At 60.7% G+C, this 57,671-nt stretch carries 47 protein-coding genes (2 of these 47 running past the window's edge); 21 read left to right on the top strand and 26 right to left on the bottom strand.

Annotation, left to right across the window (positions count from 1 at the left end):
• The 6 genes from ACIOWE_RS02180 to tpx form a co-directional block, all read right to left on the bottom strand.
• A protein-coding gene (locus tag ACIOWE_RS02180) for a putative bifunctional diguanylate cyclase/phosphodiesterase (protein WP_401386799.1) crosses the window boundary here: on the bottom strand, positions 1-846 show its 5' end (the start). Its footprint begins 1,236 nt before the window's first position; the window shows 846 of its 2,082 coding nt (coding positions 1-846); the start codon lies at positions 844-846; the stop codon falls past the left edge of the window.
• A gap of 301 nt (positions 847-1,147) precedes the next feature.
• Complete coding sequence (locus tag ACIOWE_RS02185; protein WP_401386802.1) at positions 1,148-2,617, bottom strand: efflux transporter outer membrane subunit; 1,470 nt, start codon at positions 2,615-2,617, stop codon at positions 1,148-1,150.
• On the bottom strand, positions 2,614-5,721 hold the full coding sequence (locus tag ACIOWE_RS02190; RefSeq protein ID WP_401386805.1) for an efflux RND transporter permease subunit: 3,108 nt from the start codon (positions 5,719-5,721) through the stop codon (positions 2,614-2,616). The genes ACIOWE_RS02185 and ACIOWE_RS02190 overlap by 4 nt, the downstream gene beginning before the upstream one ends.
• A 145-nt stretch (positions 5,722-5,866) precedes the next feature.
• A complete protein-coding gene (locus ACIOWE_RS02195) occupies positions 5,867-8,968 on the bottom strand; it encodes an MdtB/MuxB family multidrug efflux RND transporter permease subunit (protein WP_401386808.1) in 3,102 nt (1,033 codons plus the stop codon).
• On the bottom strand, positions 8,965-10,272 hold the full coding sequence (locus tag ACIOWE_RS02200) for an MdtA/MuxA family multidrug efflux RND transporter periplasmic adaptor subunit (protein ID WP_401386811.1): 1,308 nt from the start codon (positions 10,270-10,272) through the stop codon (positions 8,965-8,967). Before ACIOWE_RS02200 ends, ACIOWE_RS02195 begins: the two co-directional genes overlap by 4 nt.
• A gap of 189 nt (positions 10,273-10,461) precedes the next feature.
• Positions 10,462-10,962 carry a thiol peroxidase gene (gene tpx, locus ACIOWE_RS02205; protein ID WP_103302155.1) on the bottom strand — a complete coding sequence of 167 codons (501 nt, stop codon included), beginning with the start codon at positions 10,960-10,962 and terminating at the stop codon, positions 10,462-10,464.
• Positions 10,963-11,292: 330 nt separating this feature from the next.
• Between tpx and ACIOWE_RS02210 the strand changes: the two genes are divergently transcribed.
• The 15 genes from ACIOWE_RS02210 (at position 11,293) to ACIOWE_RS02280 (ending at position 29,622) form a co-directional block, all read left to right on the top strand.
• Positions 11,293-11,718 (top strand): YciI family protein, encoded by a 426-nt coding sequence (locus ACIOWE_RS02210; RefSeq protein ID WP_401386814.1) that lies wholly within the window; start codon positions 11,293-11,295, stop codon positions 11,716-11,718.
• A gap of 319 nt (positions 11,719-12,037) precedes the next feature.
• On the top strand, positions 12,038-12,829 hold the full coding sequence (locus ACIOWE_RS02215) for a hypothetical protein (protein WP_401386817.1): 792 nt from the start codon (positions 12,038-12,040) through the stop codon (positions 12,827-12,829).
• 10 nt (positions 12,830-12,839) lie between these two features.
• On the top strand, positions 12,840-14,291 hold the full coding sequence (locus ACIOWE_RS02220; RefSeq protein ID WP_401386820.1) for a DUF1254 domain-containing protein: 1,452 nt from the start codon (positions 12,840-12,842) through the stop codon (positions 14,289-14,291).
• A gap of 13 nt (positions 14,292-14,304) precedes the next feature.
• Positions 14,305-15,708 carry a DUF1254 domain-containing protein gene (locus ACIOWE_RS02225; RefSeq protein ID WP_401386823.1) on the top strand — a complete coding sequence of 468 codons (1,404 nt, stop codon included), beginning with the start codon at positions 14,305-14,307 and terminating at the stop codon, positions 15,706-15,708.
• A 12-nt stretch (positions 15,709-15,720) separates the two neighbouring features.
• The gene (locus ACIOWE_RS02230) at positions 15,721-16,671 is read left to right on the top strand and encodes a transporter (protein ID WP_401386826.1); all 951 of its coding nucleotides are present in this window, start codon (positions 15,721-15,723) and stop codon (positions 16,669-16,671) included.
• A 12-nt stretch (positions 16,672-16,683) separates the two neighbouring features.
• A complete protein-coding gene (locus tag ACIOWE_RS02235) occupies positions 16,684-17,727 on the top strand; it encodes a hypothetical protein (protein WP_401386829.1) in 1,044 nt (347 codons plus the stop codon).
• A 16-nt stretch (positions 17,728-17,743) separates the two neighbouring features.
• Positions 17,744-18,724 carry an AAA family ATPase gene (locus tag ACIOWE_RS02240; protein ID WP_401386831.1) on the top strand — a complete coding sequence of 327 codons (981 nt, stop codon included), beginning with the start codon at positions 17,744-17,746 and terminating at the stop codon, positions 18,722-18,724.
• Positions 18,721-19,656, top strand: a complete 936-nt coding sequence (locus ACIOWE_RS02245) for a DUF58 domain-containing protein (protein ID WP_401386833.1) — start codon at positions 18,721-18,723, stop codon at positions 19,654-19,656. Before ACIOWE_RS02240 ends, ACIOWE_RS02245 begins: the two co-directional genes overlap by 4 nt.
• The gene (locus tag ACIOWE_RS02250; protein WP_401386836.1) at positions 19,653-20,252 is read left to right on the top strand and encodes a DUF4381 domain-containing protein; all 600 of its coding nucleotides are present in this window, start codon (positions 19,653-19,655) and stop codon (positions 20,250-20,252) included. Before ACIOWE_RS02245 ends, ACIOWE_RS02250 begins: the two co-directional genes overlap by 4 nt.
• A complete protein-coding gene (locus tag ACIOWE_RS02255) occupies positions 20,239-21,231 on the top strand; it encodes a vWA domain-containing protein (protein ID WP_401386839.1) in 993 nt (330 codons plus the stop codon). Before ACIOWE_RS02250 ends, ACIOWE_RS02255 begins: the two co-directional genes overlap by 14 nt.
• Position 21,232: 1 nt before the next feature.
• Positions 21,233-22,813: a VWA domain-containing protein gene (locus ACIOWE_RS02260; RefSeq protein ID WP_401386842.1), complete on the top strand. Its 1,581-nt coding sequence runs from the start codon at positions 21,233-21,235 to the stop codon at positions 22,811-22,813.
• Entirely contained in the window at positions 22,810-24,225 is a 1,416-nt protein-coding gene (locus ACIOWE_RS02265; RefSeq protein ID WP_401386845.1) for a hypothetical protein, read from the top strand. The genes ACIOWE_RS02260 and ACIOWE_RS02265 overlap by 4 nt, the downstream gene beginning before the upstream one ends.
• Positions 24,222-25,244, top strand: a complete 1,023-nt coding sequence (locus tag ACIOWE_RS02270) for an HAD family hydrolase (protein ID WP_401386848.1) — start codon at positions 24,222-24,224, stop codon at positions 25,242-25,244. The genes ACIOWE_RS02265 and ACIOWE_RS02270 overlap by 4 nt, the downstream gene beginning before the upstream one ends.
• 74 nt (positions 25,245-25,318) lie before the next feature.
• Entirely contained in the window at positions 25,319-26,908 is a 1,590-nt protein-coding gene (locus ACIOWE_RS02275) for an arylsulfatase (RefSeq protein ID WP_401386851.1), read from the top strand.
• 209 nt (positions 26,909-27,117) lie between these two features.
• Positions 27,118-29,622 carry a fused MFS/spermidine synthase gene (locus ACIOWE_RS02280; protein WP_401386854.1) on the top strand — a complete coding sequence of 835 codons (2,505 nt, stop codon included), beginning with the start codon at positions 27,118-27,120 and terminating at the stop codon, positions 29,620-29,622.
• Between the two features lie 48 nt (positions 29,623-29,670).
• Here ACIOWE_RS02280 and ACIOWE_RS02285 read toward each other — a convergent pair whose 3' ends face one another.
• Positions 29,671-30,345 (bottom strand): DUF3313 domain-containing protein, encoded by a 675-nt coding sequence (locus tag ACIOWE_RS02285; RefSeq protein ID WP_401386857.1) that lies wholly within the window; start codon positions 30,343-30,345, stop codon positions 29,671-29,673.
• 216 nt (positions 30,346-30,561) lie between these two features.
• On the opposite strand from ACIOWE_RS02285, the gene ACIOWE_RS02290 reads away from it, so the two are divergent.
• Positions 30,562-32,934 (top strand): tetratricopeptide repeat protein, encoded by a 2,373-nt coding sequence (locus ACIOWE_RS02290; protein ID WP_401386860.1) that lies wholly within the window; start codon positions 30,562-30,564, stop codon positions 32,932-32,934.
• A gap of 102 nt (positions 32,935-33,036) precedes the next feature.
• On the opposite strand, the gene ACIOWE_RS02295 is transcribed toward ACIOWE_RS02290, so the two are convergent.
• The 3 genes from ACIOWE_RS02295 to ACIOWE_RS02305 all read right to left on the bottom strand — a co-directional run bounded on the left by ACIOWE_RS02295 (position 33,037) and on the right by ACIOWE_RS02305 (position 36,444).
• A complete protein-coding gene (locus ACIOWE_RS02295) occupies positions 33,037-34,008 on the bottom strand; it encodes a hypothetical protein (RefSeq protein ID WP_401386863.1) in 972 nt (323 codons plus the stop codon).
• Between the two features lie 286 nt (positions 34,009-34,294).
• Positions 34,295-34,774, bottom strand: a complete 480-nt coding sequence (locus tag ACIOWE_RS02300; RefSeq protein WP_401386866.1) for a DUF934 domain-containing protein — start codon at positions 34,772-34,774, stop codon at positions 34,295-34,297.
• Positions 34,771-36,444 (bottom strand): nitrite/sulfite reductase, encoded by a 1,674-nt coding sequence (locus tag ACIOWE_RS02305; protein ID WP_401386868.1) that lies wholly within the window; start codon positions 36,442-36,444, stop codon positions 34,771-34,773. Before ACIOWE_RS02305 ends, ACIOWE_RS02300 begins: the two co-directional genes overlap by 4 nt.
• A gap of 337 nt (positions 36,445-36,781) precedes the next feature.
• Between ACIOWE_RS02305 and ccoN the strand changes: the two genes are divergently transcribed.
• Both ccoN and ACIOWE_RS02315 read left to right on the top strand, forming a co-directional pair.
• Complete coding sequence (ccoN, locus tag ACIOWE_RS02310; protein ID WP_401386871.1) at positions 36,782-38,209, top strand: cytochrome-c oxidase, cbb3-type subunit I; 1,428 nt, start codon at positions 36,782-36,784, stop codon at positions 38,207-38,209.
• Positions 38,210-38,227: 18 nt separating this feature from the next.
• A complete protein-coding gene (locus tag ACIOWE_RS02315) occupies positions 38,228-38,446 on the top strand; it encodes a cbb3-type cytochrome c oxidase subunit 3 (protein ID WP_401386874.1) in 219 nt (72 codons plus the stop codon).
• A gap of 130 nt (positions 38,447-38,576) precedes the next feature.
• Here ACIOWE_RS02315 and ACIOWE_RS02320 read toward each other — a convergent pair whose 3' ends face one another.
• Positions 38,577-39,068 carry a hypothetical protein gene (locus ACIOWE_RS02320; RefSeq protein WP_401386877.1) on the bottom strand — a complete coding sequence of 164 codons (492 nt, stop codon included), beginning with the start codon at positions 39,066-39,068 and terminating at the stop codon, positions 38,577-38,579.
• Positions 39,069-39,260: 192 nt separating this feature from the next.
• Here ACIOWE_RS02320 and ACIOWE_RS02325 point away from each other — a divergent pair, with 192 nt between their 5' ends.
• Positions 39,261-39,953, top strand: a complete 693-nt coding sequence (locus tag ACIOWE_RS02325) for an aspartate/glutamate racemase family protein (protein WP_401386880.1) — start codon at positions 39,261-39,263, stop codon at positions 39,951-39,953.
• A 1-nt stretch (position 39,954) separates the two neighbouring features.
• Here ACIOWE_RS02325 and ACIOWE_RS02330 read toward each other — a convergent pair whose 3' ends face one another.
• The 14 genes from ACIOWE_RS02330 to ACIOWE_RS02395 all read right to left on the bottom strand — a co-directional run bounded on the left by ACIOWE_RS02330 (position 39,955) and on the right by ACIOWE_RS02395 (position 54,204).
• Positions 39,955-40,473 carry a GNAT family N-acetyltransferase gene (locus ACIOWE_RS02330; RefSeq protein WP_401386883.1) on the bottom strand — a complete coding sequence of 173 codons (519 nt, stop codon included), beginning with the start codon at positions 40,471-40,473 and terminating at the stop codon, positions 39,955-39,957.
• A gap of 191 nt (positions 40,474-40,664) precedes the next feature.
• Positions 40,665-41,645: a LysR family transcriptional regulator gene (locus tag ACIOWE_RS02335; protein WP_401386886.1), complete on the bottom strand. Its 981-nt coding sequence runs from the start codon at positions 41,643-41,645 to the stop codon at positions 40,665-40,667.
• 185 nt (positions 41,646-41,830) lie between these two features.
• Positions 41,831-42,778: a peptidylprolyl isomerase gene (locus ACIOWE_RS02340; protein ID WP_401386888.1), complete on the bottom strand. Its 948-nt coding sequence runs from the start codon at positions 42,776-42,778 to the stop codon at positions 41,831-41,833.
• Entirely contained in the window at positions 42,775-43,245 is a 471-nt protein-coding gene (locus ACIOWE_RS02345) for a YbjN domain-containing protein (protein WP_401386890.1), read from the bottom strand. The genes ACIOWE_RS02340 and ACIOWE_RS02345 overlap by 4 nt, the downstream gene beginning before the upstream one ends.
• Positions 43,246-43,275: 30 nt before the next feature.
• Complete coding sequence (locus ACIOWE_RS02350) at positions 43,276-43,905, bottom strand: DNA repair protein (protein WP_401386893.1); 630 nt, start codon at positions 43,903-43,905, stop codon at positions 43,276-43,278.
• A gap of 17 nt (positions 43,906-43,922) precedes the next feature.
• Positions 43,923-45,623 (bottom strand): putative porin, encoded by a 1,701-nt coding sequence (locus tag ACIOWE_RS02355; RefSeq protein ID WP_401386895.1) that lies wholly within the window; start codon positions 45,621-45,623, stop codon positions 43,923-43,925.
• A 39-nt stretch (positions 45,624-45,662) separates the two neighbouring features.
• The gene (locus ACIOWE_RS02360; protein WP_401386898.1) at positions 45,663-46,367 is read right to left on the bottom strand and encodes an energy transducer TonB; all 705 of its coding nucleotides are present in this window, start codon (positions 46,365-46,367) and stop codon (positions 45,663-45,665) included.
• 3 nt (positions 46,368-46,370) lie between these two features.
• A complete protein-coding gene (locus ACIOWE_RS02365; RefSeq protein ID WP_007915482.1) occupies positions 46,371-46,796 on the bottom strand; it encodes a biopolymer transporter ExbD in 426 nt (141 codons plus the stop codon).
• An 11-nt stretch (positions 46,797-46,807) separates the two neighbouring features.
• Positions 46,808-48,607, bottom strand: a complete 1,800-nt coding sequence (locus ACIOWE_RS02370; protein ID WP_401386902.1) for a DUF2341 domain-containing protein — start codon at positions 48,605-48,607, stop codon at positions 46,808-46,810.
• Positions 48,608-48,621: 14 nt separating this feature from the next.
• Complete coding sequence (locus tag ACIOWE_RS02375) at positions 48,622-50,220, bottom strand: ShlB/FhaC/HecB family hemolysin secretion/activation protein (RefSeq protein WP_401386905.1); 1,599 nt, start codon at positions 50,218-50,220, stop codon at positions 48,622-48,624.
• Positions 50,221-50,279: 59 nt separating this feature from the next.
• Positions 50,280-50,891 (bottom strand): transposase, encoded by a 612-nt coding sequence (locus ACIOWE_RS02380; protein WP_103302175.1) that lies wholly within the window; start codon positions 50,889-50,891, stop codon positions 50,280-50,282.
• Between the two features lie 262 nt (positions 50,892-51,153).
• Entirely contained in the window at positions 51,154-52,362 is a 1,209-nt protein-coding gene (locus ACIOWE_RS02385) for a DSD1 family PLP-dependent enzyme (RefSeq protein ID WP_401386932.1), read from the bottom strand.
• 74 nt (positions 52,363-52,436) lie between these two features.
• Positions 52,437-53,765, bottom strand: a complete 1,329-nt coding sequence (locus ACIOWE_RS02390; protein ID WP_401386934.1) for a D-arabinono-1,4-lactone oxidase — start codon at positions 53,763-53,765, stop codon at positions 52,437-52,439.
• Between the two features lie 76 nt (positions 53,766-53,841).
• Positions 53,842-54,204: a c-type cytochrome gene (locus tag ACIOWE_RS02395; protein WP_401386908.1), complete on the bottom strand. Its 363-nt coding sequence runs from the start codon at positions 54,202-54,204 to the stop codon at positions 53,842-53,844.
• Positions 54,205-54,582: 378 nt separating this feature from the next.
• Here ACIOWE_RS02395 and ACIOWE_RS02400 point away from each other — a divergent pair, with 378 nt between their 5' ends.
• Positions 54,583-56,208 (top strand): NADP-dependent glyceraldehyde-3-phosphate dehydrogenase, encoded by a 1,626-nt coding sequence (locus ACIOWE_RS02400; RefSeq protein WP_122595724.1) that lies wholly within the window; start codon positions 54,583-54,585, stop codon positions 56,206-56,208.
• Positions 56,209-56,254: 46 nt separating this feature from the next.
• On the top strand, positions 56,255-57,295 hold the full coding sequence (locus ACIOWE_RS02405; RefSeq protein WP_401386937.1) for an FUSC family protein: 1,041 nt from the start codon (positions 56,255-56,257) through the stop codon (positions 57,293-57,295).
• Positions 57,296-57,370: 75 nt separating this feature from the next.
• Here the strand turns inward: ACIOWE_RS02405 and ACIOWE_RS02410 are convergent, their stop codons facing one another.
• Positions 57,371-57,671: the end of a hypothetical protein gene (locus tag ACIOWE_RS02410; RefSeq protein ID WP_401386911.1), read on the bottom strand. The gene runs 359 nt beyond the window's last position; 301 of the gene's 660 nt are visible here — the last part of the coding sequence; its start codon lies beyond the right edge, outside the window; the stop codon is at positions 57,371-57,373.

The following is a 57,671-nucleotide window of genomic DNA, read 5'->3' on the forward strand; positions in this document are numbered from 1 at the left end:
ATTGATCCGGTCGTCCAGCAGCATGCGATTGGGCAGACCGGTCAGGGTGTCGTGCAGCGCCAGCTGCGTCAGTTCGCGGTTGGCCACCGTCAGCGAGTGCGCCAGATCCGCCGTGCGTGCTTCAAGGCGTGCGTCGAGAATCGAAGTCAGCAAAGCAATCGACAACACCGCCAGCGTGGTGATCAGCACCAGGCTGTCGAGGCCATTGCCCTTCAGGCCATTGACCGTCGCGCCGCAGAAACTGCCGTCAGGAAACTGCGCGGCCGCCATGCCGGTGTAATGCATGCCGACAATCGCGATGCCCATGATCACCGCAGCGCCAGCGCGAATCAGACGCACATAAGGCGAATGCTGGCGCAGGCGGAAGGCAATCCACAACGCGGCGGCGGACGCACCGACGGCGATCAGCAAGGACGCGCCGAACAGCGTCGGGTCGTAGTCGATCCCGGGCGTCATGCGCATTGCCGCCATGCCCATGTAATGCATGGCACTGATGCCGGTGCCCATGATCAGTGCGCCGAACGCCAATTGCAGGACTGGCAGTTTCGGCTGGCTGACCAGCCACAAGGCGAACCCGCAGGACAGCATCGCGATCAGCAGCGACAGCACTGTGAGGGTGACGTCATAACCGAGGTCGATCGGCAGTTTGAAAGCCAGCATGCCGATGAAGTGCATCGACCAGACGCCAACACCCATGGCGAACGCGCCACCGGCAGTCCAGAAATGCACCGCCCGCCCTTTGGCGGTAGCGATACGACCGGTGAGGTCGAGGGCTGTGTAGGAAGCGAGGATCGCAACGCACAGCGAAATGAAAACCAGCGTGGAGGAATAAGTACCGATGAGCATGCGAATTCTCGTGACCACCCAACCCCGATAGTGTCCATTCTCGGTCGGGCAAATGCGGCGATTGTACTGATTGCGCAGAAGAACGCACTGACAAAGTGAGCAATCTGCCATCAACCCGATGAAACGCTTGTTTGATCGTCCTGCAAGGCTCTGGCCCGGGCCTCAAATACTGAAACACTTGCACTTGTGGCGAGGGAGCTTGCTCCCGCTGGAGTGCGCAGCGCTCCCAAACCTCTTGGGGTCGCTGCGCAACCCAGCGGGAGCAAGCTCCCTCGCCACAGTAGCGAATTTGCCGCCTGGATCAGCGGTTGTCGCTTACTTCCAGATCGCCATCCCAGCCGCCGCCCAGCGCGGCAATCAATTGCACGCTGGCAATCAATCGGCTCTGCAGAATGTTCAGCACGGTCCGCTCGTTGCTCAGCGCCGTGGCCTGCACCACTACCACATCGATATAGGCAATCAGCCCGGCCTTGTACTGGTTTTCCGTCAAACGCAAAGAGTCACGCGCGGCATCGAGGGCTTCCTGGCGCACCGCGGCCTCATCCTCGTACACCTTCAACTGCACCAGATAGTTTTCCACCTCGCGGAAACCATCGAGCACGGTTTGCCGATATTTCGCCACAGTCTGGTCATACACCGCCTCAGTGCGGTCGACTTCCGCCGAACGTATGCCGCCGTCGAACAGCGGCAGATCCAGTTTCGGCCCGACCGACCAGAAACGGTTTGGCAGACTGATCAGATTTTTCGAGGTGCTACTGCTGTAACCGCCACTCAGGCTCAGAGACAAATCCGGGTAGTACGCGGCTTTTGCCACGCCGATGTTGGCGTTGGCGGCAATTACCGAGCGCTCGGCCGAGGCAATGTCCGGGCGACGCTCGAGCAACTGCGACGGCAGGCTCAACGGCACCTGCGGCAAGTTCGGAATGGTCTGCGTCTCCGCAATATTGAAATCTGCGGGTGCCTGCCCGGTCAGCACGGCAATGGCATTCTCGAATTGCGCCCGTTGCCAGATCAGATCGACCAGATCGGCCTGGGTGGTTTTCAGCTGTGTCTGCGCCTGAGCGACTGCGTCACGCCCGGAAACCCCGGCACGGTACTGGTTCTGGGTCATTTTCAGCGATTTTTCGTAAGCCGCCACCGTCGATTCAAGCAGACGCTTTTGCTGATCGATCACCCGTAATTGCAGGTAGTTCTGCACCAGTTCCGACTGTTGGCTCAGGCGCATCGCCGCCAGATCGGCAAAACTCGCCTGCGCGCTGGCCTTGTCGGCTTCAAGTCCACGACGCAGCTTGCCCCAGATATCGGCTTCCCAACTGACGCCCAACTCGGCGTTGTAGGTATCGCGGATACCGCTGGAGGAACTGCTCAGACTAGAACTGCTACTGCCGGTGCCCTGGCTTGAACGGGTTTTGCCCAGACTCAGATCGACATTCGGATAAAACGCCCCACGTGCGCTGCGCACCAACGCCTGGGCCTGCCGGTATTGGGCTTCCGATTGCGCGACTGTCTGGTTGGAACTGTTGAGCTTTTCGACCAGGCCGTTGAGCTGCTGATCGCCATACAGTTCCCACCAGGCGCCACGGGCCAGCGAATCGCTCGGATTGGCTTGACGCCAGCCTTCGGCTTCCTTGTATTGAGCGATTTCGGCGGTCTGCGGGCGCTGGTAATCCGGGCCGACGGCGCAGGCACTGAGCATCGCCACGCACAGCGACAGGCTCAAGAGACGCGAGCCGCGAACGGTGGCCAGATGGATAAGCGATTGGTCAGTCATAGCGGAGTTTCCAGAGCGGCGTCAGTACGCACGCCACGCCATTTGTTGAAGCGATGGCGCAGCTTGTCGAGATAGAGGTAAACCACCGGGGTGGTGTAAAGCGTCAGAACCTGGCTGAAAATCAGCCCGCCGATGATGGTCAAGCCCAATGGCTGGCGCATTTCCGCACCTTCGGCACGGCTGAGCAACAACGGCAAGGCACCGAGAATCGCCGCCAGTGTAGTCATCAGAATCGGTCGCAGACGTTGCAGACAGGCGCTGCGGATCGATTCCAGTGGCGTCATGCCGTGGTGCCGTTCCAGTTGCAATGCGAGATCGATCATCAGGATCGCGTTTTTCTTCACCACGCCGATCAGCAGGAACAACCCGAGCAACGAGATCAGGCTGAATTCGCCGCCCAACGCATAAATCGACAGCAATGCTCCGACCCCGGCCGACGGCAAGGTCGACAGAATCGTCAACGGGTGAATGTAGCTTTCATACAGCACACCGAGGACCAGATACACCGCCAGCAGCGCGCCGAGGATCATGAACGGCTGGCTCTTCTGGGTGGCGGCAAAGGCGTCGGCGGTACCGGCCATTTTCGCAATCACATCCTCCGGCAAGCCGAGTTTGGCAATCGCCCGCTCGATGGCGGCGCTGCCCTGCTCCACCGTTACGCCTTCGGCCATGTCGAAGGAAATGTCCTCGGAGGCAAACTGACCTTCGTGGCTGACCCGGTCGTCTTCCAGGCTGCTCTCGTAGTGAGCGATGGTCGACAACGGAATCCGCGCACCGTCAGCCGTGATCACCTGCACCTGTTTGAGCGTCACCGGGTCCTGGGCGTACTTCGGATTGACCTCCATCACCACTTGATACTGGTTGAGGCTGTCGTATATCGTCGAAATCTGCCGCTGGCTGTAAGCGTTGTTCAGCACCGCCGTGACCATGTTCATGTCGACGCCCAGGCGTTTAGCCTGATCTCGATCAACGATCAACGTCACCTGTTGCGCGCCTGCGCCTTCACGGGCATCAATCGCGGTCAGTTCCGGTAAGGCTCGCAACGCCGCGACGACCTTTGGATACCACTTGCGCAACTCACCCAGATCACCGCTCTGCAGGATGTAGCTGTACTGCGAAGTGGTCTGTTCGCGGCCCCCGCCGAATTGCAGGTCCTGATCCGCCATCAGCATCAATTGCGCACCGGGCACCTTGGGCATTTCCTTGCGCAGACGTTCGATGACTTTCTGCGCCGACAACTGGCGCTCCTTGATCGGTTTCAGGCGTACCAGCATGAACGCGTTGTTGGTGCCGTTGGTGCCACCGATGAACCCGGCGACACTTTCTACCGCTTCGTCCTTGAGCACGGCGCGGCGGAAGGTTTCCATTTTCGGCTGCATCACGCTGAACGACAGCCCGTCGTCGCCGCGCACAAAACCGATCAACTGCCCGGTGTCCTGCTGCGGCATGAAAGTTTTCGGAACCACCACGTAAAGCGCCACGTTGACGCCAACGGTGATGATCAGGCTGAGCAGCGTCAGGCGTCGATGGCGCAATACCCAATCAAGGCTGGTGGCGTATTTGCCGACCATCCAGTCGTTGGTCTTGCGGCTCCAGCGCTGTAAACGGTTTTCCTGCCCCGGCGTATGCGGCTTGAGCCAGCGGGCGCAGAGCATCGGCGTGAGTGTCAGGGACACCACCAGCGATACCACGATGGCTGCGGCCAAGGTGATGGAAAACTCGCGGAACAGGCTCTCGACAATCCCGCCCATGAACAGAATCGACAGGAACACCGCGACCAGCGAAACGTTCATCGACAGAAGCGTGAAGCCGACTTCCTTGGCGCCAAGGTACGCGGCCTGCATCGGTTTGACGCCTTCGTCGATGTGCCGGGAAATGTTTTCCAGCACCACAATGGCGTCGTCCACCACCAGGCCGGTGGCAAGAATCAGCGCCATCAGCGACAGGTTATTCAGCGAAAAACCATACAGGTACATCACCGCGAACGTGCCGACCAGCGACACCGGTACCGCCAACGTCGGAATCAGCGAAGCGCGGAAGTTACCGAGAAACAGGAACACCACCAGAATCACCAGTGCCACGGCGATCAGCAAGGTCATTTCGGCTTCGTGCAATGTGGCCTTGATCACCGGCGAGCGGTCCATCGCCAGATTCAGCTTGACGCTGGCCGGCAGCACCGCTTGCAACGCGGGGAGCTGCGCCTTGATCTCGTTGACCGTCTCGATGATGTTGGCGCCGGCCTGGCGGTTGATCACCAACAGCACCGCCGCGTCATCGTTGAAGAAACCGCTGTTGTAACGATCTTCTACGCCATCGCTGACCTTGGCCACGTCCTTGAGGCGCAACGCGGCACCGTCGGCATAATGGATGATCAGCGATTCGTAATCCTTGGCTTTCTCCAGTTGGTCGTTGGCCTGAATCTGCCACAACCGTTGGCCGTCTTCGACCGAGCCCTTGGGCCTGCGCACGTTGGCGTCGGCGATGGTCTTGCGTACATCGTCGAGCGCCACGCCGTACTGGTTCAGTGCCTGCGGTTCGAGTTCGATGCGCACCGCCGGCAAGGAGCTGCCGCCGATCTGCACTTCGCCGACGCCCTGAACCTGCGACAGGCTCTGCGAAAGAATGGTCGACGCCAAGTCGTAGAGCTGGCCTTTTTCCAGCACGTCCGAGGTCAACGACAGCACCATGATCGGCGCCTGCGACGGATTGACCTTTTTGTAGGTCGGCATGCTGCGCATCCCGCTCGGCAACAGGTTGCGCGAAGCGTTGATCGCCGCTTGCACTTCCCGCGCCGCGCCATTGATGTCGCGGTCGAGGTCAAATTGCAGAATGACCCGGGTCGAGCCCTGACTGGAGCGGCTGCTCATGGTGTTGACGCCGGCAATCGCGCCGAACGAACGTTCCAGCGGCGTGGCCACGGTGGATGCCATGACTTCCGGACTGGCACCGGGCAGGCTCGCCTGCACGACGATCACCGGGAAGTCCATCTGCGGCAACGGCGCCACCGGCAGCAAACCGAAACTCACACCGCCCAGCAACATGATCGCCAGGCTCAGAAGCATGGTCGCGACCGGGCGTTTGATGAAAGGACCGGACAGATTCATTGACCAATATCCCAGGATTCACTCAGAACCATTGTGGGAGCGAGCCTGCTCGCGAAGAGGTCGTCACATCCAGCATGTGTAGCGACTGAAACGCCGCATTCGCGAGCAGGCTCGCTCCCACATGAGGTTAGCTCTGGGGGTGAAGTCATACCGCCACCTCTTCGGTGTCGGCATCGGTTTTACCGAAACGACGGCCGAGACGGTCGAAATTCAGGTAGATCACCGGCGTGGTGAACAGCGTCAGCACCTGGCTCACCAGCAAGCCACCGACCATCACCAGACCCAGCGGTTGACGCAACTCAGCACCGGAACCGGTCGCCAGCATCAACGGCACCGCACCGAACAGTGCCGCCAGTGTGGTCATCAGAATTGGCCGGAAACGCAGCAGTGCCGCCTGATAGATCGCTTCCTCGGGCGCCATGCCCTGGTTGCGTTCGGCATCGAGGGCGAAGTCGATCATCATGATCGCGTTCTTCTTGACGATGCCGATCAGCAGAATGATGCCGATGATCGCGATCATGCCCAGGTCGTTACCGCTGAGCAGCAACGCCAGCAAGGCACCGACCGCCGCCGACGGCAGGGTCGAGAGAATGGTGATCGGGTGAATGTAACTCTCGTAGAGCACGCCGAGCACGATGTACATGGTCACCACCGCCGCCAGAATCAGCAGCAAGGTGCTCGACAGCGACGCCTGAAACGCTTCGGCCGCGCCCTGGAACTGGGTCTGCACGCCAACCGGCATTCCAATGTCTTTCTGTACCTGCTCGATGATGTCTACCGCGTGACCCAGCGCTACACCAGGGGCGAGGTTGAACGACATCATCACCGCTGGAAACTGGCCGATGTGGGTGATCGCCAGTTGCGCCTGACGCTCTTCGACGTGGGCCAGACTCGACAGGCGTACTTGCGCACCGTCGGTGGTTTTCACGTGAATCTGATCCAGCGCCTGCGGGCCGATCTTCTCCCCGGCCTGCGCTTGCAGGACCACGCGGTACTGACTGGCCTGCGTGTAGATGGTCGAAATCTGCCGCTGGCCGAAGGCGTCGTACAGCGCATCGGTGATGTTTGCCACCGAAACGCCGAGGCGCGAAGCGGCATCGCGGTCGATGACCAGATAGACCTGCAAGCCTTTGTCCTGCAAATCACTGGCAACATCAGTCAGTTCGGGACGCTGCGCCAGTGCCTCGACCAATCGCCCGCTCCATTCGCTGAGCAATTCGGAATCCGGCGAAGACATGCTGAACTGGTACTGCGTGCGACTGACCCGATCTTCAATGGTCAGGTCCTGTACAGGCTGCATGAACAGGCGAATGCCGACCAGTTTGTCCAGTTGCGGTTGCAGGCGCGCAATCACTTCGGTGGCGGTCAGATCGCGCTCGCCGTGAGGCTTGAGGTTGATCAGCAAGCGGCCGCTGTTGAGCGTGGCGTTGTCGCCATCGACGCCAATGTAGGACGACAGACTCTGCACCGCCGGGTCTTGCAGAATGACCTTGGCCAGTTCCTGTTGACGCTCACCCATCGCGGCGAAGGAAATCGATTGCGGAGCCTCGGAAATACCCTGAATCACCCCGGTGTCCTGCACCGGGAAGAACCCCTTGGGCACGACCATATAAAGGAACACGGTCAGTGCCAGTGTGCCGATGGCCACCAGCAGCGTCAGCGGTTGATGCTTGAGCACCCACTGCAACTTGCGGCCATAAGCGGCGATCATCCAGTCGATGCACGCACCGCTGGCCCGGTAGAAACGGCCCTGCTCATGTTCTTCCGGCTCGCGCTTGAGCAGACGTGCGCACATCATCGGCGTCAGGGTCAGCGATACCACGAGAGAAATCAGGATTGCCACCGCCAGGGTGATGGCAAATTCGCGGAACAGTCGACCGACGACGTCGGCCATGAACAGCAGCGGGATCAACACCGCGATCAACGACAGTGTCAGGGAGATCAGGGTGAACCCGATCTGCTTGGCGCCCTTGAGCGCGGCTTGCATCGGACTGTCGCCCTCCTCGATGAAACGCGCGATGTTTTCCAGCATCACGATCGCATCATCGACCACAAAACCGGTGGCGATGGTCAGGGCCATCAGGGTCAGGTTATTGACCGAGAACCCGGCCAGGTACATCACGCCAAAGGTGCCGATCAGCGACAGCGGCACGGCCACCGACGGAATGATCGTCGCGCTGAAACGGCGCAGAAACAGGAACGTCACCATCACCACCAAAGCGATAGCAATCAGCAGTTCGTGCTGCACGTCAGTGACCGAGGCACGGATGGTCTGGGTACGGTCGGTCAACACCGTGACTTCGAGACCGGCCGGCAGGTTGTCGGTGATGCTCGGCAGCAAGGCCTTGATCCGGTCGACCACTTCAATCACGTTGGCACCCGGCTGACGCTGGATGTTCAGCAACACGGCCTGATTGAGGTTGGCCCACGCGGCCAGACGCTCGTTCTCGGCACCGTCGACGATTTCCGCGACGTCCTTGAGCCGCAGCGGCGCGCCATTCTTGTAGGCGAGGATCAGGTTGGCGTAATCCTTGGGCGACGTCAGCTGGTCGTTGGCATCGAGCATCGACACCCGGGTCGGGCCGTCGAAGTTACCTTTCGGCTGGTTGACGTTGGACGCGCTGATCAGCGTGCGCACGTCCGACAGGTTCAGGCTGTTGGCGGCCAGTGCTTCCGGGTTGACCTTGATCCGCACCGCCTGACGCTGACCGCCGGCAATACTGACCATGCCGACGCCGCTGATCTGGGCGATTTTCTGCGCCATGCGCGTATCGACCAGATCATTGAGTTTGGGCAGGAGCATGGTTTTCGAAGTGATGGCCAGGGTCAGCACCGGGGTGTCCGCCGGGTTGACCTTGTTGTACACCGGCGGCGCCGGCAAATCAGTCGGCAGCAGGTTGGTCGCGGCGTTGATCGCGGCCTGCACCTGTTGTTCGGCGACGTCCATGTTGATGTCGAGGCTGAAACGCAGGGTCAGCACCGACGCGCCGCCGGAACTGGTCGAGGCCATTTGCGTCAGGCCCGGCATCTGCCCGAACTGACGTTCAAGCGGCGCGGTGACGGCACTGGTCATCACGTCCGGACTAGCGCCGGGGTACAAGGTCATGACGCGGATGGTCGGGTAATCGACCTGTGGCAGCGCCGACACCGGAAGCAAGCGATACGCGATCAGGCCGGCCAGCACAATGGCGAGCATGCTCAGCGTAGTGGCTACCGGTCGGAGGATGAACAGCCGCGAAATGTTCATGCGCCCTTCTTGGCCTTTTCAGTGACAGTGGCGTCAGTCGGGGTAGCGGCAGATTTGCCCTGCAAGTGTTCAGTCGGCGTGGTGGGTACTTGATTGCTGTCGTTGACCACCTCCACTTCGCTGCCCTCTTTCAGGCGGTCGGTGCCTTCGAGTACCACGCGATCGCCCGCCGCCAGACCCTCGGTGATCACAGTGTTTTCACCGTCACTGGCGCCGATCTTCAACTGGCGAATGGTGACTTTCTTGTCACCCTCCAGCGCATAGACGAACGTGCCGTTGGTGCCGAACTGGATGGCTGCTGACGGTGCGAGTACCACGCCTTTGAGCGTGTCGGCCAGCAGGTGCACGTTGACGAACTGATTAGGGAACAACGACTGATCGCGGTTCTCGTAACGGGCCTTGAATTTCAGCGTGCCGGTGGCGACGTCGATCTGGTTGTCGAGGCTTTGCAGTACGCCGGTGGCCTGCAGTTTGGTGTCGCCGCGATCCCAGGCTTCGGCTGGCAGTTTGGCGCCGCTGCGATAGCGCGCGAGCACGGTTTCCAGGCTGTTTTCCGGCAGCGTAAACGCGACACTGATGGGTTGAGTCTGGGTGATCACCGCGAGGAACGTGGTGTCGTTCGCCGCGACGAGGTTGCCGACGTCGACCTGACGCAGGCCAACGCGACCGGCAATCGGCGCGCGGATCTTGGTGAATTCGAGATTGAGCTTGGCGTCGTTGACCGCCGCCTGATTGGTCTTGACCGTGCCGAGGTACTGACCGACCAGCGCTTCGGCGGTGTCGAGGGTCTGTTTGGCGATGCTGTCCTCTTTGAACAGACCGCGATAACGCTCGACATCGACCTGTGCGTTTTTCAGTTGCGCCTGATTCTGCAACAAGGTGCCTTCGGCCTGGAGCAAGGCGTTCTGGTAAGGACGCGGATCGATCTCCGCCAGCAGGTCGCCAGCCTTGACCATCTGCCCTTCTTCGAAGTTGATCTTCACCAGCTCACCGCCGACCCGGCTGCGCACGTTGATGGTGTTCAACGCAGTCACCGTACCCAGCGCCTTGTAATACAGCGGGAAGTCCCCTGTGACCGCCGGCGCCACGCGCACCGGAATCGGCCCGGAGCCACCGCCGAAGCCTGGACGCATCATCCCCGAACGTCCGGTGTGCCCGGCCGCAGCCTTCTCACCGCCCTCCTTGTGGGCTGAACCGGCCGGCCAGAATTTCCAGCACAGGACGGCAATAACCAACAAGATCAGCAGGCTGATCAGCCAGCGACGGGAGTTACGGGGGGATGATTGCATGGAGTGATTAACCATTGGGCGCGTGGGCTTCTTTTACAGGAGGCTGAACGATAAGCACTGGTGGGGGTAAAGCAAAGCAGCTTTACCGGCAATTTACCTTCAACTTACGTTTCAAGGTGTGAGGCAAAACACTGATACACAAATGAAAACGGCCTGGACAGGGCCAGGCCGTTAACAATTGTAAAAGCGATTGTTTCAGAGCACTTATTTCAGAACGGCGAGTGCAGCTTCGTAGTTCGGTTCTTCAGCGATTTCCTTGACCAGTTCGCTGTGCAGGACGTTGTCGTTTTCGTCCAGAACCACGACTGCGCGGGCAGTCAGGCCTTTCAGCGGGCCGTCGGCGATGGCCACGCCGTAGTTTTCGATGAACTCGGCGCCGCGCAGGGTCGACAGGTTCTGCACGTTTTCCAGGCCTTCGGCGCCGCAGAAGCGTGCCTGGGCGAACGGCAGGTCAGCCGAGATGCACAGCACCACGGTGTTGGCGACTTCGTTGGCCTGAGCGTTGAACTTGCGTACGGAAGTCGCACAGGTCGGGGTATCGACGCTTGGGAAGATGTTCAGCACTTTGCGCTTGCCGGCAAAGTCTTTCAGGGTGACGTCGGACAGATTGCCGGCAACCAGAGAAAAGGCTGGCGCCTTGGAACCGGCTTGTGGCAACTGGCCGTTGACTTGAACCGGATTGCCTTTGAGGGTGACTTGAGCCATGACTTGAGTCCTTCTGAACGTTGTTTTAGAAAATCACGCAAGGGCCGAAGTTAACCACGAAATTGTTCTACAACCTATGCCTCAACCAAAATTGTCATGTTCTTGCCGTGAAATTGCATACAACCCGATTACCTGTGGGAGCGAGCCTGCTCGCGAAAGCAACCTGTCAGTCAACGCTATGCTGAATGTGCTGCCTTCGCGAGCAGGCTCGCTCCCACAGGGATCTTCGTAGATATCCGATGTGCATCATTTATTTTGGAGACTCTGTCGATTCGTGATCAGCTCATTCGACTAAGTAGTGAGTCCCTCACACTCTCTGGAGTAACTGCCATGCGATTCATGATCCTTGTCAAAGCCAGTGCCGATTCCGAAGCCGGCGTCATGCCCAGCGAAGAGTTGCTGACCGCCATGGGCAATTTCAACGAAGAACTGGCCAAGGCCGGCATCCTGGTCGCCGCGGATGGCCTGCACCCGAGCAGCAAGGGCACACGCGTGCGCTTCTCGGGTGACAAACGTACGGTGATTGACGGGCCGTTCATCGAAACCAAAGAGCTGGTGGCCGGCTACTGGATCTGGGACGTGAAGTCCAAAGAAGAAGCCATCGAATGGGTCAAGCGCTGCCCGAACCCGATGCCGGGCAGCGACTCGGACATCGAAATCCGGCAGATATTCTCTGCCGAGGATTTCGGTGCGGAATTCACGCCGGAGTTGCGTGAGCAGGAAGAGCGCATCCGCGACCAAGCGAAGAAATCCTGACCCGACCCGCGCATGGAATGCCATCAACCTGTGGGAGCGGGCAAGCACGCTCCCACAGATTTAGTTTCAGTTGCACTCTCTGAAACAAGATCAAAAGATCGCAGCCTTCGGCAGTTCCTGCGAAAAGCGGGAATGCTCAGCACACTTTCCCGTGATCTCGCGCACAAAACCAAAGAATTAATCCATTCGACTGGCTAACTCCCGCTTAGCTGCTAGCTTCATTCAGACGTGTCCTACAGGCTTGATAAGAAAGGGATAATGCCGTCAACGGCCGCCAAGTGCCGAAGCGTCCGAATGAGCACCAGGGAATCGGGGAATTATGTTGAATCAATGGGGATGCTACGCCTTGCTGTTGGCGAGTTCGCTGACGCCGACAGGTTTTGCCTGGGCAAATAACGCCGAGGAGGCCAACAAAAGTAACAACCCGCTGAACCTGGCCCCCGGCGCCAACCTTCAGGACTACTACACACCCAGGCTTTACGACAGCAACGTCCATACCAACGACGCTTTGTTGCGCGGCACGTTGCCAGTGGCGCCGAACGACTTCATCGGTGTGCCGCAATTGCTCCGCGCAACCATGCCGATCAGCACCCGCCCCGACCCGCACGGCGGCTACAGCACTGGCATCGGCGACCTCAATCTGTTCGATATCTTCCTGCTCAAGACTGACGGCGTGCAATTGGGCATCGGCCCGCAAATCACCGCGCCGACCGCTGCCGAGGATGAACTGGGCACCGGCAAATGGCAGGCCGGCCTTGCCGCGATAGCGATTGATTCTTCGCCGCGCGGGCTGCTCGGCGCACTGGTGCAGTATCAGAGTTCGTTCGCCGGCGATCACGATCGGCCCCACGTCGAAACCGCCACGATGCAACCCTTCATCATCCATAACCTGGAAAAAGGCTGGTACCTGCGTTCCACCGGCACCTGGACGTTCGACCTGAAAAACGACACCCACTACATCCCGATCGGTCTGGGCGCAGGCAAGGTGTGGAAATCCGGCAGCAACATTCTCAACGCTTTTGTCGAGCCGCAATGGACGGTCGAACGCAAAGGCGATGGCCTGCCGCAATTCACCCTGTTCGCTGGCATCAACGTCACGTTCGGCAAATAAGGACTTCGCCATGCACAGTGCACTTCGCACCGCCGGCTTCAGCCTGATGACCATGTTTGTCAGTTGCGGTGTCGGCGCTCAGGATCTCGATACGCCGATCGGCAAGATCGCCATGCAGGGCGAACTGCCGGCCCATGAGTCAATTGCCAAACTCTATGCCGAACTGGATTTCCAGCAGGCCACCCAGAGTTATCTGTGGGCGTTGCCGCTGGTGTCCTACGCGCAGTGGCAGGAAGAGTTTCGCGACAAACTCGGCGCTCGCAGCGGCGACCTTATGGTGCTCAACAGCTACGAAGACAAACTCGGGGTGATCACCGCCAACGCCACCACGCCGTACATTCTCGGTTTCGTCGACCTCAGCGAAACCGGGCCGCTGGTAATCGAGCTGCCGCCGGGGCCGACCGCTGGCGGCATCGGTGATTTCTGGCAACGGGCGATCATCGACATGGGCCAGACCGGGCCGGACAAAGGTCAGGGTGGCAAATACCTGGTGCTGCCACCGGGCGCAGAGCCGCCAGCGGATGCCGGCAAGTATTACCTGGCGAAATCGGAAACCATGAATGTGCTGGTGGGTTTCCGCGTGCTTGATCCGGACCCAGCCAAAGGTAAGGCTCTGGTCGAGCAGTTCAAGATGTACCCGTACGCCAAGCGCAGCGAGCCGAGCAAAACCCGTCTGCTCTCCCCCGGCGGCAAAGCCTGGTCGGGCACGCAGCCACGCAGTATCGCTTACTGGCAACGCTTGCATCAGATCATCCAGAAGGAGCCGGTCAATGAACGCGACCGTTTCTATATGGCCATGCTCGCCAGCCTCGGCATCGAGAAAGACAAACCTTTCAACCCCAACACCCATCAGCGTCAGGCGCTGGAGCAAGGCGCGCAGGTCGGTGAGCTGATCGCCAAGGCCAACACCTTCGCCAAGCGTTTCCCCGATGCGCAGTATTGGCCGGATCGGCATTGGGACACCGTGCTGAACATCGCCGAGCCGTCGCAACGCGTGGCCTATTACGACCAGTTGTGGGAGCGCAGTGCTTGGTTCTACGAGGCGGTCACCAACACCAAAGGCATGATTTCGAAAACGCCGGGGCTGGGCCAGACCTACCTCGGCGCCTACACCGATGCCAAAGGTGAATGGCTGGATGGCGGCAAAAGCTATCGCCTGCACGTCGGCACCCCGCCACCCGCCAAGCAGTTCTGGTCGATGACTGTTTACGACATCGACAGCCGTTGCCTGATCGATAACCCGCAGCGAAAGGCCGATTTGTCGTCGCGTCAGGACCTGAAGAAAAACTCCGACGGTTCGGTCGACCTGTACTTCGGCCCGACCGCGCCAAAAGGTTTCGAGAACAACTGGGTGCAGACCCTGCCCGGCAAACACTGGTTCAGCTATTTCCGCCTGTATGCGCCGACCGAAGCCTATTTCGACAAGAGCTGGAAACTCGACGACATCACTGTCGTGCAGTGATTAAGGACAACTCATGAACACACGCCATCTGTTGCTCACCGGCCTGACCCTCGCGTTGAGCACCAGCGCCTGGGCCGACTTCAGCGCAAGCCCGGAAGAGGCCCGTGGTATCGCCAAGGAAGCCTATCTGTACGGTTTCCCGGTGGTCGAGATGTACAAGACCCTCTACACCCAGGCCGTCGACAGCAAAAGCCCTAACTACAAGGCGCCGTTCAACCAAATTGGCAATACCGCCAAGGCTTTCACCGCCAAGGACACCGCATTCGTTACGCCGAATGCCGATACGCCCTACTCGTTCGTCTGGATGGATCTGCGCGCCGAGCCACTGATCCTGACCTTGCCGCCTATTGAGGAGCATCGTTATTACTCAGTGCAATTGATCGACGCCTACACGCAGAACTTCGCCTATCTGGGCACGCGCAGCACCGGCAACAACGGCGGCCATTTCATGATTGCCGGCCCGGACTGGCAGGGGCAGCAACCGGTCAACATTGATCGGCTGCTGCGTAGCGAAAGCAACATCGCCTACGCCCTGTACCGCACACAGCTGTTCGATGAAAAGGACCTGGCCAAGGTCAAGCAGATCCAGAAGGGCTACAAGGTCGAAACCCTCAGCCATTACGTCAAACAGAAAGCCCCGGCCCCGGCGCCGAAGGTCAGTTGGCCGAAACCGACACCGACCATGAGCGAAACCCCGGATCTGTTCCGTTACCTGAACTTCATGCTCGCCTTTACGCCGCCGCAGGATATCGAGAAAGACCTGCTCGCACGCTTCGCGAAAATCGGAATCGGCGCCGGCCAGCCGTTCGATCTGAAGTCCCTCAGCGCCGAACAACACAAGGCTCTTGAGGACGGCATCAGCGACGCCAAGGCCGAATTCGCCACGCTCAAGAAAGACAAGATCGACACCCACCAGGTCACCAGCGGCGACTTCTTCGGCACCCGCGATCATCTCAAGGGCAACTACCTGTATCGCTACACCGGCGCCAAAGTGGGCATTTTTGGCAACTCCGCCGAAGAGGCGAATTACATCGGCTATTTCGTCGACAAGAACGGCCAACCAGTCGACGCCGGCAAACACGACTACACCCTGCACTTCGACAAGGGCGCCCTGCCGCCGGCCGATGCTTTCTGGTCATTGACGATGTACGACGGCAAGAATCAATTGCTGGTGGCCAACCCGCTCAATCGTTACCTGATCAACTCACGAATGCTGGCGGATCTGAGGCTCGATGCCGACGGCGGGCTGACCCTTTACGTGCAACACAAGAATCCCGGCAAGGACAAACAGGCCAACTGGCTGCCGGCGCCGAACGGGCCGTTTTATGGGGTACTGCGTATTTACCTGCCACAGCCGCAGGTGGCCAGTGGCGAATGGAAGATTCCGCTGCTGACCCCGGTCGATGCAAAACAATAAACGGAGACAGTGATGGTCAAGCCTTACGTTGTGCGCCCGATGCTGGCGCTGTGCATGCTCGGCAGTCCGCTGTTGTACGCCGCCGAGGGCGGGGTTGGCCGGCCGATTACCGGGCAACAGGTGTATTCCAATGCGGGGGTCATCCCACCGGAACCGGGCTGGGTGGTTTCGGTGACCAGTATCTGGTACGACGGTTCTCTGAAGGGCAGTCGCGGTGCGCCGATTTCCGGCGAAGTCAGTGCCGGCATCGACATGAAAGTCTCGTACACCATGACCAACCTGACCCACGTCTGGGACACCGGCAAAGGGCCGTGGAATTTCGCTTCGGCCATCGGCATTCCGGTGCAATACACCGACATCGACGCCGCTGTTACCGGCCCGCGTGGTCGCACCCTCGGCACCAGCGACTCCGGCACTCAGTTCGCCGACCCGCTGATCACGCCGATTGCTGCCGGTTATCACTTCGACGCGCTGAACCACATCTCGTTTTCCCTGCCGATCTACGTCCCGGCAGGCGCGTACAACGACAACCGACTGGCCAACCCCGGACAGAACAATTACACGTTCATGCCGACCGTGGCCTTCACCCATCTCGACGGCAAGGGCGGCGAGTTCACCCTGTCGAGCGGGCTTGAGTTCTACACCGAAAACGACGCCACGGATTATCGCAACGGCAATATTTTCACGCTTGATGCGCTGTGGACCTACGGTTTCGGCAGTGGCTGGAACGCAGGGCTGGCCGCCGGTTACATCCAGCAGATCAGCGATGACAAAGGCGATACCGCCGATGCGTTGAATGGCTTTCGCGGACGCTCGGTCGGTGCCGGCCCTACCGTCGGCTGGAGCGGCAAGTTCGCCGACACGCAGGCCAGTTTCAGTGCACGCTGGGTGCCGGAGTTCGACACCAAGAACCGCCCCGAAGGCAACGGCATCAGCGTCAACATGACCCTGGCGTTTTTCTAGAAGGAGCCAGGGATGGCTATTACCCGCCGCTTGACCTTATGCACTGCGCTGTTCAGCGGTATTGCTTGTGCCAGTGGCGACTTGCCGACCCTGGGTGATGCCCCGGCGCAGATTGCCGGCAAGGGTGACCCGGAAACCTGCCATCGACTTCAGCAGGACTTCGACATCGACCTGAAAAAAGTCGTCGCCGCCGGTTGCGATCCGTCCACCGAGCAAATCGCCAAGCTGATGGACAACCCGGTCGGCAACCTTGTGCTGCTGTTCAACCAGTACGACTACACCGCACTCAAAGGTCCGAACAGCAACGGCACGCGGATGCTCGGCAAATACAGTTTCATGCCGACCTTCCCGATTTCAATTGGCGAGGACTGGAACCTGATCAACCGCCTCCCCATCAGCTACGTCAGCGCGCCAGTCAATCACAAAGCCGGCAACCTGATCGGCATGGGGCCGAACGAGTTGCTACACGATCGAGGCGACTTCGCCTCAGTCGTGCAGGACCCGTTTGACCGCACCAGCGGCTTCGGCGATCTGGCCTACGTCGGCGTGTTCTCGCCCAAGGAGCCGATTCGCTTTGCCGGCGGCGGCAAAATGGTCTGGGGCTTCGGCCCGACCGCGATGTTCCCCACCGCCGAAGAAGACGTGCTCGGCACCGGCAAATATTCCCTCGGCCCGGCGTTCGTCGCCGCCTACCTCGGCCCGGACTGGACCCTCGGCGTGTTTCCGCAGCACTGGTGGTCGGTGGGCGGCGACAGCAAACGCAAGGACGTCAGCCTGACCAACGTGCAGTACTTCATTCAGCGGGCGATTCCAGGGCCGGAGCAATGGCGGATCGGCATGACCCCCAACGTCACGGTCAACTGGAAAGCCGAGGGCGGCAACAAAGTCACCTTCCCCATCGGCATCGGTGCCGGGCGGATTTTCAACTTCGGCAAATTGCCGGTACGCATCTCTGGCGAGATCCAGTACTCGGCGATTCACCCGGACGACCTGATCAGTAGCCGCTGGAATTTCCGGCTGTCGTTCATTCCGGTCATTCCGACGTTCATGTTTTGAGAAGGAAGCACAAGTCATGACAGCACTCAGCGACCTCAACGCCCTGCAAGCGAGCATTGCCGAATCGGTGCTCGGCCAGGATCAGGTGATCCGGCAGATCCTGCTCGGACTGTTGGCCAACGGGCATTTGCTGCTGGAAAGCCTGCCCGGGCTGGCCAAGACGCGCACGGTCAAGGCGCTGGCCAAACACCTGGACGCGAAGATGAGCCGGATTCAGTTCACCCCGGACTTGCTGCCATCGGACATCACCGGCGCCGAGGTGCTGCATCAGGTCGCCGGGCAAAACGAAATCCGCTTCCAGCAAGGGCCGCTGTTCGGCAACCTGATCCTCGCCGACGAGATCAACCGCGCCCCCGCCAAGGTCCAGGCGGCGCTGCTCGAAGCCATGGAAGAGCGGCAGATCACCGTGGCCGGCAACAGTCATCTGCTGCCGGAACTGTTCATCGTGGTGGCGACGCAAAACCCGATCGAACAGGAAGGTACGTATCCTCTGCCGGAAGCGCAGATGGACCGGTTTCTGATGAAAGTCCTGCTCGATTACCCCAGTGCCGACAATGAAAGCCAGGTCTTGCGTCTGTTGCGCGCCGAGGAGTTCGCCCAGGGTGCGAACACCGCGCCGACCAAGGGTTTCAGTCTGTCGCAGGAGGTGATTTTTGCCGCGCGCAAGGAAGTCAGTGCGGTGCATGTTTCGCCGGCCATCGACACCTATCTGATCGACCTGATCAACGCCACACGCCACCCCGCCGACTACGACGAAGACCTCAGACGCTGGATCAGCATTGGCGCCAGTCCCCGTGGCGGCATTGGTCTGGATCGCTGCGCGCGCGCCGATGCGTGGTTGCAGGGCCAGGATTTTGTTTCGCCGGACAACGTCCGTGCCGTGGTGCATCCGGTGCTGCGTCATCGTTTGCAATTGAGTTATGACGCGGTGGCCGATGGCGTGACGGCCGATCAGGTGCTGGACCGGATTCTTGACAAAGTGACGATCCCCGCGTGAACGCTGACGGTCTGGTCTACGTCTCTCTCGCGCAGTTGATGGCGCTGGAGTTCAAGGCCCGTGACCTGAGTTTTCTGGCGCGCCAGCCGCAAGGCAGCATCCTTGCCGGCAACCATGCCTCGCGTCTGCGCGGGCGTGGTTTGAACTTCGATGAGCTGCGCCGCTATCAGCCCGGCGACGACTTGCGTCACCTTGACTGGCGCGCTTCGCTGCGCACCGGCAAACCAGTGGTGCGCACCTTTACCGAAGAGCGCGACCGTCCGGCATTGATCGTCGTTGATCAGCGCATGTCGATGTTCTTCGGCTCGCAACGCAGCTTTAAATCCGCCGTGGCAGCCGAACTCGCCGCGCTGTCGGCGTGGATGGTGTTCAACGCCGGCGACCGCGTCGGCGGACTGGTTTTCAATGACTCGCGCATTGACAGCATTGCCCCGTTGCGCAGCCGCAAACGCGTGGAAGCGTTGCTCAGTCGCATCGCCGAACAGAATCAGGCATTGAATGTCGCCAACCCGGATGCCGAAGGTGAAGACCAACTCGACAAAGTGCTGCAGCGTTGTCTGGCGCTGGCCGGGCATGATCATCTGATCTGCATCGTCAGCGATTTCGCCGGGGCCGGCGAACGCACCTTGCAACTGATGCGGCAACTGTCGGCGCACAACGACGTGATCGCCCTGCAAGTCTACGATCCGTTGGCGCTGAAGCTGCCGACCAATGGCCGGTTGCTGATCACCCAGGGCCAGTTGCAAGTGGAGCTGGCGGTCGAGAAGCGCAGCGTGCATCAGCCGTTGGGCGATTACCTGGGGGGGCGTCTCAGGGACGTCGCCACCCTGCTTCGCCGCAGCCGTGTGCCGCTGATGATGTTCAGCACCGCCGAAGAAGCGCACACGCAATTGCGTGCCGAACTTGGCAAGACTGCCGGCCCGCGGCGATGAATCCGAACGTCCCGAGCATCGAACAACTCAAGGAGTTGGGCCTGCCCGCGCCGGTCAGTTATGCGCCTCAGACCTGGGGCTGGTGGGTGCTGCTGGGGCTTTTGATCGTACTGGCGATCGTGATTGGCGTGCGACGTCATCTGCAATGGCGGCGTGATCAATATCGACGTGAAGCGCTGGTGCGGCTGACGCAACTGCGTGATCGCAGTGATGACCTCAATGCGCTGCGCGAATTGCCTGAGCTATTGAAACGTGTAGCCCTTTCAATGCCTACCCAATCCCCTGGTCGAAACCCGATCCCTGTAGGAGTGAGCCTGCTCGCGAAAGGGTCATCACATTCAACGCATTCATCAACTGATCGATCGTTATCGCGAGCAGGCTCACTCCTACAGGGGGTTGCGGCGCTTGGAAGGGAGGATTGGCAAGGCTTTTTACAGCAGCACAGCAAGAAACCGCTCCCGGCCGATTTCAGCGAGCAACTCGCCCAGTTGGCCTACGCCCCCGACGACACCCTGCTCGCCCTCCCCGCCGAACAACGCCAAGCACTGTTCGACACCTGCCAATACTGGGTGGAGCACCATCATGTGGCAGCTTGATTACCCCTGGCTGTTGCTCCTGCTGCCACTCGCCTGGTTGGCTTACCACTATCTGCCGGTCTACAACGAAGCGCGCAGCGCCGTGCGCGTGCCGTTTTTCAGCGCCATGAGCCGCGCCGTCGGCCAGGCCCCAAGTAACGCCGGCAGTCGCCGCAATGGCTGGCAATTGCTGTTGAACCTCGCGGTGTGGGTGCTGATTCTTTTGGCGGCGGCACGCCCGGTGTTCGTCGAAAAACCGATCGAACGCCAGCAACCGGTGCGTGACCTGATGCTCGCCATCGACATCTCGCAGTCCATGGAAACCGAAGACTTCACCAACGCCAGCGGCGAGAAGATCAATCGCCTCGCTGCCGTCAAAGAAGTCGTGCAAGGCTTTATCGACAAGCGCAAGGACGACCGCCTCGGCCTGATCGTGTTCGGTAGCGGGGCCTATCCGCAGGCACCGCTGACGCTGGATCACGCCAGCCTGTCGCTGTTACTGGCTGACACCGGTATCGGCATGGCCGGGCCGAACACCGCGATTGGCGATGCGATCGGTCTCAGTCTCAAGCTGCTCGACAAGGCCCACGAGCAGGAAAAAGTGTTGATTCTGCTCACGGACGGCAATGACACCAGCAGCGCGATCACTCCGGATCACGCCGCAGAGATGGCCGCCAACAAAGGCGTGGTGATCCACACCATCGGCATCGGTGATCCGGCCGCGTCGGGTGAAGCCAAGGTCAATCTGCCGGGGCTTGAACAAATCGCCAAAACCACCGGCGGCCAATTCTTCCGCGCCGAAGACCGTACCGCGCTGGATCAGGTCTACAGCACCCTCGATCGCCTCACCCCGCATCAGGTGAAAACCCTCAGCCACCAGCCGCAGCGGGAGTTGTTCTACTGGCCGTTGGGCGCGGCGATGCTGTTGCTGGCGCTGTATCACCTCGTGGCGATGTTGCTGCCCAGGCTTTCGCTCGCACGTCAGCGGCAGGAGGCCTGAGATGGAAATCAACCTCAGCGACTTCCACTTCCTGCGCCCGCTGTGGCTTCTGCTCGCGGTGTTCGGCGCGTTGCTGCCGCTGATCTGGCGCCGCAGCCGCGACCTGCAACGACGCCTGCGCGGCAATATCGCCGAGCATTTGTTGCCGCACTTGTTGGTCACTCCGCAGGACAATCAACGCCTGCGCCCGGTGCATCTGTTGTGTGCGCTGTTGATCCTCGGCGCGGTCGCTGCCGCCGGGCCGACCTGGGAGCAGGATCGTCCGGACTTTCTCGAGAACCGTGCACCGCTGATTGTCGCTGTCGATCTGTCGCCGTCGATGGATGCCACCGACGTACAGCCGTCGCGACTGGAAGCGGCGAAACACAAACTCCACGATCTGATCCAGCGCCGCGCCGGTGCGCGCACTGCGCTGATCGCTTACGCCGGCAGTGCGCATCTGGTCTTGCCGCCGACCGATGATCCAGCGCTGCTCGACACCTTCATTCAGGCCTTGGGCACGGGATTGATCGACAAACCGGGCAAGGACGTCGGTGCGGTGATCGATCAGGCCAAACGTCTGCTCGACGCCGAAAAAACCCCAGGCAGTCTGCTGCTGATCACCGACGGCGCCGACACCGTGCAACTCGCAGGCCTCGCCAAACACCTCGACGGCAGCGACTTGCAGGTCCTGGTCCTCGCGGTAGGCAGCGAGGATGGCGGCATCATTCGCGACGCCAATGGCCAGCCGCGCACCGACGCCAACGGGCGTCCGGCGCTGGGCAGTTTCGACTCGGCCGCGCTGAAAAAACTGGCGTCGGCACTGAATGCGCCGCTTGGCAGCCTGACCCTCAACGACGACGATCTGGACTGGATCGAACTGCACGCGCAACAACACTTCCAGAGCGCCAGCGCCGAACAGCGCGAACTGCACTGGAAAGACGCCGGGTACTGGCTGTGCTGGCCGCTGCTGTTATTGGCGCTGTTCAGTGTGCGCAAGGGCTGGAGCGTCAACTGGGTGCCGGCACTGGCGCTCGCTGTGGGCCTCGGCTGGCCGGCCGCACCGGCGCAGGCCAATGGGCTGACCGATGCGTTTTTCACCCGTGATCAACAGGGTCGCTGGGCGTTCGAGCATGGGCATTTGCCACAGGCCGCCGCACTGTTTGTCGACCCGTACTGGAAAGGCGTCGCGGCGTATCACGCGGCGGATTATGACCTTGCGCTGGCGACGTTCGCGCGGCTGGACACGCCGCAGGCGTATTTCTATCTGGGCAATATTTACGTGCGGCGCTTCAAGTTCGATCAGGCGATTGCCGCGTACACGCAAGCGCTGAAGCTGCAAGCACAGTTCCCCGAAGCCACGGCCAATCTGGCCTTGGCGCAGGCCTTGCTGAAAGACACTGAAAGCGCCGAAAAAAACGCCCCTGAAACCAAACCTGACGAAGTGAAATTCGACAAGCCGCCGGGCAAGGGCCAGAGCAAAGCGGTCAAGACCGAACAGGCGACGTCGGATGCGTTGTGGCTGCAGAACCTCAACACGTCGCCGGCGAAATTTCTCAAGCAGAAGTTCAGCTTGCAGGATCAGGCGGGGGCCAAGCCATGAACCGAGTCGCGGCCATCGCGAGCAGGCTCACTCCCACATTGGTTGTATGCACCCAGCAAATCTACTGTGGGAGCGAGCCTGCTCGCGAAGCGGCCAGATCAATTACCACAAGAATCAGCACTGTATTGCTGATCAGTCTGATCAGCTTCAGTGCCTTTGCCGCCGAACCGCAGCTCAAAGTCCATGCCCACCTGCAACCCGCTGACGGCGCCATGGTCGGCGGTCTGATCGAGCTGCAAGTCGACGTCCTCACCGACACCTGGTTCACCAGCGCCGCCACCCTGCCCGAGCTGAAACTTGACGGTGCATTGGTGATGCCGCCGGACGGTCAGGCTCAACACCTCAACCAGACCATCGATGGACAATCCTTCAGCGGCCTGCGTTACAGCTACCTGATCACCCCGAATGTCGCGCAACGCTACGACATCCCGGCGCTGACCGTACGCGCCACGCCCGGTCAGGCCATGACAGAAATCAGCGCACACAGCGAACCCGTGCAATTCAGCGCCGCCCAGCCGCCCGGCTTCCAACCCGGCGAAACGCCGTTGGTGGCCAACGCTGTGCGCTTCAGCCAGAGCGTCGTCAATTCGGCCACGCCATTGAAAATCGGCGACAGCATCACCCGCCAACTGACCCTGCAAGCCGACGGCGCGTTGGCCATGGCCCTGCCGATCCCGGCACTCGGCGATGTCCCGGGGCTGAGCCGCTATGCGAAAACGCCGCAGGTCACCAGCGTGGATGACGGGCGCGGCGACATCCTCGGTGGTCAGCGTATCGATAATGTCACCTACCGCATCGACAAGGCCGGCTCGCACGCCTTGCCGGCCATCGATGTGAAGTGGTGGGACGCCAGCACGCAGCAACTACGCACCGCGAACGTCCCGGCTGTGAGCTTCGACGCCGCCGCCAACAGCGCCTACAAACCGGTGTTCTCGATCAGTGAAGACCTCAAGCAACTGGGCGGCAGTCACCTGCATCTCTCCACGCGCTGGCTGCTGTGGCTGACCGCGCTCGGTGCAGTCATCGGCGGCGGTTATCTGCTGCGCCCCGCGTTCACCCGCGCCCGGCAGAAATGGCAGGCACGCAAACAGGCTCGACGGGATGCGTGGCTGCAATCGGCGGACTTCGCCTGGCAGCAAATCGACCCGCAACTGACCGAGAAACCTGCGCAGTTGAGTGCCTTGTATTTGTGGCTGCGCCGCAGTCGCCTGGGCCTGAAACTGACCGGCGCCGGCCCGCGCCTGCAAGGTCTGTTACGTGGCCTTTACGGGCGTCAGCCCACCACCGATCAATCTCTGGGCCAACTGCGAGAATCATTGTCTACGCTTCACAGTCAGGTCAGACAGCAACAGCTCGATGCGACCCCGGCCCTGCGCCCGCTCAACCCTGGTCACGAGAAGGATTTCCCATGACCCATCCGCTGCTGCATCGCCAACGCTATGGCTTGGCCCTGTTGTTCGCTCTGGCACTGCCACTGCTGGCTCAGGCCAGCGAACCCCTGCCTTCATGGAACGACGGTCCGGCGAAAAAGAGCATCATCGAATTCGTCCAGACCGTGACCGACCAATCGAGCAAGGACTTCGTCAAACCCGCCGAGCGGATTGCCGTGTTCGATAACGACGGCACGCTGTGGAGCGAGCAGCCGATGTATTTCGAGCTGCTGTTCGCCCTCGACGAAGTCAAGCGCAACGCAGCGCAGCACCCGGAATGGAAAACCACCCAACCGTTCAAGGCTGTCATCGAAAACGATCACAAGGCTCTCGCCGCCGCCGGCATGGACGGCATTCTGAAGATCTTCGGCGCCACCCACACCGGCATGACCACCGAGGCGTTCGATGATTACGCCAAGACCTGGCTGAGTCAGGCGCGCCACCCGAAAACCGGCAAGCCATACACCGAAATGATCTTCCAACCGATGCTGGAAATGCTCGACTACCTGCGCAGTCAGGACTTCAAGACCTACATCGTTTCCGGCGGCGACACCGCGTTCATGCGTGCCTTCGCCGAGAAGGTCTATGGCATTCCGCCGGAACAGGTGATCGGCACCACGTTCGTCACCGCGTTCCAGTTCAAGGACGGCAAGGCTTCGATCGTGCGCACACCGAAACTGGCGCACAACGACGATGGCCCGGGCAAACCCGAGAGCATCGACGCGGTGATCGGCAAGCGGCCGATTCTGGCGTTCGGCAATTCCGACGGTGACCTGCAAATGTTGCAGTGGACCGCCGCAGGCCCCGGCAAACGGTTCATGGGGCTGGTGCATCACACCGACGCCAAACGTGAATGGGCCTACGACCGTAAATCCGACATCGGCCGGCTCGACAAGGCCCTCGATGAAGCCAATTCCCGTGGCTGGACCGTGGTGGACATGGCGAGCGAATGGCGCCGCATCTATCCGTTCGATCCACCGGCAACCGAGCAAGTGCAATAAGAAAAACGTAACGCAGGACCGCATTAAACGTAAGTCGCTGCAGGCGACACCCCCGCGCAAAAGGAGCAAGTCAGATGACTCGCATACGCAAGTGGCTACCGAAACTCGCCCTGGTGGCAACCTCGGTGATGGCGCTGTCGGCAACTGCCACAGCGGCTGAAAAACCCAACATTCTGGTGATATTCGGTGACGATATCGGCCAGACCAATATCAGTGCCTATTCGATGGGCGTGGTCGGCTACAAGACGCCGAACATCGACCGCATCGCCAAAGAAGGCATGATGTTCACCGACTACTATGCGGAGAACAGTTGCACCGCCGGCCGTTCTTCTTTCATTACCGGGCAAACGCCACTGCGAACCGGCCTGTCGAAAGTCGGTATCCCAGGCGCGCCGGTGGGCCTGCAAAAACGCGACATCACCATTGCCCAGGCACTCAAGGGCCTGGGTTATGCCACCGGACAGTTCGGCAAGAACCACTTGGGCGACAAGGATGAATACCTGCCGACCAACCACGGTTTCGACGAATTCTTCGGCAACCTGTATCACCTCAACGCTGAAGAAGAACCGGAGCGTCCGTACTGGCCCAAGGACGATGCCGAATTCGTCAAGGCCAACACCCCGCGTGGCGTGATTCACAGCTTCGCCGACGGCAAGATCGAAGACACCGGCGCGCTGACCACCAAGCGCATGGAAACCATCGACGACGAAACCACCGCCGCCGCACAGGCGTTCATCGAGAAACAGGCCAAGGCTGACAAGCCGTTCTTCGTCTGGATGAACACCACGCGCATGCACGTATTCACTCACGTACGTGATTCGATGAAGGGCCAGAGCGGTATGCCCGGCAACGAATACGCCGATGGCATGCTTGAGCACGACGCCGATGTCGGCAAACTGCTGAAGACCCTCGATGACCTGAAAATCACCGACAACACCATCGTCGTCTACACCACCGACAACGGCCCGAACCAGTTCTCCTGGCCGGACGCGGCGACCACGCCGTTCCGCAACGAGAAGAACTCCAACTGGGAAGGCGCGTACCGGGTCCCGGCGATGATTCGCTGGCCGGGCAAGATCAAACCGGATGAAGTGTCCAACGAGCTGTTCTCGGGCATGGACTGGTTCCCGACCCTGCTCGCGGCGGCGGGTGATGCCGACGTCAAAGGCAAGCTGCTCAAGGGCTGGGCGCCGACGGCTGGCGGTACCAACTTCAAGGTGCACCTGGACGGTTTCAACCAACTGCCGTACCTGACCGGCCAACAGCCTAAAGGCGAGCGCAAGGAGTTCTACTACTTCAATGACGACGGCGTGCTGGTGTCGATGCGCTTCGATAACTGGAAAGTGGTGTTCTGCGAACAGCGCGAACCGGGTGGTTTCCGCGTCTGGAGCGAACCGTTCGTGTGCCTGCGCGTACCGAAAATCCTCAACCTGAGAATGGACCCGTACGAGCGTGCCGACGTGGTTTCCGATCAGTATTACGATTGGCAGACCAAGAACGTTTACCTCGCCGCGCAAGCGGTGCAGAAATCGGCAGCGTTCCTGCAAACCTTCATCGAGTATCCACCGAGCCAGAAACCGGCCAGCTTCAGCATCGACCAGATCCGTGCTGCGGTTGACGCGAAAATCGCTGAAAAAATGAAAGCGGCACCGGCTGCACAGTAAGACGCTCGACCGCCGCCCGCCCTCACCGGCGGGCGGCCCTTTTTTTGATCTGGGACCGAGTTGGCCCCAATCGCTGGCAAGCCAGCTCCCACAGGTATTGTGGTTGTTCACGAAAGATGTGTTCACCAAAGCCCCCCTGTGGGAGCTGGCTTGCCAGCGATTGGCCCGAACAGTCGCAGTAATTTTCGAACTGGAACAAGGCAATCCGCATGTCCTCACGTATCGCCAGCAAGCCGTCGGCCATACCCGCTTCGCACACCGCTTCCCCCGCGCTGTTGATCCCCGCCCTGCTGCTGTGCGTCTCCGGCGCCGCGGCGCTGGTGTATCAAGTGCTGTGGATCAAGCAGCTGTCGCTGGTGGTCGGCGTCGAGGTGTATGCAATCACCACCGGCATCAGCGCGTTTTTCGCCGGGCTGGCCATCGGTGGCTGGTGGTTCGGACGCTGGGCGGATCGCTTGCAGCAACCCGTTCTGCTCTACGCCGGGCTGGAAGTGCTGGTTGCGCTATTGGGCGTCGGTGCGACGTTTGCCTTGAGTGTTTCCGCCAGCGGGTTTGCCTGGCTGCAAGGTCACGTCGGTTTGCTCGCCTGGCTGTTGCCGTTTGCGCTGGTCGGCCTCCCCGCCGTGTTGATGGGCGGCACCCTGCCGGTGCTGGTGCGTGCGCTGGCGGTGGATCCGGGCAAAGCCGGCGGTCAGTTGTACGCGGCCAACACCCTGGGCGCGATTGTCGGCACGTTGCTCGCAGCATTCGTGCTGATCGCCACCCTTGGCGTGCGCGGCAGTGCCTTGTTTGCGGCGATGCTCAACCTGCTCGCGGCGGCCGCTGCGCTGGGCTGGCAGCGCCGTCAGCAGACTCCGGTGGCAGCGCCGGTCAAACATCACCACGAAAAAGCCGCCGACCGCACCGCGTTATGGCTGTATTCCATCGCCGGTGGCGTGGCCCTCGGATATGAAGTGGTCTGGTCGCAATCGATCGTGCAGTTCATGAGTACTCGCACCTACGCCTTCGCCGTGGTGCTGGCGACCTATCTGACCGGGTTGTTCATCGGCAGCGCCCTGCTCGCCCGTCGCGTTGAGCGCATTCGTGATCCGTGGGGTGTGTTTGGCTTGTTGATTGCCGGTGCCGGGCTGGTCGCACTGGTGGAAATCGCCCTGCTCGGGCGCTGGCTGGTATTGGCCCAGAGCCAGACCGAAATGTGGTTGCTGAGCCTGGGCGCCAGTGAACTGGTGGGCATGAGCGCACGGTTTGCCGTCGCGGCGCTGAGCATTGTGTTCGTGCCGACGCTGCTGCTCGGCGCGGCGTTTCCGGTGGCCTTGCGCCTGAGTGTCGGCCACGAGCGGGTCGGCCGAGATGTCGGCGCGGTGGTGGCGTTCAACACGCTGGGCGGGATTATCGGGGTGATGCTCTGCGGCTTCCTGTTGATCCCGCTGCTGGGGCTGGTGCGCACGCTGGGCCTGTTGGCGATGATTGCGGCGGCGGTCGGTTACTGCGCGGTGCGCAAGGGACATCATGTGAAGAAAGGTCGGCGCCAAGCGGTGGTGGCGCTGGGTCTGGTCTCGGTACTGTTCGCCGTGCTGACGCCAGTCGACAAGATCGCCAGCCTGTTGCCCGGCGCACGCAATGGCACGCTGGCGTTTTATCAAGAAGGTCGCAGCGGCACCGTGGCGGTGGTCGCCCAAGGTAAAGGCGAAAACACCTTTCACCGTTTGTACATCCAAGGGGTTTCCAACACCGGTGATGCCATGCCGTCGCTGCGATACATGCGTATTCAAGCGCTGCTGCCGCTGCTGATTCACAACGGTGAACCGCGTTCGACCCTGGTGATCGGCTTCGGCACCGGCATCACCGCAGGCGCCATGCTGCGCTATCCGGGGCTGGAGCATCGCGTGGTCGCTGAGTTGCTGCCCGCGGTGGTCAACGCGGCGCCGCTGTTCAAGGGCAATTTCAATGCAGCGAGCGATCCGGCGGTGGATGTGCGTCTGCGCGATGGCCGGCAGGAACTGCTGCGCAGCGACCAGATGTACGACCTGATCACCCTCGAACCGCCACCGCCGTCGGCGGCCGGCGTGGTCAATCTGTATTCGCGGGACTTCTACCAGTTGGCCGCCAGTCGTTTGCAGGCCCAAGGTCTGGTCGCGCAATGGTTGCCGCTGCCGACGCAGAACATCGACGACTCGCGCTCGCTGGTGCGCAGCTTCCTCGACGTGTTCCCCTACGCCAACCTCTGGACCAGCGAGTTCCACGAGATGTTGCTGGTCGGTTCGATGCAGCCGATTGAATTGGACGCCGCGAAAATCACTGCGCGCTTTCAGCAGGACAGCGTACGCAGCACGTTGCAGGATGTCGGCATCGGTTCGGCCGCCGCCCTGCTCTCGACCTGGGTCACTGATCGCGAAGGGCTGGAACGCTTCGCCGCCAACGCCCCGGCGGTGACCGACGATCAGCCGCGCATCGAGTACGCGCCCTGGGTACGAGCCAAGGAAATCACGCGAGTGTTGCCGGCGTTGCTCGACCTGTATCAGGCGCCGCCACTGCTGAACGCTGATGCCGGTTTCAATGAACGGATGGAGGCGCACCGGCAGCGCCTGATGCAGTTTTATAGGGCAAGTCTGCATGCCTATGACGGCGATCGGGATGCGTGGGGGCGGGACATTCGTGAGGTGATGCGCGGCGACGGCGGTAACCCGTATTTCCGCTGGTTTACCGGGCAGTAATCCTGCCAAGTGCAGGAGCTGCCTTTGGGCAGCTCCTGCAGGGTTACGTTACTTGCCGGATTTGAGTTTTAGGTAGGATTGATGCAGGTCCGAAGCCCAGCCGTCGATCACGGCTTTGACATCATCGGCTTTCATCACTTGCGAATCGTTTTCCAGCGGTTTGCCGGTGCCTTTGCGCACCACCTGGGCCACGACCTTGTTGTTGCCGCCATCCATGAACACCGCTTCGGTGGCCAGGGTGGTTTCCTGATCGCGGATACCGCTGGCGGTGCTGACCGCTGCTGCCACCAGCGCAATCGGAATGACTTCATAAGGCTTGAGGCCTTCGGTCTTGCTGCTGACCGCGGTGATTGCCGCACGCACCACGATCACACCCGGGCCAGGACCTGTGGCCAGTGGCAACGACTTGCCGAGTTCACGCTTGAGCGCCTGATCGTAGTAGCTGTTGATGCCATTGAGGGTCTGTTGCGGAATCTTCACGGTGGGCTGTGGTTTTGGATAGAGCTGGGTCGGTTCGATGTACACGCTGGTGAACTTGTTGATGTCGACTTTTGGATCGATCCAGCGCATCACTTCGGCACCGGACGGCGACTTGGCCTCCTTGAGCTGGCTGTAGTCCTTGAGAAACCCGGAGTATTCATCGGGAGCGACGGTTTTGCTGGAGCAACCGACCACACCGAGGGTGGCGATGCACAGCGTGCTCATCATCACTGCTAGCTTCATGCTGTAACTCCTGTCAGAAGGCCTGGATGTATTGCGTGAGAGGGGTGGTACAGGTATAGCCAAAACTCTGGCAATTGCGATTGCAAATCACAAAATTCACGCAAGACTGCGCGATGCCTCACAAGCGTCATTTGACAGATACGTGCCATCCGGCAAAGCTGCATCGAGCTTGAACGCACGCCAGACGGCAAATGCACCTGGACTACGGAAGTCGCAATGCCCAAGCATAAAAATAAAGCCGCACCGCTTCAGCCTGATGCTCCACCGACCTTTTATTCTCGCTACCTGTTTCCCGTCACCATCGGATTGCTGCTGGCAGCCGTGGCGGTAATTGGCTGGTTTCTGTTCAGCCCGGCGCCCGCCCCGGTAAAACCTGCGCCGAGCAATCCGACGCCAATCAGCGCGCCCGCACCGAAGCCGGCCCCGGTGAAAACCGTCGCGAGCGCGCCGGCCACTTTCGTCGATGAACAACAGTGCCAGGGCTGCCACACCGAACAGGTCAAGGACTGGCAAGGCTCGCATCATCAGTTGGCGATGCAACCGGCGACGGCCGAAACGATGCTCGGCGACTTCAGTAACGTGACGTTCAACGCTGAAAAGGAAACCACGCGATTCTCGCGCAAGGGTGATGAGTTTTGGGTCAACACGCCCGGCATCGACGGCAAGAATACCGACTTCAAAGTCGCCTACACCTTCGGCATCGCCCCGCTGCAGCAATACCTGATCGAAGTCGGCGAAGGACGCCTGCAAGCGCTCGGCGTGGCGTGGGATACCGAGAAACATCGCTGGTTTCACCTCTACCCCGGCCAGGGTGTGAACTTCAAGAATCCGCTGCACTGGAGCAAGCCGAGCCAGAACGCCAACTTCATGTGCGTCGAGTGCCACACCACCGGCTTCAAGCGCAATTTCGACGCGGCCAGCAATACGTTCAACAGCCAGTGGAACAGCCTCGGCGTCGGTTGTCAGGCCTGTCACGGCCCGGCATCGAATCACCTGGAATGGACGCAGAAAAAAACCGATCTGATCCACGCCGGTTTTGCTGTCGACCTCAAGGACAAGAACGCCACCGTCGAAATCGAAACCTGCGCCCGCTGCCACGCGCGTCGCGCACCGTTGGGCGATGGCTACACGGTCGGCAAACGCTTGATGGACGATTACCTGCCGAGCACCCTCACCCGCGAGCTGTATGCGCTGGACGGCAAGATCAAGGATGAAGTGTTCGAACACGGCTCGTTCCTGCAAAGCAAAATGTTCGACAAGGGCGTGCGTTGCAGCAATTGCCACAACCCGCACAGCACCGAGCTGAAAGCCCCGGGCAATGCGGTGTGCCTGCAATGCCACAACACTGCCGGCAAAACTTCAGTGGAAGGCGTCGACGGTAAAGGCCTGCAAGCGAAGAACTATGACTCCATTGAGCACACCCGCCACACCATGGGCCAGCCCGGCTCGCAATGTGTCGATTGCCACATGCCCGGCAAGTTCTACATGGGCAACGACTTCCGCCATGACCACAGTTTCAGCATTCCCAATCCGGAACGTGCGCAGAAACTCGGTACTCCGGACGCGTGTCTGACCTGTCATCAGGGCAAGGCTGGCGACAAGGTCACCGCGCAGTTCAAGTTGTGGAGCGCCTCCACTGCCCCGCAAGCGCCGCGTTATGACGAAAGCCTGTGGCTGATCCGCAACGGCCAGCCGGGCGCTGCCGACGCGCTATACACGCAATTGCAGCGCAGCAATCTGCCGGGCATCCAGCGCGCCACGCTGCTCGCGGAGCTGCCGCTGTACCCCAGTGAACAGGCGCTGAAACTGGCGACTCAGGACTTGAAGAATTCGACGCCGCAGGTTCGGGAAAGCGCGGTGCGGGCAATCAGCGCGTTTCTGCCACCGCCGGAGCGTGCGCCGTTGTTGTCGCCACTGTTGGCTGATCCGGTGAAAGCTGTGCGCATAGTCGCGGCCCGAGACCTGCTGAATGTAGCGCGCAACAATGCACTGGGCGCAGCGCAAGCCAATTGGGACGCGGCGATTGCCGAGTACGAAACGGTGCAGAAAAGTCTGGCGGAACGCGCCGAGGCCAATCTGAACCTGGCGATGCTCTATCAGGCCAGTGGTCGCGGCTCGGAAGTCGAGGGTTTGCTGCGCACAGCGCTCAAGCGCGACCCGGATTTCTACCCGGCGCTGGTGACGCTGGTGCAATGGCTCGAAGCGAATGGTCGCAGTGAGGAAGCGCAAAAGCTGCTGGCCGATAGCCTCAAGGAACACCCGGACGCGGCACTGATGCAGCACACCCGAGGCCTGTCGTTGATCCGCGCCGGCAAAACCGCCGAGGCCATGGCCCCGCTGAAAAAAGCCGCCGAACTTGAGCCGCAGAACGCGCAGTACGGATACGTGCTGGCAGTGGCCCTGCACGAGAGTGGCAAAGTCGATGAGGCGTGCGCGGTACTGGAAGGCCTGCTCAAGGTCCAGCCGGCCAACCGCAATGCGCGGCTGTCGTTGATTCAGTGGTACCTCGACAGCGGTCAGGAACCGAAGGCGCAGGTGCTGTTGCAAGGCTGGAAGAAGATGAACATGGGCGATCCCGCCCTGAAATAACCTACTACCCCCTGTAGGAGCTGCCGCAGGCTGCGATCCTTTGATGTTGAACTTTAAGATCAACAGATCGCAGCCTGCGGCAACTCCTACAGGGGTAAGTTTTTACCAGGAGGATTCGCCGCTGCGCAGGGCGATTTCGCGTCGGCTGTGGATGCGCATCGCCTTGATCAGCGACACCGTCCCGACCATCAGAATCGCCGCCCCAAACAGGAAGTCGATGTTGTACAGCTGGAAGTCTTGCACCGGCCCGATCAACAGGCCTCGGACCACGGCCACGCCGACCAGCGTGGCAAGGAAGTCGATCCCTGGCGCGTCACGATAGAACACCAGCATCAGCGGCAGGCACAGCACCAGCAGAAGCATCAGCACAACCACCTTGAACGAGCCTTTGCGTTCGACGCTGAATGCGCATTCGTGCGGGCCGTAAGCCTTGTAGTCTTCGTCGCGGATCATCGAGTTTTTCTCGTTGATGTAGTCGACGCGGTTGTACTTCTGAATCGGCGTGAAGGTATTGGACATCTCCATCAGCGTGGTGATGTTCTTGAAACGCAAGTCGACGCGCTCGCTGCCCTTGAGGTAATAGAGCACCGGTTTGTAGCCATAACGGTAGGTATCGAACGGAAATTCGGTGACCTGACCTTGAACGCCGATCGGGCGTGGCTCCAGTTCCGTGTAGGCACTTTTGTTGGTGGCCGAGAGGTTGCGGCTCAGTGGCTGGAGCTTGACCTGTTCGAGGAAGATCGGCGTGGCGCCGTAGGTCCACTGCAACGGTTCCAGACGCAGGCGCAGTTCATTGCGGCTCAGGTCATAACGGTTGAACGTGCGTTCGGAGACCACCAGCGAACCGCTGAGCATGAACTCGCCGCGCAGGTTGTTGGTGACGCGCAAGGTCAGTTGATCCTTGCCCAGCAATGCCGCTTCGTTGCTGGGTGGAGTACCGCACCACGCCGTGCTTTCGCCGGCGCCGCCAAGTTGGCCGTCGCGGCTTTCCTTGAATACATAAAAGTAACTGGCCCACAGCGTCAGCATCAAAAGCAACGCGGTAAGGCCGAGGATTTTCTTGCCCGGACTCACTGATCAGACTCCCTTCTTCGGTTCCATCGTCCAGCCGAAAACCCGCTGGCGACGGCGACTCTAACAAAAGGCCATCATCGACCCAAGGGAAAATGCCTGATCAGCGAAGGTTCTAAGGGTTTCCCCGGTACTGGCAACACCGAAACACTGTGGCGAGGGAGCTTGCTCCCGCTGGAGTGCGCAGCACTCCCAAAAAAGGCCAGCACCTGTCACCTGATAGATCGCATTGTTTGGTTTTGGGGCGGCTTCGCCACCCAGCGGGAGCAAGCTCCCTCGCCACAGGTACTCAGCGTCTTCGAAACAGCGGGCGGGGTTCGATGACTGAGCGGCCGTACAGCACGCTCATGCCCGCCAGGCCCTTCAGTGCATCCTCGGCCGATTTGTCTTCGCGCACGGCGAAACTGTCGAAGCCACACTGGCGCATGTGGCTGAGCTGATCGCGCAGCACATCGCCAATCGCGCGCAATTCCCCTGCCCAGCCGAAACGGCTGCGCAGCAGATACGCCTGACTGTAGGCGCGGCCGTCGCGAAAACTCGGGAAGTCGAGGGCGATCAGCGGCAGTGAGGCCAGCCACGGGACCAGGCTTTCGACTTCATCGTCCGGCCCCAGCCACACAGCGTGAGTCGAGGGCGATTCGAGCCAGTGCGCCAACGGCAGAATCAATAATCCTGCGGGTCGTGGCGTTGACGGTTCGCGAAGCAATGTCCACGGATCATCGGTCACAAGCCGCGCCACGCCCTGTTCCAGTCGCAGCAGATTATTCATGCCGAGACCTCCAGCACTTTCGGATACACCCGTTCCTTGAACGGTTCGAGGCCAATCCGCGCCAGGGTGTCGACAAACAATTCCTCACTCTCGCGGTAACGCACAAAAGTGCCGATGATCCGTTCGATGACCTGCGGCACTTCGGCGGCGCTGAACGACGGACCAATCACTTTGCCCAGTGCGCTGTTCTTGCCCTGCGCGCCGCCGAGGGTGATCTGGTACCACTCGCTGCCGTTCTTGTCGACGCCAAGGATGCCGATGTTGCCGATGTGGTGATGGCCGCAGGCATTCATGCAGCCGGAGATGTTCAGGCTGATATCGCCCAGATCGTGCAGGTAGTCGAGGTTATCGAAACGCGCCTGAATCGCCTGCGCAATCGGGATCGACTTGGCGTTGGCCAGCGCGCAGAAATCACCGCCGGGGCAAGCAATGATGTCGGTCAGCAAGCCAACGTTGGCGCTGCCCAGCTGCCGCTCGCACGCCAGTTGCCACAAGGCATACAGATCGGCTTTCGGCACATCCGGCAGGACAATGTTCTGCTCATGGGCAATGCGGATCTCGCCGAAACCGAAACGCTCCGACCAGTCGGCGACTGCAAGCATCTGCAACCCGGTGACGTCGCCCGGCGGCGAGGCTAGGCCTGGTTTGGTCGAGAGCACCACACTGGTGTAACCCGCCACTTTGTGCGCTTGCACGTTGCGCGCCACCCAACGGGCAAACGCCGGGCTCTCGGCGAGGCGCGTACCGAAGTCCAGATCGGTATCCGGCAGTGCCCGGTAGGTCGGCGGCACGAAGGCGCTGGCGACCCGCTGATATTCGGCATCGGTAAGTTGCGCCGGGCCGTCCTTGAGGTGTTGCCATTCTTCTTCGACTTCTTTGGCAAATGCCTCGATGCCCAGCGCCTTGACCAGAATCTTGATCCGCGCCTTGTACTTGTTGTCGCGCCGGCCGTGGCGGTTGTAGACCCGCAGCACCGCTTCGACATACGACAGCAGATGCTGCCACGGCAGCCCGTCGCGAATCTGCAACCCGAGGATCGGCGTGCGCCCCAGTCCGCCACCGACGATGACTCGCAGGAGCATCTGGCCGTCACGACCGGGGTAAAGGTAGAGGCCGATGTCGTGCATCATGATCGCCGCACGATCCTGCTTCGCCGAGCAGATGGCGATCTTGAATTTGCGTGGCAGGAACAGGAACTCCGGGTTGATCGTCGACCACTGCCGGAGGATTTCCGCCAGCGGGCGCGGGTCGATCAACTCGTCCGCCGCGACGCCGGCAAACGCTTCGGTGGTGATATTGCGCACGCAGTTGCCGGAGGTCTGGATCGCGTGCATGTTGACCTGGGCCAGGCGTTCGAGGATGTCCGGCACTTCGGCCAGTTCGATCCAGTTGAACTGCATGTTCTGTCGTGTGGTGAAGTGCCCGTAGCCACGGTCGTAATCAGCGGCGATGCTCGCCAGCGTGCGCATTTGCGCAGCGCTCAGCGTGCCGTAGGGAATTGCCACCCGCAGCATGTACGCGTGCTTTTGCATGTACAGGCCGTTTTGCAGACGCAGCGGCAGAAACTCTTCTTCGCTCAATTCCCCGGCCATGAAGCGCTCGACCTGATCGCGGAACTGCGCGACACGCTCGAACACCAGTGCGCGGTCGTAATCATCGTATTGGTACATCGGCTACCTCATCAGTTATTTCTGTGGGAGCGAGCCTGCTCGCGAATGCGGTGTGTCAGGCAACTGCATTGTTGGCTGACACACCGCATTCGCGAGCAGGCTCGCTCCCACAGTTTTCTTCAGAGCACTATGACGAAGCGGCGCAGCACGCAACAGATTCACCTGAAACGATAAAAACCATATCAGGGCGCGGCAGAACGCCGCAGTCAGCGCTTCAATCTGATCCGCACAAATGAAAGATTCCTGAGCCTGTTTTGTTTCCGGCGGGGTTTCTACAGTGCAACCCATGCCAGACCGGGTGGCCTGGCAAGACTTTGCAACCGTGGATGAACTGACCATGAGCACAGCAACAATCGGACAGGCTTATAACTACAAGGTCGTCCGCCAATTCGTTATCGCGACGGTTTTCTGGGGTGTCGTGGGCATGGCGATGGGGGTATGGATCGCCTCGCAACTGGTATGGCCGGACATGAACCTGGACTTGCCCTGGACCACCTTCGGCCGCTTGCGTCCGCTGCACACCAGCCTGGTGATTTTCGGTTTCGCCGGCAGCGCGCAATTCGCTGCCAGTTACTACGCGGTGCAGCGCACCTGCCAGGTACGGCTGTACTCGGACAAACTCGCCGCGTTCACTTTCTGGGGCTGGCAATCGGTAATCGTGATCATGCTGATCACCTTGCCGATGGGCTACACCACCACCAAGGAATACGCCGAGATCGAATTCTCCGGCGCCGTGTGGATGGCCGTGGTCTGGGTCGCCTACGCCATCGTGTTTTTCACCACCGTGGTGCAGCGCAAGACCAAACACATCTACGTCGGCAACTGGTTTTTCGGCGCGTTCATTCTGGTGATCGCCATGTTGCACGTGGTCAATCACCTGTCGATTCCGGTGGACTGGTTCAAGTCGTATCCGGTGTATTCCGGCGCCACCGACGCCATGGTGCAGTGGTGGTACGGGCACAACGCCGTAGGTTTCTTCCTGACCACCGGGTTCCTCGGAATGATGTATTACTTCGTGCCGAAACAGGTCAATCGCCCGGTGTACTCGTATCGGTTGTCGATCGTGCATTTCTGGGCACTGATCACCCTGTACATCTGGGCCGGCCCGCACCACCTGCACTACACCGCGCTGCCGGACTGGGCGCAGTCGTTGGGCATGGCGATGTCGCTGATCCTGCTGGCACCGAGTTGGGGCGGGATGATCAACGGCATGATGACCTTGTCGGGCGCCTGGCATAAGTTGCGCACCGACCCGATTCTGCGGTTCCTCGTGCTGTCGCTGGCGTTCTACGGCATGTCGACGTTTGAAGGGCCGATGATGGCGATCAAGACCGTCAACGCCCTCTCTCACTACACCGACTGGACCATCGGCCACGTCCACGCCGGCGCGCTCGGCTGGGTGGCGATGATCACCTTCGGCGCGACTTATCACATGGTGCCGAAAGTCTTTGGCCGCGAGCAGATGTACAGCACGCCGCTGATCAACCTGCACTTCTGGCTGGCAACCATCGGCACGGTGCTGTACATCGCCTCGATGTGGGTCAACGGCATCACCCAAGGCCTGATGTGGCGTGCGATCAACGAAGACGGCACGCTGACCTATTCATTCGTTGAGGCGCTCCAGGCCAGTCATCCGGGGTTCATCGTGCGCTTTGCCGGCGGGGTGTTCTTCCTCAGCGGCATGTTGCTGATGGCCTACAACGTCTGGCGCACGGTGCGCGTCGCGGATGTGGCCATCGCCCACCGTGAAGCGCAGATCGCCTGAGACAGGGAGCCGGTCAATATGGATATTTTCTTCAATGTGTTGGGGGTGGTATTTCTGTGGCTGGCGGTGGAGTACTGCCTGCGGCGGGAGACGGCACAGAGTCTGGAGGATGCGAGCATGGTGCCGTTTGCCGATGATCCGGAAGTGGCGCGGCGGGTTGAGCTGGCGACCGGCAAAACCGTAAAAGCGGTGGCGCCAGAAGTCGCCAAACCCGGCTGGATCAACCTGGATATGTAAGTCACCCCAAAACCAATGTGGGAGCGAGCCTGCTCGCGAATACGGTAGATCACTCGACATCGATGTTGAATGATGTATCACATTCGCGAGCAGGCTCGCTCCCACAGGGAAGTGTGTGAATCCCTCCGATCTAGGTGCGGTCGCGGGGGATCAGGCTTTGCAGTTGCTGCGCGAGGAAGTTTGCATCGAAGGCAAACGTATCCGGATCCTTCAAACCATTGGTCTTGCGCCACTGCCACTCGCCGTCCGGCAACCCCACCAGCGAAATACTGCCGTAGCGCGCCGCCGTCAGGCCCATCACCGCCAGCGAAATCTGGCCCGCGTTGCCCATCACATCGGGCACGAATTCCACCGGTTTGCCGGCGATCACGATGCTCAGCTTTTCAGTCTTGAAGGTCGAAGTCTCCACCGGCGTGCTCGGGCCGAAAGCGACATACGCCTCACGACTCACTTCCAGCAGATGCGGCGCCTGCACCGGCTCCAGCCATTGCTGGATAAGGCTGAACAGTTCGGTGATGCGTGTTGCCCACGCCTGTGACTGGGTTTCGAACAATTGCTTCTTGTGCGCTTCACTCTCGGCATAGTGACGAAGCATTTCGCCCAGCTGTTGTACGTCGTTCATCGGTACGTTCCTCGGTGAGCCTGCGTTCCCCGATAGTGACAGATCGAAGCGCCGGCGTACGTTAAACCTCAGAAGCCGGCACCGTGACACTTTGCAGAAGGATCAACGGTACAGTTTGCCTGGCACTGGCATGCGCTCGTGAACAAATGGACACTCTGCCCACGCCCAACCTTAATCACCAAGGGAAATCCAATGCGCACCATCGGCCTGATCGGCGGCATGAGCTGGGAGTCCAGCGCCGAATACTATCGCCTCATCAATCAACAGGTTCGTGATCGTCTCGGCCCGTTGCGATCGGCACAATTGCTGATGTACAGCGTCGATTTCGGCCCGGTCGAACAGGCCCAGCACGCCGGACGCTGGGACGACGCAGCAGCGATTCTGGTGGATGCCGCGCGCAGGCTTGAGGCCGGCGGTGCCGAATGCGTGGTGCTGTGTACCAACACCATGCACAAGGTGGCCGAGCAGATTCAGGCAGCGATCAGCATTCCGTTCCTGCACATTGCCGAACCGGCCGCGCAGGCAGCGATTGCGATTGACGCGAAAACGGTCGGCTTGCTCGGCACGGCGTTCACCATGGAACAGGATTTCCTCAAGCAACGCCTGATTGCCCAGGGTTTGACGGTGTTGGTGCCGGATGATGCTGAACGCAAGGACGTGCACCGGATCATCTACGACGAACTCTGCGTAGGGGTGATCAGCGAGGCATCGCGCAAGATTTACCAGCAGGTGATCGAGTCGCTGACGTCGCGTGGCGCCCAGGCAATCATCCTCGGCTGCACGGAAATCGGCATGTTGATCAAACCCGAACACAGCGCCTTGCCCTTGCTCGACACCACCGAGCTGCATGCGCAATCGGCGGTGGCGTTCGCACTGAGCGACTGAGTCAGGCTTTCGGACGGTTGCGCAGTCGGGCCATGCTCAACGTATCGACCCATTGCCCGTCGCGCACCGCATAGTCGCGAAACAGGCCTTCGGTCTCGAAACCGAACTTGCGATAGAGACCGATGGCCGCCTCGTTATCGGCGTACACCGACAACTCGACGCGGTGCAGATTCATCCAGTTGTCGGCGACGTCCAGCGCCGCTGCCAGCAATGCCGAACCCACACCCTTGCCCTGCCACGCCACCGCAACGGCCATGCCGACGCTGCCGGCGTGACTGCGGCGAATCCGCGAAAAGTTTTCCAGGCCCAGATTGCCGATCACCCCACCCTGATGCAACGCCACCAGCTGCACCACGCGCTCGTTGTCCGGCATCAGTCGCTTGCGCCAGATCTCGGTGGATTGAAACGGCATCTGCAACACCTGCCGGCTCACGGCCGGATCGTTGTACAGCGCGGTGATGCCCTCGACGTGGGATTCGTTGAAGCGCTCGATATGAAAGGCGGGGTTGTGCTCGGGCATGGCGGATCTGTCCGTGATCGATGAGTGGCCGACCACTCTAAACCGATGAGCCTCTACCTGGCGAGTATCAACATGTGGGAGCGAGCCTGCTCGCGAAAGCGGTGCATCAGGCAACAGAGATGTTGAATGTCAGACCGTTTTCGCGAGCAGGCTCGCTCCCACAGGGGATTTGGGGTTTCAGGAGGATTGCATCAATGCTGGAACCATTCCTGGCGTTCGTTGAAGGTGTGATGGATGAGTTCCACCAGCGCCTGCACTTCGGCCAGCGCTTGCGACTCGGCATTCACCGCCAGCCACGCCTGCAACTGCATCGACTCCTCGAACAATCCCGGCAATGCCACCAAGCCACGGTCATAGCGGCTCATGTACATGGGCAGCAGGCCGATGCAGGCGCTGCAACGGATCATCTCCAGCATCAGCTCGTAGGACTGCATCTGCACCACCCCGGCCAGGCGTTGTTCGACGAGGTTGTTCCAAGGGCGGAAGCTGTCGATCTGCCGGTCGTGCTGCCATTGCACCAGCATGAAATCGGCGAGATCGTCCGGGCTGTCCGGACGCGCAGTGACACGCGAATAACGTTTGGCGATGTGCGGAAGGTAGTCCAGTCGCGCAAGACGCTGCGGTTCACTGGTGGCAAAGGTCGGGCCGGGATGCGTAGAGTCGCCGTGGGCCAGCCAGAGGACAATGTCGGCGCTGACCACGCGCAGGGACAATTCGCTGTCGAGAGCGATGATTTCCAGGCGCACACTGGCGTTGCGGCGCAGCAACGCGATCAAGTCACGACCGAGAATGTCATGCAGGATCGATTCGGCGACGGCCAGACGGATCAGTGGCTGTTCGACCACCGGCAGTTTGCGCTCGTTGGCCAGGGCGACCAGTTTTGCCTGGAGTTGCTGACCTTCGCGGGTCAGGCTCAACGCGCTGCCCTGAAAGCTGAACAAGGTATGTTGCAGCTCCTGCTCCAGTTGCGCCAATTGCTTACGCAACAAGGTCGAACGCACATTGAGACTGCGCGCGGCCTGCATAAAGCAACCGCAGCGGGCGCTGACCAGAAAGTATTGCGCGACCTCGGCGTTGATCATCGACGCCTGCGCCAGCCAAGGTTCGCTGTTGCCCTGCGGCCAGCGAAACTCGGCACCGCCCTGTCGTCCTGCGGGTTCGGTGAATGACATCGATGACTCCCTGTCGATCTTTGTTGTTTGATGGCTTCCAGCACTTGATAAACTTCTGAACCCTGTGAAGCACCTGTGGGAGCTGGCTTGCCAGCGATGAGGTCGGCACATTCAACATCGCTGGTGACTGACATTGCGCTATCGCTGGCAAGCCAGCTCCCACAGGGCTTGTGGTGCAGCTGAAATCAGTTTTTCAGCTCGAGGACCTTGTTCAGTTCAGCGCCGTCGATGCTCAGCGTTGCGGTGTTGAGCATGCCGTCCAGATACGCCTGGGCAATCTGCTCCTGCCGCTGGGCGCGCAAGGCCTGAGTCAATTGATCACGCAGTTCATCCAGCGTCGCCGTGCGCGCCGGTTGCTGCTCGGTGAGTTTGATCACATGAAACCCGGCCGCGCTTTGCACAGGGTCAGACACGGCGCCGACCTTGAGGCGCGCCACCGCCCCACGCACTTCCGGTACCAGTTGCTGCAACGGTTGCAGCCCCGTGTCCCCGCCGCGTTCGGCGGTGGCGCGATCCTGCGAGTACTGCGTCGCCAGCGCGGCAAACTCACCCGGCGCGGCCTGCGCTTTCTTGCTCAATTCCCCCGCCTGTTTGCGCACCGCTTCCAGGTTCTGCGGCTCATTCACCCCGAGGAAAATCTGACTGACTCGATACAGCGCCGGCGTTTGCCAATTGGCTTTGCCAGCGTCATACGCCTGCTGCAACTCGGCCGCGCTCGGATACTCGGCCGGCACTTGGCTGACCGAACGCAAATAATCGCGGAAGACGATCTGTTCGCTCGCCGCACGCATCTGCTGCGCGACGTCCGGCCGCTGCGCCCAACCCTGAGCATCAGCCTGCTCCAGCACCGCTTTCTCGGCCAGACGCGTACGAATCCAGCGTTCCAGCGCCTCACGATTACCGCGCAGCTGTTCGCGGGTTTCCGGCGGCACCGTCGCCAACAGCGTCTGCAATTCCGCAGGCGACACCTGTTGATTGCCCAACCGCGCCACCGCCGGCCCCGTGGCAACCGCCGCCACCGGCGACGATTGCTGGGCGGCGACCGGGTCATTGCCCGGTCGCACGGCCAACGCCACGGCCACCACCAACAGCGCCACCGCAGCGGCGCTGATCACCATGGCAGGTTTTTTCACAGCGCGACTTCCTCTTGCTCGGCGACGGCCACTTTCGCGGTTTGCGCCGCGCCGTTCTGAGTGAAATCACGCAGATAGACGATGAATTCCTGCAACAGACGATCCCACAGTTCCAGATTGCCGCGCAGGTGATCGTTGCTCACGCCCGCCGCCACCACCACGTCCATTTCCATCACCAGAAACTCGCCCTGCAACGACAACCGTGCGAAACGTCGGGTCGCGTTCCACTGCTCGGCCACACCTTGCGGCAGCTCACCCTGCACGCGCAGCGCGCAACTGAAAGTGAAATCGACAAAGCTGCCCTGCTCCACCGCCGGGTTGCCGAAACGCACGGCGTAGCCGATGCCCTGGCTGGCACTGAGCAACTGGACGATGCCGTTCTGTTCGGTTTCGTTGACGCGATAACCGGCCGCTTGCAGGACTTGGGTCAGGGATTTTGGCGATACGTGGCTGATCAATTGAGTCATTGTTTCTTCCTTGTTTATCAGTCTTTCAATTCAGTGTGCGAGCGCGGCTTGCGGCGCGTCGAATTGCGTCTTGTAAAGGTCGTCACCAAACCCCTGGGCCAGTTCATCGAACTTGACCCGGGCACTGCCCGCAAAGGGCTGGCGAATCTTCATCACCTCGGCCACGTCGATGTTTTCGTAGGCGGTAAGGATCTGCTTGGCGACGCCGTACATCTGCTGATTCTTGACTGAACATTGCTGCACTTGTGTGTCACGTTCAGCCAATTGCGCTTGAAGCTTAGACCGTTCTGCCTCTTTGGCACGGGCCATGACGAGTAACTCGTCATAGGCCTTTTTGAACTTGCCGGTCTGCTCGGCGCTGGCCGCCACTTGCGCCTGCGCCTGGCTGTGCAGGCTTTGCTGCTGCCCGGCCAGTTGCTCGGCAACGCCTTTGGCCTTGGCCAGTTCCGCCGTCAATTGCTTGATTTGCGCCTGCGCAGCCTTGGCTTCGTTCTGCGCTGCGAGTTGCGCGGCGCTGGCCTGGGCCTGCTGACTTTGCAGGGCCTGCAACTGCTGGGTGGTGCTGCGCAACTGCGTGCGCAAGCGCTCTTCCATGCCTTCGGCACTTGCCCCTGTCGCGATCAACATTCCCAGCCCCAGCAACAACAATCGCGTGTTCATAACCCTCTCCCGGCGCCTTAGAAGCGCGTGTTGATCTCAAGCTGCAAGACGTCGATGTCGAACGGCGCGCCGTACACCGCTTCGGTGCTCATCCAGCGACCGGTCGCGTAAACGTTCTTCGCCAGACCGTAGTTGCCGCCGATGAAATAGCCCTTGGCGTTGGTGCCGCCGAGGTGGAACGACGAGTCGTTGAAGCCGTCCGGCAAGGCATCCGGCTGGATGTACTTGTAGCCGGCGAACATGTTCCAGTCGCCCTGCTTCTTCAGATCGAGAGCGCTGCCGAGGGTGAACTGCACCATCCACGCATTGGCGCCGCTTTCGATGTCGCCATTGCTGTCGAGGTTGTTGACGATCTGCCCGGCCGAACGTTTGCGCATGTCGCCTTCGTCGTAAGCGAGGTTGTGGATGTAGTTGCCCTGGCTGCGCAGCTTGAAGTCTTCCGGCAGGTCGGCATCCCACACCAGGTTGAGGTCGAGCAAGTTGAACTCGGAAGCGAGACCAACGAATTGCGGCTGCGGCGTAGTGGTCGGGTTGAGCGGGTTCGGCGTGATGTCGCGCAGCAGGAACACGCTGTTGCCCTTCTGCATGAACGCCGCGCGGCTGCCGTCGCTGTCGCAGCCCGGCGCACCGGCCCACGGTTCGCAAGGGCTGGAGCGCTGGCCCTGAATGTCGTCGAAGCGGTAGTAAGCCAACGCACCTTTCAAACGGTTGTTGCTGTTGATCGCCCATTTGGCGCCGACTTGCGCGCCGTACAGCCATTTGTTGTCGCTCTCTTCCTTGTCGAAGCCGTTGCTGCTCGCGGTGTCGTTGGTGTAATCCACCGGGAACGCGCCGATGGTGCCGAATACGCCCCAGTCGCGGCTGAGCTTGTGGTCGAAAATCGCCGCCACGCCGTCGAAATTCAAGTCGTTGGAATAGAGCATGTCGGTGGACATGAACGGGTTGGCGAAGCGCCCGCCGGTCAGGGTCAACTCATCCGTAGGCTTCCAGTTCAGGTAGCCCTGATCGAGCCAGATGTCCTTTTTGGCGAAGCCGCCGCCCAGGCTTTGCGTAGTCGAAACCGGGTTGTTGTCCGAGCCGGTACCGATGCGGATGCCGGCGGTCCATTCCGGCGAGATCACCGCTTTCATGCCCAGACGTGCGCGAATGCGGAACTGGTTGGTGCGGTCCTCGCGGGTGTTGAGCAACGGCGGCAGGTTGGTGCTGCTGTTCGGGTTGACGTCGTACGGGCCGTTGTTGTTGAGCTTGGCGAAGTCGACGATTTCGTTGCTGTTGCTGTCCGAGTAGTAACGCGATTCGTCACGCAGACGAATGTCGCCGTCGAAACTGATGCGCGAAGCCCAGTCCGGAAAGGTGTTGGGCGCTGCCCAGTTTTCCTGTTTGGCGGTGGCCATGACTTCGGCTTTGACCTGATCGCGGATCTGATCGCGCACGGCGGCCGGCACGTATTGCACACGGACATCGCCCGGTGCCGCGACCGGTCCGGCAGCGACCACGGCGCTGGACGCGGCGGCCTGCTTGGCCTGCGCCGCTTCGTTCTGCGCCTGAGCGATCAGCGCGTCGGCCTTGTCCTGTTTCAGAATGCCCTGCTCGACCAGCAAGCGGATCAGATTGATCGTGGCGTTCTCCGAGGGCGCAGGCGCTGCCACGGCCTGACCGACCAGGGTCGCAATGACCATGCCGACCGCCAGGGACAATCGATTCACGTTGGAAATCATCTGCACACAACTCCTTTTGGCAAAACTCTAAGAATTCGGTTAACCCGGACGCCGTCCTTGCAGGGACAGGCGCACAGGCAAAGTGATGGAGGCCGGAGGCCGTTCGCTCAGGGCCGGCGCACCGCGTAGCGCGGCCAGCACTTGCGTATCGATTTCAGGGTTGCCACTGGACTTGATCAGCTCGACCCGGGTGATCTCGCCGACGCTGCTCAGCCAGACATCGGCCTGCAGCGAAAACGCGAGGTTGCGCAGGTCAGGGTTCTCGCGCAGCAGCTTCTGGAAGGTGAACGCGAGGAACTGGCTGTAAGTCCCGGTGCCCAGTCGCCCGCCCCCGGTGCCGGCCATGCCGCCGCCCTTGCCCGCGCCGATGTTGAAAGCGTCGTTGCCCGACTGCGCATCGCCGTCCATTTGCATCGGATTGGCCAGATCGTCCGCCGGCGATGGCGGCGCCTCTTCCTCGGGCTTGACCTCCTCTGGCTCCGGCGTCGGTTCAGGCTCGACGACTTTTTCTTCCACCGGGGTTTCCGGCTCCGGCGGTTTCTCCGGCGGCGGCGGTGGCGGTGGCGGCAATGGGATGATCGTCGGCACCTTCGGCGCTTCGCGGCGGACGCCACTCATGTCGTTGGCCCACTGCCACAGGAACCACGCGGCCAGTGCGCCAATCAGCAATCCGGCGCCCCACTTGGCATATCGCAGCAGCGGACTTTTCACCGGCAGCGGCTCGATCGGGAGTTGTGCAGTCATGACTCAGCCCTGACTCGGTTTGCCGGTCACCAGACCGACCTGGGACAGTTCGAGCCGGCGCAACAGATCCAGCACTTCGATGACCTTCTGGTACTGCACCGTAGCGTCGCCGCGCACGATCACCGGAAAGTCCGGGCTCTGCGCCTTCTCGATGCGCAGACGCTCCTCCAGCTCGGCCAACGTCACAGGGTAGGCATCGAGGAACACCTGACCGCCGTCGTTGACCGAAATCGCCTTGGTCTTGGCCTCGGACAACGACACCGAAGCGCTGGCCTTGGGCAAGTTGATCTGAATCCCCGAGACCTGTGCGGTGGCAGTGAGGATGAACATCACCAGCACCACCATCAGCACGTCGACCAATGGGGTGATGTTGATGCTGTCCACTGCTGCATCTTCGTCATCGTCGTGGGAGGCATTTACGGACGCCATGTCAGTGCTCCTCAGGCCGGTACGGAGTGGTTGGCGTGATTGCCGCGCTGATGCGCCGACTCACTGAACTGGCTCTCGCCGTGCATCTCCGCCAGACGGGTGATGAACTCGTCGACGAACACGCGCATGTCGGCGCTGACTTCCTTGTTACGGGTGATCAGGCGGTTGTAGCCAAACAGCGCCGGGATCGCGACGAACAGGCCCATCGCCGTGGCGAGCAAGGCTGCGGCCATGCCCGGCGCGATGGCATTGATATTCACGTCGCCGGCCATGGCCGTGCCGAGGAACACCACCATGATCCCCATGACGGTGCCGAGCAGGCCGATGTACGGGCCGCCGGCGATGGCGTTGGACAGGGTCGAGAGTTTCGAACTCAGTTGCTGATTTTCGCGGGTACGCACGCCGTCCATCGAGCAGCGGATCGCTTCGATGGTCGCGGCGGAAACCGAAGAGGTATCGGCGCCCTGCTCACGACGGGTGCGGATCTCTTTCACCGCGACTTGATAGAGACGCCACAGCGGCGAATGCTGCAGGCGCTGGGCGAGTTGCGTGTCGTCGGCGAACATTTCCAGACGTGTGCCGACCTTGGCGAATTGCACGCGGAAGTCTTCGTTGGCAGCGGTCACGCGGCTCAGCGTGCGGTTCTTGCGCAGCATGATGATCCACGACTGGAACATCATCAGCACCAGCACGGCGATGATCACCCAAGCGTCGATGGGCACGGCGTTGAGCAGGAAACCGAGGCTGCCGAAACCGAACCCGGACTGTTCTTCATCGACACCGTAAGCGACCAGTTTCGACTCGGCACCTTGTGAGGTGGCATCGGCCAGCAACAGTGGCGCGGGACGGGCGACTTTCGACAGACGCAGTTCATCAATCGCGCCTACGAACGGCTGGAACGGACCTTCGTGCAGATCGGCGCCGATGGCCATGACCGAGTTGAACGCTGGCATCGCCTGGGCGAGTGTCGCGCCTTCGCGGCCGTTGATGTACAGCGTGACTTTGGCCCCTTCAGCGGTCAGTGCAACGTGTTGCCATTGGCCCGGATTCAGTGCCTGAGTGGCGACGGCGCGTTGGCCATCGATTTCCACAAACGGCACGCCCTGATTGACGCCGACCAGCAGGCTGTTGGCGCCCTCACGACGGGCCAGAATCAGTTGCTCGCCATTGGCCTGATCCAGGCGCAGCCAGGCACTGAAGGTAAACGCACTGCCGGCGTTGTGTTGCAACGACGGACTGGCCGGCAGCAACAACGGCTGAGCGCTGAACTGCAAGGCCCGCCCGACTACGCCATCAATCGCTGCACCGGTCGCACTTTGCGCGGTGTTGCCGTAGGCCGTGGTGTCTTTGGCCGGGGTGCCGGTGGCGCCGTCGAAGTGATACAGCGCGGTGTAATTCGGATCGAAGGTCAGTTGGCCGTTGCCGGTCGCCGGCGCCTTCTGATTGCCGTAATACATCCAGATGTCCTGGCGCTGGCCGCCCTCGACATTCGGCACATCGACCCAGATCAGCGCCATGCCCATCAGCGCGTCGAAACTTTCGATCTGGTGGTTGAGCACGGTCTTGTCGTCGGCAGCGACAAAGCGCAGATCCGCGCCGTCCTCTTTCACCCCGTCAAAGGTGAAGTTGCCGGTGTGCAGCCGTACCAGCAACGCGGTGCGGCCCAGTGCCTGATTGATCCCGGCGCCTTGCGGCGTGGTGTCGACGGCGATCTGTTTGCGGTAATGCCAGTCGTCCTGCCACCAGGCCTGAGCCGTGGCCGGGAGCACGAAGCCCAGGCAGATCAACAACGAAAGGAAGAGGCGCTGCATGAACGTGCTCCTTGTCAGAAAGTGGCTTGAAGGTTGAAGTGCAGGCGCGATTCCTGTTTCGAGGTGTTCGGCCCTTCGAGTAGCGGGTAGCCCCAGTCGAGGCTGCCGGACAGCCATTTGCTCAGGCTGGCGCGGGTGCCGAGGCCGATGCTGGCCAGGGCGTAATTGGCGTCCTGGTCCGGCAGCTCATCGCGCAGATAAAGCTGAGCGCCTTCGGCAAAGGCGTAGAAGCGCCAGTCCTGCATCCACGTGCCGGCGTACTTGGCCAGCGACGGCGTGCGCACTTCCTGGCTGAGCAGCAAGCCGTCATCGCCGGTGCGTTCGGCCGCCAGATAACCGCGTACCGAGGTGGCACCACCGGCAGAAAATTGTTCGTTGGAAACCAGTGGCCCGGACGCTAACTGGAACGCGGCTTTGCTCGCGCTTTGCCAGTCGCTGTCGAAGGTCCAGGTGTAATTGGTATCGCCCTTGAGCACGGCGAAACTCGGTTTGGCGCGGTAGCGTTTGTAGTCGAAGTCTTCGTCGGAACTGCCGTAGCCGAAGATGCTGCGGGTAGCGGCGACCAGGCTCAGGCCGAGGCCGAGCTGGCTCTTCTCGCTGTAGCGATAGCCGTTGTAGGCGAAGGTGAACGGCGCGTATTGCAGCGGCACCTTGTCGCTGTCGCCGGACAAGGTCAGGCGTTCGTCGAAGTCCTTGAAGTCGATGCCGGCCGACAGCGAGTTCGACCAGTTGCCACTGGAGGGCAGCGTATAGATCGCCGACACCCCGTAGGAATGGCCCTTGCCGAGCACGTTGCTGCCGCCGATGGTGGCAACGTTGCTGTCGGACTGGTAACCGGAGAACTGCACGCTCCAGCGATCGGTCAGTGGCGCGGTGTACGAACCTGACCAGACCTTGGCGTTGTCGGTGTCCTGCGGCGCGGTGAAGAACGTCAGGTTGACGCTGTGGCCGAGTTGCCAGAGGTTGTTGTAACCAAGGCTGGTGACGGTGCGCAGTTTTTCGGTGTCGGCACTGTAGTCGTTGTTGAGGCCGACGCTGGCGGTCCACGGGTTCTGGTCTTCGACCTGCAGATCGACATCCATGGTGCCCGGGCGCTGACCTTCGCGCACCAAAGGCATGACCTGCCGGCCCGGAGTCTTGTTGAGTTGCGCCAGTTCACCCTGAACCTTGGCGAAGTCCGGCACCTCGCCTTCCTTCAGCGCTGGAACGTCGTTGCGGATGTCCAGTGGCGAATAGTGTTTGGCGCCGACCACGCGGACCCGGCCGACCTTGGTTTCGCTGACTTGCAGATAGACGATGCCATCCGCCACAGCCTGCTCCGGCAGCTCGACGAACACCGATTGATAGCCGCGTTCCTGATAAGCCTTCTGCAAGGCATCCCGCGCGCCTTCGATATCGGTGAGGGCTTTTTGCGGGCCGAGAAACGGGTACACCGCTTCTTCAATGGCCCGCGCATCGAGCACGGTATTGCCGCGCACAAAGTACTCGTTGACGTCGACCAGACGCTGCGCCGCGGCCGTTTGCGCGGCTTCTCCGGCCAATGCCGGCTGCGCGCCCGCCGTCACCAGCAGCCAGCCCCACAGCGCCAGCCGTGACTTGAAAATCGGTTCCACACTACCCCCTGAATTCGCGATGACCTGTTGGCGCTTCAGCGCCTTGCGTGTTGCCGCTGTTAGTTGCTGACGTGCGGGGCGCAGGCGTGCTTGCCGAGCCAGGTGTGCAGCAGCGCGAAGTTCAACGAGAACTCGGGCATTTGCAGCAAGGCTCCGCAGAACACTTCGCCAATGATTTTCTGAATGAGTTGCACCGCCTGCGGGTTGTTGAGCAGCGTGGCGATGTCGCGACTGAGGACGTTGAAGCTCCAGACTTTCTGGTTCAGACCGAGGCCGACGAACCAGCGGAACAGCAGGTTGTAATTGAGCTGTTCATACAGTTGCTGCTCGCTGGGCACCGAATACAGCAGTTGCAGCAGCAGGATGTGCATGACCGTTTGCGCGGGGATCAACATGCCGGGCTCGGCATTGAGGTCGTGCAGGAGCTCGCGATGGGTGTCGAGCAAATCGTCGATCTGCGGACGCAACAGGACCAGCGAATGGCCTGGCGGAATGTAGCTGGACACTTCTTTCAAGGCGCCCTGCCAGTCATCCTGCGACACGATCCAGACCCACGGCGCGCCGTAGCGATACACCGAAACCGGCTTCTTGCGCGCGGCTTCGACGATCTTCGACAGGCGTTGATCGAGTTCCTGCATGCCCACTTTCGAGTAGCGTTCCATAGTCCCCATTGCCTCACTCCCGGCGTCCCGCCTCGGCTTGTGAAAAGCGCCCCGTTGGGCCCCTCAAGCGCGTTACATAGGCATGACCGGACTGGCGATGTGCTACCGAACTTTTGTCATAAAAGCTTCATTACAGCGTGTGGGTGTACACACATCCACTGTAGGAGTGAGCCTGCTCGCGATAGCGGTGTGTCAGCACAATAAATGTCAGTTGACAGGACGCTATCGCGAGCAGGCTCACTCCTACAGGGGGATTTGAGGGGATTTTGGGTCAGGTGTAGACAGGCCAGGTGTCGACGATCTTGCCGTTGCGCACTGCCAGCAGATCGCCAAATTGCAGGAGTACGGCTTCGGTCTGGGTCGGGCGAAGGAAGACTTGATCTTCTATCGTCAGGCCGACGGCGCTGGAGCCATTGACCATCTCTTGGTTGGAGCTGCGTCCGTAGACGCTGTTGCTCTGTAAACCCTGGGGCGATTCGAACTCGGCCATCCAGTTGCCGCCGTAGATGAAAAACGTCTGACGCTGGTTCTGATCCCACCACGAGAACAGCTTCGACTTGTCATCCAGCGCCGGAATGTTCACCGCGCCAGTGCTCTTCAACACCGGCGTGGCGATGTAGGTTGCGGGCACGTGCTCGACCAGCGACGGCAAGTCGTAGTGCGTCGGTTTTAGCATCGCCGTGCCGACCGAGACTTCGCTGCTGAGCTTTTCGTTTTCATGGATGCGGTAACTCGGACTGCCAGCGGTGTTAAGGCACAAGCCGTCGTGCCACAAGGCCGGAAATTGATGCCGGGTGAAATCCACGCAGCGCTGATAAATCACCATGACCTTGGCGAACAGTTCTTCAGGCGAGCCAAGAATCCCCGGCACCCCCATGCCCACGAACGGGTCGTAGCCCATGAACCCGGCGAACTCCAGATGCTGCGGGTTGGCGCTGATCAATGCGAGCATCTGCCCCAGAACGTTCACGTCAATGACACCGCCGCGATGCAGGCCCACGTCCAGCTCGATGTTGATGCGCAGCCGCGTGCCCAGACCCTGAGCCAGCGCAAGGTACTGCTGCAAACGTTCAGGGCCGTCGAGCAGCCATTGCAGCTGTTTGCTCGGATCGAATGGGCCTTTGTGATTCCGATAAAACAGTTCGGCCGAACGCACCGGCAGCGGTTTGCCGAGCAAGATGTCCGACTGCGGGAACGTGAGCGCATCGTGATTGAGAAACGGCTGATGAAACGACATCAGACGCTGTGTCCCGGCGCGCTGGCCGATGTAGCTCAACAGTCCAGGCGCCGGCAGCGATTTTTCCACCAGCCGCAGTTGCTTGCCGCCGCGCTTGACCGACTGCATCACCACGTCGATGTTGTGATCGAGGCGATCCAGATCAATCAGCAGCACTGGGCGCATCGGCCCTTTTTCCTTCAGCTCTTTATTCAGTGCACGGAAGTATTCGCTGTACGGCGCGCCACGATCCCCTGGCCGCAGCCACGCGCCGACTCCCACCAACAGCGCTCCGACACCCAGCGTGCCAAGCAGAAAATTACGTCGATTGACCGCCATCAGCTCACCCCCAGAATTGACGACAGATGCGCATTGAGAAACTTGCCGCTGGGATCGAGCGCCTGGCGCACCTCGACAAATTCACGCCAGCGCGGATACAGCGGTTGCAAGGTTCGCGCATTCAGCGTGTGCAACTTGCCCCAGTGTGGCCGGCCGTTGTACTTCCAGAAGATCGGTTCGACGGCGGCGAAGAAGTTGTGATGATCCATCTGGTAATGCTGGTGCACCGAGATCGAACAGCTGTCGCGGCCCTCGAACATGCTCAACGGAATGTCATCGGCCTTGACGTAGCGGTACTCGATGGGAAACCAGGTGCGCAGGTCCTTGTCCTGAATCAGCTTGAGAATTTCGCGCAGACACGCCGGGCCGTATTCGGCGGGCACCGAGTATTCCATCTCGTTGAAACGCACCGTGCGCACGTTGGCGTAGATGTCGAAGGAGTCGCCCACACGGTCATCGAAACTCGCCAGATGGCGCAGGCTGTTGAGCATCGTCCGGCGCAGGTCGGGGAAGTCGCTGCCGTATTTGTCGATCTTCTCGATCAGGGTGACGAACTCGTTGCCGCCCTCCTCTTCGGGCGGGATCGGCGGTGTGGCCGGGTCGTCGGTTTCGTTGAGGGCGATGGACAACGCGTAATCGGAATGGGTGACGACGAGCATTTCCCAATGCTGGTTTTCACGGGTGTTTTTGTCGAGGTCTTCCAGCAGTTCTTCGGTCTTGGCGATCCACTGGCGTTCGCGCAGACGATAGGCCGGGCGGTTTTGCAGGCGGATTTTTGTCGCCACGCCGAGGGCACCAAGGGACACGCGGGCCGCGTTGAACACCTCGGGATGGCGCTGGCTGTCGCAGTCGAGCACATCGCCGCTGGCGGTCACCAGTTGCATGCCGCAGACGTGCGCGGAATAGGACTGAAAGTTTTTGCCGGTGCCGTGGGTCGAGGTCGAGATCGCTCCGGCAAGGGTCTGGTAATCGATGTCGGCCATGTTCTGCAGGGCCTGGCCAATGTCTTTCAACGGCGCGCCCATGCGCGACATCGGCGTGCCGGCGGCGAATTCGGCTTGCAGGGTTTTCGCATCGTGATCGAGCAGACCGTTGAAGTAACTCAGCGACAGCAACGTGCCGTCGGTGGGCACCAGCGCGCTGAAGGAATGCGCCGAGCCGACCGGGCGGATCTTGCCTTGCGCCTGCCTGATGACGGTCGTCAGCTCATCGAGATTCTTCGGCGCCAGCCGCGCTGCCGGCAGGCAACTCTGCCCACCCGACCAGTTGCGCCACGGAATCAAGCGTGGCGCGCGGAGCAATTGGCCCAACGCCGGGTTGCTGGCCAACGCGCTGAAGGCGCCGACGATACTTGCCCGTTGCAACAACTGCCGCCGTGTGAGATCCATGGTCATGCGCGCACCCTTATTGTGGGAGAGGCTGGTCGGCCATGAAGCCGATCAATTGCAGGAATTGCTCTTCCGAGCACTCGACGCACTGGCCCATCGGCGGCATGCCGTTGTAGCCATTGATGGCATGGTCCAGAAGCGTGTCGACGCCCTGCTGGATACGCGGCGCCCAGGCTTTACGGTCACCGGTAAGTGGCGCATTGGCGGCAGGGTTGGCATGGCAGAGTTGGCAACTGTTGGCGTAGATCTGCGCCAGTGCCGGGTCTTTGGGCAAGGCATTGCCGGCGATGCTGGAAGTGGCCGACGGTTTGGCGTCATCGCCGCAGCCGGCCAGTGCGATGGCCAGAGTCAGCAATGCGATGAATCGGATTGAACGCATGACGTTCCTCGCGTGGGGTGCCGCTTATTGTTGTGATCACACCTTAAGACAGCGGCAGACAACGGTTGAGGGCATTGCGGGACAGCGAGGGGGGCAAACGGGGCCAGCCGGGGCCACTGGAGAATCGGGCTTACCCAAAAACCTGTGGGAGCTGGCTTGCCAGCGATAGCGGAGTGTCAGTCTATGAAGATTGTGAAAGTATCGGCCTCATCGCTGGCAAGCCAGCTCCCACAAGGGAGTGCGGTGCTGTCACCCCCTCTGTTCTGCGCCTTTGCGTGACATTCGGGTGACATTTGCGGGTTTAAATTTCGGCGCATTCAGGCGTATAACCTGTAGAGACTTTTGATCTGCATGCGGACATCAACACGGGGTAGCGACATGACCACAGCAAACATCCTTGGCAACCTGTTCCCTTCTGTCAGCGACATCCCGGAAAAATACCGTCTCGACGCTCAGGTCGAGCAACGCGAATACCTCGTCGACGGCCAGTTGCGCCGCTGGGACGGTCCGCTCGCCACCGTGCGCAGCCCGGTCTATCTGCACGGCGAAAACGGCGATGAACAAGTGATCCTCGGCAGCACGCCGCTGCTCGATGCCGACACCGCCCTCACCGCCCTTGATGCCGCCGTCCGCGCCTACGACCGTGGCCAAGGCCTGTGGCCGACCATGCGCGTGGCCGAACGTATCCAGCACGTCGAAGCCTTCCTCGGCCGCATGCGCCAGCAACGTGATGCGGTGGTGAAGCTGCTGATGTGGGAAATCGGCAAGAACCTCAAGGACTCGGAAAAAGAGTTCGACCGTACCTGCGACTACATCGTCGACACCATCAACGCGCTTAAAGAACTCGACCGCCGCTCCAGCCGTTTCGAGCTGGAACAGGACACGCTCGGGCAGATCCGTCGCGTGCCGCTCGGCGTGGCGCTGTGCATGGGGCCTTACAACTATCCGCTGAACGAGACCTTCACCACGCTGATCCCGGCGCTGATCATGGGCAACACCGTGGTGTTCAAACCAGCCAAGCTCGGCGTGCTGCTGATTCGTCCGCTGCTTGAGGCGTTCCGCGACAGCTTCCCGACTGGTGTGATCAACGTGATCTACGGCAGCGGCCGCGAAACCGTCAGCGCGCTGATGGCCAGCGGCAAGATCGACATCTTCGCCTTCATCGGCACCAACAAGGCCGCCAGCGACCTGAAGAAACTGCACCCGAAACCGCATCGTTTGCGTGCGGCGCTGGGCCTCGATGCGAAGAACCCAGGCATCGTCTTGCCCGAAGTCGATCTGGACAACGCCGTCAGTGAAGCCGTCACCGGTTCGCTGTCGTTCAATGGCCAGCGCTGCACCGCACTGAAGATCCTCTTCGTGCATGAGGACGTGGTCGACAGCTTCATCGAGAAATTCAACGCGAAACTGGCCACCCTGAAACCGGGCATGCCGTGGGACAGCGGTGTGTCGCTGACGCCGCTGCCGGAGTCAGGCAAAGTTGATTATCTGCACGGTCTGGTGGCGGACGCGCGCAGCAAGGGCGCGGAAGTGGTCAACCCGAATGGCGGCGAGTCCCGCGAGTCGTTCTTCTATCCGGCAGTGCTGTACCCGGTGAATCCGCAGATGCGCGTTTATCAGGAAGAGCAATTTGGCCCGGTGGTGCCGATCGTGCCGTACCGTCACCTCGATACGGTGATCGATTACGTACTGGAATCGGATTTCGGCCAGCAGTTGAGCATCTTCGGCACCAACCCGGTGGCGGTCGGTCGATTGGTCGATACCTTTGCCAATCAGGTCGGGCGGATCAACCTCAACGCGCAATGCCAGCGTGGGCCGGATACCTACCCGTTCAACGGCCGCAAGAACTCCGCCGAAGGCACGTTGTCGGTACACGATGCGCTGCGGGTGTTCTCGATCCGCACGCTGGTGGCAACCAAGTTCCAGGACAGCAACAAGGATCTGATCAGCGAGATCATTCGCGGACGTGATTCGAGCTTCCTGACCACTGACTACATTTTCTGACGAGGGCCTCGCACTGAGTACGTTCAGCACCCACCGGCTGCCACCGCTGTTGCGCCGAATCCTGCGTCCGCTGCTGGACCCGTACCGGCGCTACCGACACGCCCGAGTGATCCACGCGGTGCGGGTGGCATTGGGGTTGCTGGCGACGATTCTGCTGACCACCGGCATCAATCTGCCCCACGGTGAATGGGCCTCGGTGACCATGCTGGTGGTGATCGGCGGTTTGCAGCATCACGGCAATATCGGCAAGAAAGCCGCCGAACGCGCCACCGGCACGTTGATCGGCGCGGGCGTCGGTCTGTTGCTGGTGGCACAACAGGCGTGGCTCGGCATGCCGTGGCTGACCTACTTCGCCATGGCCGTGGTCTGCGGTTTCTTTTCTTATCACGCGATCGGCAAGGGTGGTTATACCGCCCTGCTCTCGGCAATCACCGTGTTCATTGTCGCCGGGCATGGCGACAACCCCATTACGGATGGATTGTGGCGCGGGGTCGATATTCTGATCGGCATTGCCCTCGCTTTGGCATTCTCTTTCGCCCTGCCGCTGTACGCGGTGTACTCGTGGCGCTACAACCTGGCGGATGCATTGCGCGACTGCGCCACGGTGTACGGACGGATCATCAGCGGCCAGCCGGTCAGTGCTGACGAGCACTTGAAACTCATGAGCCGCTTGGGCGCCGTGATGGTGCAATTGCGTTCGCTGATGCCGTCGGTGTCCAAGGAAGTGAAGATTTCCATGACTGAACTCGATGCGATCCAGCGCAACCTGCGCATGTGCATCAGTACCCTGGAAATCCTCGGCAACACCCGCCCTGATGCCAACGACCCGCAGGCGATGATCCATCTGCAATCCGCGTTGAAGGCTGAGCATCGAGTGGTTCGCGTGCAACTGATTGGCATGGCTCGCGCATTGAAGTCCGGCGCGACGCAACGGCTGGAGCGGCCGCTGGAGTTGCCGGACGCCAGTCTCGATGCGCCGGTCTACAGCGCCCTTGATGGCTACCGATTGTTGACCCGGCAACTGGCGGCGAACATCGCCGAGATGCGCCAGCGCCTGGCGAAAACCGCACCGCGCTGGAACATCTGAGTTATCCCGACCGCGCAAATTGAGTCGTTGATCGGCGTTCGAAAATATACACGCCTAATCAACATCCCTATCTATTCACGCCTTCGGCACAGGCAACACCGTTGGCTCGACCTTGACTTCACAAGTCAATGTTGAAGTTTTTGGAGCAAAGCTACATTTCTCCAGACGTTTTTCACCCTCAACTATTACATTGACGGTATATCCAGACTTATCGGGTTGTACGTTCAGGACCGCATGATCAACGGGGTGGAAAACGCCTGGCAGCGAATACAGATACCACCCTCCGGCGAGTACAACGCCAAGCAGTGTGACAACATTCTGAAGAAACTTGCTCGAAATCAACAAGCCCAACGTAACCAGGATGAGACCCAACGCG

Origin of the sequence: Pseudomonas sp. NPDC087598 (assembly GCF_044743525.1) — a bacterium.
Classification (GTDB): Bacteria; Pseudomonadota; Gammaproteobacteria; order Pseudomonadales; family Pseudomonadaceae; genus Aquipseudomonas.

Excerpts from the sequence above, each read along its gene's own strand:
- ACIOWE_RS02185 (WP_401386802.1), bottom strand. The coding sequence starts at position 2,617 with ATGACTGACCAATCGCTTATCCATCTGGCCACCGTTCGCGGCTCGCGT.
- ACIOWE_RS02190 (WP_401386805.1), bottom strand. The coding sequence starts at position 5,721 with ATGAATCTGTCCGGTCCTTTCATCAAACGCCCGGTCGCGACCATGCTT.
- ACIOWE_RS02195 (WP_401386808.1), bottom strand. The coding sequence starts at position 8,968 with ATGAACATTTCGCGGCTGTTCATCCTCCGACCGGTAGCCACTACGCTG.
- ACIOWE_RS02200 (WP_401386811.1), bottom strand. The coding sequence starts at position 10,272 with ATGGTTAATCACTCCATGCAATCATCCCCCCGTAACTCCCGTCGCTGG.
- tpx (WP_103302155.1), bottom strand. The coding sequence starts at position 10,962 with ATGGCTCAAGTCACCCTCAAAGGCAATCCGGTTCAAGTCAACGGCCAG.
- ACIOWE_RS02210 (WP_401386814.1), top strand. The coding sequence starts at position 11,293 with ATGCGATTCATGATCCTTGTCAAAGCCAGTGCCGATTCCGAAGCCGGC.
- ACIOWE_RS02215 (WP_401386817.1), top strand. The coding sequence starts at position 12,038 with ATGTTGAATCAATGGGGATGCTACGCCTTGCTGTTGGCGAGTTCGCTG.
- ACIOWE_RS02220 (WP_401386820.1), top strand. The coding sequence starts at position 12,840 with ATGCACAGTGCACTTCGCACCGCCGGCTTCAGCCTGATGACCATGTTT.
- ACIOWE_RS02225 (WP_401386823.1), top strand. The coding sequence starts at position 14,305 with ATGAACACACGCCATCTGTTGCTCACCGGCCTGACCCTCGCGTTGAGC.
- ACIOWE_RS02230 (WP_401386826.1), top strand. The coding sequence starts at position 15,721 with ATGGTCAAGCCTTACGTTGTGCGCCCGATGCTGGCGCTGTGCATGCTC.
- ACIOWE_RS02235 (WP_401386829.1), top strand. The coding sequence starts at position 16,684 with ATGGCTATTACCCGCCGCTTGACCTTATGCACTGCGCTGTTCAGCGGT.
- ACIOWE_RS02240 (WP_401386831.1), top strand. The coding sequence starts at position 17,744 with ATGACAGCACTCAGCGACCTCAACGCCCTGCAAGCGAGCATTGCCGAA.
- ACIOWE_RS02250 (WP_401386836.1), top strand. The coding sequence starts at position 19,653 with ATGAATCCGAACGTCCCGAGCATCGAACAACTCAAGGAGTTGGGCCTG.
- ACIOWE_RS02255 (WP_401386839.1), top strand. The coding sequence starts at position 20,239 with ATGTGGCAGCTTGATTACCCCTGGCTGTTGCTCCTGCTGCCACTCGCC.
- ACIOWE_RS02260 (WP_401386842.1), top strand. The coding sequence starts at position 21,233 with ATGGAAATCAACCTCAGCGACTTCCACTTCCTGCGCCCGCTGTGGCTT.
- ACIOWE_RS02265 (WP_401386845.1), top strand. The coding sequence starts at position 22,810 with ATGAACCGAGTCGCGGCCATCGCGAGCAGGCTCACTCCCACATTGGTT.
- ACIOWE_RS02270 (WP_401386848.1), top strand. The coding sequence starts at position 24,222 with ATGACCCATCCGCTGCTGCATCGCCAACGCTATGGCTTGGCCCTGTTG.
- ACIOWE_RS02275 (WP_401386851.1), top strand. The coding sequence starts at position 25,319 with ATGACTCGCATACGCAAGTGGCTACCGAAACTCGCCCTGGTGGCAACC.
- ACIOWE_RS02280 (WP_401386854.1), top strand. The coding sequence starts at position 27,118 with ATGTCCTCACGTATCGCCAGCAAGCCGTCGGCCATACCCGCTTCGCAC.
- ACIOWE_RS02285 (WP_401386857.1), bottom strand. The coding sequence starts at position 30,345 with ATGAAGCTAGCAGTGATGATGAGCACGCTGTGCATCGCCACCCTCGGT.
- ACIOWE_RS02290 (WP_401386860.1), top strand. The coding sequence starts at position 30,562 with ATGCCCAAGCATAAAAATAAAGCCGCACCGCTTCAGCCTGATGCTCCA.
- ACIOWE_RS02300 (WP_401386866.1), bottom strand. The coding sequence starts at position 34,774 with ATGAATAATCTGCTGCGACTGGAACAGGGCGTGGCGCGGCTTGTGACC.
- ACIOWE_RS02305 (WP_401386868.1), bottom strand. The coding sequence starts at position 36,444 with ATGTACCAATACGATGATTACGACCGCGCACTGGTGTTCGAGCGTGTC.
- ccoN (WP_401386871.1), top strand. The coding sequence starts at position 36,782 with ATGAGCACAGCAACAATCGGACAGGCTTATAACTACAAGGTCGTCCGC.
- ACIOWE_RS02315 (WP_401386874.1), top strand. The coding sequence starts at position 38,228 with ATGGATATTTTCTTCAATGTGTTGGGGGTGGTATTTCTGTGGCTGGCG.
- ACIOWE_RS02320 (WP_401386877.1), bottom strand. The coding sequence starts at position 39,068 with ATGAACGACGTACAACAGCTGGGCGAAATGCTTCGTCACTATGCCGAG.
- ACIOWE_RS02325 (WP_401386880.1), top strand. The coding sequence starts at position 39,261 with ATGCGCACCATCGGCCTGATCGGCGGCATGAGCTGGGAGTCCAGCGCC.
- ACIOWE_RS02330 (WP_401386883.1), bottom strand. The coding sequence starts at position 40,473 with ATGCCCGAGCACAACCCCGCCTTTCATATCGAGCGCTTCAACGAATCC.
- ACIOWE_RS02335 (WP_401386886.1), bottom strand. The coding sequence starts at position 41,645 with ATGTCATTCACCGAACCCGCAGGACGACAGGGCGGTGCCGAGTTTCGC.
- ACIOWE_RS02345 (WP_401386890.1), bottom strand. The coding sequence starts at position 43,245 with ATGACTCAATTGATCAGCCACGTATCGCCAAAATCCCTGACCCAAGTC.
- ACIOWE_RS02350 (WP_401386893.1), bottom strand. The coding sequence starts at position 43,905 with ATGAACACGCGATTGTTGTTGCTGGGGCTGGGAATGTTGATCGCGACA.
- ACIOWE_RS02355 (WP_401386895.1), bottom strand. The coding sequence starts at position 45,623 with ATGATTTCCAACGTGAATCGATTGTCCCTGGCGGTCGGCATGGTCATT.
- ACIOWE_RS02360 (WP_401386898.1), bottom strand. The coding sequence starts at position 46,367 with ATGACTGCACAACTCCCGATCGAGCCGCTGCCGGTGAAAAGTCCGCTG.
- ACIOWE_RS02365 (WP_007915482.1), bottom strand. The coding sequence starts at position 46,796 with ATGGCGTCCGTAAATGCCTCCCACGACGATGACGAAGATGCAGCAGTG.
- ACIOWE_RS02370 (WP_401386902.1), bottom strand. The coding sequence starts at position 48,607 with ATGCAGCGCCTCTTCCTTTCGTTGTTGATCTGCCTGGGCTTCGTGCTC.
- ACIOWE_RS02380 (WP_103302175.1), bottom strand. The coding sequence starts at position 50,891 with ATGGGGACTATGGAACGCTACTCGAAAGTGGGCATGCAGGAACTCGAT.
- ACIOWE_RS02395 (WP_401386908.1), bottom strand. The coding sequence starts at position 54,204 with ATGCGTTCAATCCGATTCATCGCATTGCTGACTCTGGCCATCGCACTG.
- ACIOWE_RS02400 (WP_122595724.1), top strand. The coding sequence starts at position 54,583 with ATGACCACAGCAAACATCCTTGGCAACCTGTTCCCTTCTGTCAGCGAC.